Origin of the sequence: Halomonas jincaotanensis (assembly GCF_018448785.1) — a bacterium.
GTDB lineage: Bacteria > Pseudomonadota > Gammaproteobacteria > Pseudomonadales > Halomonadaceae > Halomonas > Halomonas jincaotanensis.
Genome location: NZ_JAHCLU010000006.1, coordinates 1 through 55441 on the forward strand (window position 1 = coordinate 1; position 55441 = coordinate 55441).

Here is a 55441-nt window from a genome sequence, read left to right on the forward strand (position 1 = left end):
GGAGGATGACCGTGGCGGGCACGCGCTTGCCCTGGAAGCCGAGATTCTCGGAGTGAATGTGGCGACGGACGGTGGCGCGCAACTCGCCGCCCTGGCGCCGGAGGACATGCCACGGATCGCGCCGGAGCCAGAAGAGCAAATGCAGCCGCCGGAGCCGGAACTGCAGCCAGAGCCGACGGGAACTGACGCTAGGGAACTCTCGGCCGTCGGCATCAAGCTCGGCATGCCTCTCGAAGAGGCAGCTGCGGCCCTCACGGATGTGGCCGAGACGATCTACCACGCCAAAGTGACACCCGCTGATCCCAAGCTTGTCCAAGATCGCTATGCCTTCTTCGTACTTGATAACGCCGAGACTTTCGCGCTGCACACCGCCGATGCTCCGGGCGAGCCGGTCATCGGTGTCGCGAGGCGCATTCCGGTCGGCGACGACGTGCCCGCCGACACGATCCGGGCAGCGTTCGTCGACAAGTATGGCGCTCCCACTCTTACCGAGGGGAGTGGCGAGAGGGCTTCATGGAGGTGGGAGCCTGTATCTAACCGCAGCGCTGCCGATGTGTCCTGCGTCGCGCATTTTTCGAACGCGATGGGATCCGGTCAACTCCCAATCGTTTCCGAGAAGGTCAAGGACGTCGATGCCATTTCACGCGTCTTCGATGGGGCATCGATGTGGGCGCAGAGCGACGACAACTCGTTTTTTTCCTACTACATGAAGGATCGTGCGCCCCGCATAGGGCTTGATATGGAAGATCGGTTGGGCGACTGCGCCGCCTTCCTGCACATCGATTTCGTCCCGTCCCAGACGCATGCCAACTACATCCGCGTCTATCTTGTCGATGCCGCCGCCTTCGAAGTCGAGCTCGAAGCGGCAGGAGAAGAGGGAGGCGCGGGGGCGTTCGATTCGAAACTATAGCGCGCCCCTTGGCCGCAGAAACTGAGTGCAACACCCAACGGCTAAAGGAGGCGCTGGGCCTGGTCGACATCCGCGCCATCGCTCACATCGTGGTCGGTGGCGAGGGATGCACGTCCTTTGCGGAGTTGGGGTATCTGTATTCTGACGGCCTGTTCGCCACCACGGCGCTTCCCTCAAGGAGGCGCTGTGGTGGCACCCAGGGCAGGTGCTTCTTTTTTGTTGTCCCGCATTCAACGACTTCGCCCGTGTTCGGATTATCGTAGACCTTGAGCTTCCGCTTACGACGACTATCACCTGACTTGGGTTTGCTGGATCCCGGCTGCCCAGGACCCCGATCTACGGCAGGCGATCGCTCGGCAAATGCCTAAGTGATCTTCACTCCAGGTAAAGCACACCAGCCAGGTAGCCCCCGTTACGTGCGATTTCTCGCTTCAGGGTATAGGTCTCGGGAGGAATCAGCCCGAGCCAACGATGGATCCGATCAATGGTGTCGAAGAGGTCCCCGCTCTTCACTTCTCGAACCACCATATGTCGAGCCGAAATCCACTCCACGAACATGTCGTCATCGAGGTTGGCAGAAAAAAGACGTTCCTCCTCCATATGACATGCGGATCCTACGGCACGCTGCAAGCTCAGGGTGAGCACAAGGTGGTAGTTGAGGTTCTCCGTCATGGCTACCTGCAGGTCCAGATGGTTGAACCGGTCAGGCAGAATGCCCGTAAGCCACCTCAACTCATAGTCAACTGAGGTCAACCAGGCGGTCACGTCAGGCAGGCCTGCCAAGGGCAGGACGGCCGCAGAGCACATTGAAGGCGCGATCCACGCACGCTCTCGCCAGATGATATCGCCTGTGACCACCGTCTCTATCGGGTGCGCTTGATCTGGCTTATCAATCTCTGGCCATGGGGTTATGAAGGGCTGATAGAGCTCCTCAGAGACATTGGATAACTCGCCGATTTGCTGGCGATTACAGGCAAGTTCCGCGAGCAGGATCAGCGTCAGGCTATGCTTCATCAGCGGCGATGTATGCCATTCCCAGTGAGGCATGAGGCCATGGCGCTGTAGTATCTCAGTGATCTTCAGTCCGCTTTCCGAAAGGACGGGGGACGAGAGAGACAGCGGAAAACTCCTACTCCGCCGGTCTCTGCTGCTAGCCTCAGCGTCTGATAATGTCATCTTGCTGTTGTGGTACCAGCTGACTAATTCAGCGTCCTGCAGCAGGGACCCGAGAGGCTCGCTTACCCTTGCTCCCCCAGCGCTCTGCTCGGGGCTGACTAGACTGGCAAGGATAAGCTGCAGCTCAGGATGTCGAACAGCAGCCACGACTCGCTGCCACTGACGCCATCGAGCGACGCTGTCTGACTCGGCTTGCAAGTCCTCGAGCGTCTCCCACACCTCACATTCCAGGAAAAGTCCCGCCTCAGCGAGTGGTGAACCAAACATCTCTCGAAGCTTATCGGCAGCCTTAATCGACAGTTGCCATTCCCCCCTCTTTCCTTCTGAGATCCGTGGGCCAGGAACATCGATCATAGCGGCCACCGTCTTGGTGGAACTCCGCGCTGTCGCGTGCCGGAGAAGGTTCCTCGTATCGATTTTGCTCAGTTTTCCGTTGGTGTTGTCCATCTGCTTTTACCCTCGATGTTGAGAATTGGTTCATGGCGCAATGCCAGGCCTCAACACCAGTATCCACAAATAGAATTACGAATAAATCGTAATTTACGCGTAATCATTACAATAATTATATCTTTAAATAAAGAATTCATTAAAATGCGTCAGGATGGCATCCTGATTCCTGAGTTCCCGGAGATTGAGTCGGTGGCGAAAGAACCAGATATCCCTATCAGAGCTCGCTCAACTGAGGATTCATCGGGTCCGGGGCGAGGAATGGCGGTGCCCCATGAGCCGGAGGTCACGTTGTAACGCGGCTTCCGAGAAGGATCGGGTCTGAGCGGACCCAGGCGACGGGCAACCGGGGGTGGAGTGAAGAGCGGAACGGCTGCACATGGGTCAGCGTTTCGTTTGCTCACCCGCCGCCAGGATCAGTCGGTTGATGATCTTGCTGCGGTTTTCATGTGTTGAGATGGCCAGGGCATCTAGAGCCTTGGCTGTGGCCGGCGATAGGTAGACGATGAGCGGGGTGAGTCAGTCGATGCTGGAAATGGCACCGTCCCCTTATCTCCCCGGCTGATTCGCGACCGAGTGCTGGCGTCCCTCGCTGATACGCCGGTGGTCTGTTTGCTGGGGCCACGCCAGAACACCAAGTACCTCAGCATCCTGGAGCGCCTCTTTCTGGTTCGCCAGCTACCCGCATGGCACTGCAACCAGGCCAAGCGGCTGTTCAAGAGTCCCAAGCCACACCTGGTCGATACGGGGCTAGCCGCTGCACTGGAACGTTTAACGCCAGACCAGTGATTGACCGAGGCCGAGCGCTTTGGTGCCTTACTGGAAAGTCATGTGGTCGAGCAACTGATGGCCCAGGCTTTCTAGGTCGACCCGGAGCTGCGATTCTCCCACTACCGGGACAAGAACCAGGTCGAGGTCGATTTCGTCATCGAGCGTGGCCAGAAGCTCTGGGGAGTCGAGGTCAAGCGTGCTGTCTCTGTGCAGGGCAAAGACGCTGCGGGACTCGCTCGACTCGCCGATCAGGCCGGCAAGCAGTTATGCTCGAACAGCAGGGTGAAGTCGCTGCCGGGCCGCGCCCAAGGCATCTCGATGCGCTTGATGCCATGCTCGGGGCACTGGGTGCGAGTACTCTACTCGGAGACCCACTACGAGGATTGAGAGGCGACTAGAGCGTGATGACCTGATCCGGCATGTTACCCGCCAGTGCTGCGTAGAGGTCAGGAAAACAGCCGATGGGCACCCCCGGCATGAGGCGGTCGGCGATCTCGCGCTCGTAGCAGCACTGATCGCAGCCCATGAGCAGCATGCCACTCTGCTCGGCCACGGCGCGCAACCGCTCACCGATGGGATTGCCGTCCACCAGCACATAGTTGTTATCCTCGAAGAAAAACATACCCACCACCTCGACGCCGTGGCGACCTTCCTCGAGCTGGGGCAGGATCATCTTGGCGAGCACATAGGAGATGTTGTGGCGCTGGGTAGCAAAAAGATAGGCGACTTTCATGAGGTGCTCTCCTGAATCGATATCTGAATGGCGGCGCGCAGGGCCGCCACGGCGATGAAGGCACGATCGCGGCGGCCGGGCGGCACGCCGGCCAGCAGCGAGATCAGGCCCTGGGCCTCAAGGCCTGGTGCCGCCGTCAACGGCCGGCCGCTCTCGTACTCGGCCAGCGCCTCGCAGTAGGCGACCAGCGTCGCGCAGGGGGTGGCTTCGAAGCGGGCTTCGGCGATGGTCGCCTCGTGAACGGCGAGGCTGAAGCGAGCACGCAACCCCTGTGGCGTCTCGACCCAGTCGCCGACAATCGGTAGCGGCGGTGCGCGGCGCGTGCGCAGGCCGCGCTCCAGGCAATCAGGCAGTCGCAGCGGTCGACTGGCAACCACTACCGGTATTTCCAGCGCAGCAAGTGACGCTCCAGGGCACCGGCGAGCCCGAACAGCAGCATGACGAACACCAGCACCAGCACGATCAACGCGAAGGTCAGCTCGGCATTATAGGTGCTCTGGGCAAACGCCAGCAGGTAGCCCAGACCACGACTCGAGGCGACGAACTCGCCCACCACGGCACCGGTGAAGGCGAATCCCACTGCCACCTTGAGGCTGCCCATCACCCAGGCCACCACCGAGGGCACATAGACCTCACGCAGCAACACCAGCGGCCCGCCGCCGAGTGTCTTCACGCGTTCCACCAGGCGAGTATCCACGTCGCGGATGCCGTTGTAGACGGCGAAGAAGGTCAGCACCACCACCAGGATGAAGGAGAGCGCCACCTTCGAGGCGATGCCAATGCCCAGCCAAATGATGAACAGCGGCGCGAGGATGACCCGCGGAATGGCGTTGAGCATGGCCATCACCGGCTCGAGCAACTCCGCCACCGGCCGGATCAAGGCGGCGATGAAGCCCAGTAGCGCCCCGCCGATCAGGCCCAGGAAAAGACCCAGCAGGGCGGCGCCGAAGGTCGCCTGGAGGTGCTTGTAGATCTCGCCATCGATGAACAGCTGGGCGATGGAGCCGCCGATGGCCGAGGGCGGCGGTGCATAGAAGGGATCGACCCAGCCCAGGGCGCTGATGCCTTCCCAGGCGAGCAGGACCAGCGTCAACGCCGCGGCACGACGCAATTGCAACCAGAGATTCGCCTGATTCATTGATTCACCACCTCGAGTTCGGGTCGTTGGCGTATCGTGGGAGTACGCACCTCCTCGGACAGTGCATCCCACAGCTGACGCGCGGTGGTCGCGAATTCGGGCTGCTCCTTGACACGCAGGAGATCCCGCGGGCGTGCCAGGTCGATCTCCCAGCGTCCCTTGACGTGAGCCCGCGGTCCGTTGCCGAGCAGCACCACCCGGTCGGAGACGGCGACGGCCTCCTCCAGGTCGTGGGTCACCATGAGCACGGTGAGGTCCTCGCCCTCCACCCAGCTGAGCAGGTCCTCGGTAAGATAGTGGCGCACGATGGCGTCCAGGGAGGCGAAGGGTTCATCCATCAGCAGCAGTTTGGGTCGCAATGCCAGGACCTGGGCGATCGCCACCCGCTTGCGCTGCCCTCCCGAGAGTTCCCGGGGATAACGATCCCCGAACTGGCCGAGGCCCACCGACTCGAGCCAGTGCATGGCTTCTTGGCGCGCTTCGCCCTTGCTTCGGCCACGAATGCGCAGGCCCAGGGCCACGTTGTCTCTGGCGGTGCGCCACGGCAACAGGGCGTCGTCCTGGAACAGGAAGCCGATTTCGGCCTTCTCCACGTCCAAGCGGATATTGCCGGCGGTCGGCTTCTGCAGCCCCATGACCGCGCGCAGCAAGGTGCTCTTGCCGCAACCCGAGGGACCGATGAGGCTGACGAACTCACCCGCGGCGACGCCGAGGTCGACATTCTCGACCACCGGCTCGGCGCCGTAACTCATCTGCAGGGCACGAATATCCAGCATCATGACTCCAGAACATCGGGATGCGCGATTTCCTCCAGCTTGACGCTACCCCCGCGTCCACCCGCGGCCTTCTGAACATCGATCACACGCTGCATGACCTCCAGGTTCAGTTCGACCTCGCGCGGATAGAGCGATGACCGGTAACGCTCCAGGCTAGCGGCGACGATCTCGCGATCCCCGCCGGTGATGATCTCGCGCGGCAAGGCGTCCACCAAGGCTTCGGGCTCGGCCTCCTGGACGTACTGCAGGCCCTTGGCGAGGGCACGGCCCAGGGCACGGATCTCCTCGCGGCGTTCCTCCAGCTCCTCGGTGCGCACGGCCACGCCCATGAACTCGTAGGCGCCCCCCAGGTACTCGTTGGCATCCTCGATATCCATGCCGTTGACCAGCACCCGCGCACCGCGCTCCTGAAGCAGCGACAGCGCCGGCTCCTGCACCATGCCGGCATCCAACTGGCCCAGGCGCAGGGCGTCATAGAGGTTGGTGCCCACGGTGGCGAATTCGACGCTGTCCAGGTCCACGCCGGCGCGGTCGAGGAGGTAGCGCAGGAAGGCGTGGTCAGCATTGCCGAGTGCCGACACGCCGAGGGTGCGGCCCTCGAGATCACTGACCTCGGTTATCGTCTCGGCACGCTCGACGCTGGTGGCCAGGGCAAACAGCGGGAGGCGCCCAGTGGTCGCGACACGCGCAATGTCGGCGCCACTGGCGAAGGCATTCAGGGCCGCATCGAAGGACGTCGCGGCATACTCCACGGCCCCACCGTTCAGGGCCTGGAGGGCGGCGCTGCCGCCGCGAGTGTAGACCAGCTCTACATCCAATCCCTCCTCGGCGAAGAAGCCCGCCGCACGCGTGGCCTCGTAGGGAACCACGCAGAGTAGCTGGCTGCAGAAGGCGAGACGAATCTTCTTGAGATCCTGGCCGAAGGCGGGCAACACGCCACCCAGAGCGGCAAGCCCCGCGGCGCCGGCCGCGCCCTTGAGCAGTGTGCGACGGCTGAAGTCGCGACTGATGTGGAGCACGTCCACTTCGCCGTGACCCAAGGGTCGCAGATCATTGCAGCAATCGGACATGATGACACTCCTGCCACGTTTTTAGACCAATCAGTCTAGACGGAAACGAGCCCTATCCACAAAGAATAAACAACGTTAGAAATATAGCCATAGGTGCTACAACCCTTGACCTTCGGGAGGCGATGCCCCGGTTGGAGGCGGATTTCCCTGCCGCTCCAGTGGACAGCCTTGTTAACCCCCATCTAACCTCATGAGGCACAAGTCGAGACCGCTGGCCTTGACGGGTCAGGTGCTGACCCTTCGAACACGAGCTTGACGTCGACTGCCCCCTTGCCGAGGCAGCCAGCTTCGCCGTGGCAAGGGGAAGGCATTCTCAGTCATACAAGGAGCGTAGCATGGCGAATGCCCCCGACGATTCGACACCTCTTCCCCAGCAGGATCGCATCAACCCGGTTGTCTTCTCTGGCTCTGCCATGGCGATCGTGGCCTTTGCCCTGTGGACGATGATCTTCACCGATCCTGCCAGTGCCGCCACCAATGCCGTGCTGAGGTGGATCTCGAATACTTTCGGCCGGTTCTATTTCGTCGCCGTGGTGGCCTACCTGATTTTCGTCATCGCCATCGGTCTGTCGCGCTTCGGCAAGCTACGACTGGGCCTGGTGGATCGCCTGGGGCTCCTTCGTGGGGCTGTTCCTGGCCCGCATCTCGCAGGGCCGCACTATCCGTCAATTGGTCGTCGGCACGCTGCTCCTGCCGCTGGCCTTCATGATGGCGTGGATGTCAATCACGCGGGACCCGACAACTAATAAACGACGAGCGTAGAACCACTGGTATAAAACAGTTCGCTTTTTTCACTCCACCCCCAGCGCCTTAACCACCGCATCCACCGGTTCGGCGTAGAAGCTGGTCTGGAACTTGGTAAACAGCTCGGCGGGGATGGTAGAGATATCCGCGGCGCTGGCCATGGGCAGGGTGACGCGCTTGCCACCGGCGTCGAAGGCCACCTGCAGGCACTCGGCGAGGCTCTCCACGCGCTTGAGGCTGCCGCCCAGGCTCATGTCGCCCAGCACCACCATCTGGCCCTGGGTGGGCCTGCCCAGCAGAGCAGATGAGAAGGCCACCGGGCTGGCCAGAGCAAGATCACGCAGCACACCGGTGTTCTGCAGTTCCACCACATGCAGGTGGAAGTCGTGGTCGAGCACCTTGCCGGAGGCGCTGATGCGGCTGGCGTTGGCCTTGAAGTAGTCGAAGGCGATCTTGACCTGCTCCTTGGCGGCGGTGGAGCTCCACAGCCCCGAGGTGGCGAGCTTGCCGATGCCGGCGGTGACCTGGAGCTCGATGCGGTAGACCCCCGGCATGCCCTTGTCGCTGAGGCCGATGGTATGCACCACCCCCGGCTTGCCGGGGCCTTCGGGAATCAGGCCACCGCCACCCTGTTCCTTCACCGAGACGAAGTGCTCCTCCAGCGTCTCCTTGTCGATGTAGCTGAAGTGGACGTCGTAGAACTCCATTCCGCCGATCTTCTTGAGCTGCTCCTTGACCCGGCGGCGCACCTGCAGGGCGTACGCCAGGCACTGGCGCACGTCCTCCTTGGCCAGCCCTTGTGAAGAGCCGCCGTGCGGGTAGAGCAGCTTGAGCAGACCGGAGACGGTCTTGCGCACGGCGATCACGTCACGCTGGTTGAGGTTGTCGCCCAGGCGGAAGTATTGATCGATGGCATCGGCGAAGCTGCGCTTGCGCATCTCGCGGAAGAACTCGGCCAGGTAGTCGACGATGAAGCCATAGCGCTGGGTGAAGAACGACGGCCGCATCTTGGGGATCTCCCAGCCCGGGATGTAGGCGTGGAAGCGGTCGAAGAAGGCGGCGTCGATCATGGCCTCGGGGAACGGCGTCAGCAGGTGGCTGGTCTTCACCATCGATTCGACGCTCTGGTTGATGTTGCCGATGAACACCATGGAGGCGGAGGCTTCCATCTGCTCCCGCCCACGCGCGAATGAGCCGGAGGCCATGTAGTCCTTCATGATCTGCACGCCGTCCTTGTCCTTGAACGAGATGCCGGCCACCTCGTCGAAGGCCACCAGATCCCACATGCCGACCAGGCCGATGCGTCGCGAACTCATGTTGTAGAACAGGTTGGCCACCGTAGTCTGGCCCCCGGAGACCAGGATGCTGTTGGGCGAGCACTCCTTGTAGATATGGCTCTTGCCGGTGCCGCGGGGGCCCAGCTCGCAGACGTTGTAGTTGTTCTCGACGAAGGGAATCATCCGGGCCAGCAGGTGCCACTGCACCTCGGCATCGAGCTCGGCGGGCTCCATGCCGATGGAGCGGATCAGCACCTCGCGCCACTGATCGGTGGTAAAACCGCGGCGCCCCTCGAACAGCGCCTCCATGTTCATGTGGGGCATCTGGATCGGCTTGAGCTGGCTGACCCCGAACGGCGAGCCGCGTTGGCCCTCCTCGTGGTAGTAACTCAGGGTGGCGATCACCCAGATCCCGCCCCACCAGCAGCTTCTCGTGCTCCTTGACGATGCCGGCGGAGATCTCGGCGTCGCGGATCCCCAGGTTGCTGAACGCCGCCTCGTAGCAGTCCTGCTTCTCGTTGAGGCGCACCGTCACCCGGTCGATCACCTTGAAGCTACCGCGCTCGCGGACCAGCGACTTGACCTTCTCGGCCTCGTCGGGGCGCACGTAGTTGTCGGAAAGGATCGTCTTGACGTTCTGCAGGCCCTCGTCGATTACCTCCTGGTCGTCGGTGGCGCAGTACATGCCGAGCAGGTACTCCAGCACGTACACCGGCACGTTGGCGCCTTCCTTGACCCGCTGGGTCAGGTCCTTACGCACCACTCGGCCGGCGAAATGGGTATTGAGCAGGGTGTCGAGGTCGGCATCTAGGCAGGTATCCGATTTAGGTGTATCGCTATCCTTGATGGATGTCACACATATGCTCCAGAAATCAGTATTGCTAATGCAACTTGTGAAGAAAGCTCAATAATTTAATATATTAGCCTCATGGCCATCAGAAAAAAACTAGCTGTGCTTTTAAAATTATTTTTCCATGCTTTTAATTGCATTATCCCAAGAACCCGATGTTCCTGCTGCACTTGAAGTGCTATCGCCAGGAGCAGATATTTCGCAAAAGTCTATATCAAATGCTAGGTATTTTTTATCGTGCTTTACGCCAGATTCTTCCCTTCTTATTCTTGCGTTTTTTTGGTTGTTATAGAAACCTAAAAAGGAAAAGTTATCTACCCAGTCGCCGCGTACATCTGATGCCTTTCTAAGCATCCCTATAGCTTCCTCCCAATCATCGTAGAACAAAGAAACAGCAACAAAATGAGCTGCATCTTTTTCATCAGAGATTCTTTTGAAAATCGCTTCAATGTTTTCAAGCATTTCTTGATCATAAGTGCCTATGCAAAAGTTATTCGATTTTCCTTGCCGTAGCCTGACAGGATCTCACGGACTTGGTATTGCAGTGCCTGAAAGCTTTCATAGGCGGTCACCGGAAGCCACTCGTACTTGACCTTGCGCCACAGAATTTCGATCAGGTTCAGTTCCGGCGAGTAGGGGGACAAATAGACCACATGGACCCGCTGGTTGAGCCACTCCAGGCGTTTGCGCTGGAAGAGTGCCGAGCGATGGACGCTGGCATTGTCGACCACCACGATGGCAAAGGTATCGGGGGATTTGTGCTCCATAAACTGATCAAAGGCGTCGACCACGACAGAGGTGGTGACCGTCTCCGTCGTCGCGTGATACACCAGCTTCCCTTGGCGGCTCGGAAAACCCAGAACATTCAGGCGCTGGCTGCGTGAATAGGCGGACATCGCCAGTGGTTGCCCCACCGGACTCCACGCGTACGGCACGGCCGATGACTGGGAAAATCCTGATTCATCAAAGTAGTACAGCTCGGTTCCGCCGGTCTCCTCCCACTGCTGGAGCGCTGACAGCAAGCCTTGGGTGTTCCGAAAATCGGTCTCGTCACGCCGGTGCTTCAGTGACCGTCGGGCACGCTTGAAACTATACCCCATTTTTTTTAGCCATCGTTTGATGGTCGCGAGACTGGCTTTCTTGCCCGTTGCTTGCTGGAAATGCGCCTGAACCGTTCGGATCTGATGGGGATACGCATCGACCAAGGCTTTCAGCTGTTCATGGTCCGCTTCATCGTAGATCGGTGGCCGTCCGGTGCGCGGCTTGTCGTTGAGCCCCTCAATGCCATGCGCTTCCCAGGCAGACAGCCAGTTGGCGACGGTTTCACGGGTTGCGCCCAGGATGTCGCTGATCTGGTCGATGGTATGCCCCTTGTGACTGAGCACGATGGCATGGGCACGGCGGCGAAAGGCCGGCTTCTCACCTTGCTGATAAGCCTCCATCAACACCTGGAGGTCGGTGTCGGACAAGGTCGCCACGAAACGGAACTTCATGCTCATCATCCTGATGCTGGCTGTCATGATGAGCACTATATCGAAAAACTTATGCGTCAGTACTTAAAAGGCAACAGGTTGTCGTGTTGGGCCAAGTACCCGCCGTCATACCATGATTTCCTGCAACGAAGTGGAAGAAATTATTCGCTCATCATTCCTGGGCACAAGTTTTAGAATTAGGGTTATTTGCTGAGGAGTCACCAATGGCATTAACCCGATCACACCATTCGCTCCGTCGTCTGATTGCCCAGCACCCGGCCAGGCGGGATGATATCGGCGATCTAGTCACCCGGCGGCCGCTGCCGGGGCCACAACTCGAGCAGCTCGACCCCTTTCTGTTTCTCAACCATCACGGCCCGCAGCTCTATCCGGCCAATAACCGTGGATTGCCGTTCGGCCCACACCCCCATCGCGGCTTTGAAACGGTGACCTTTATTTTGCAGGGGTCGCTGGCCCATGCGGACAGTGCCAGCCATCAAAGCGTGATCCATGCCGGCGGCGTGCATTGGATGACGGCGGGCAGCGGCATCGTGCATGCGGAAGTTTCACCGACCGAGTTTCTACGCGACGGGGGCCCGCTGGAGATTCTGCAGCTGTGGGTCAATCTGCCGGCACGCTTGAAGATGAGCGAGCCACGCTACGTGGGGCTGCAACAGGAATCGATTCCAGCCATTGCGCTGCCGGGCGGTGGCGAACTGAACCTGATCGCTGGCGAGTGGCAAGAGTGCGTTGGCCCTGTCGACACGCTGACGGCCGTGTTCATGTCGACGCTGCGGTTGCCTGCCGGTGCGCGTGAGCAGTTGCCCGTTGCGCCGGGGCGGCAGGTGTTCCTCTACGTGGTGGAGGGAGACGTCACGGTGGGCGGCGAGCCAGCCAAGCCTCACCATCTGATCGAGGTGGACCAGGACGGCGATAGCGTCGTCATCGAAGCGCGTAGCGACGCGCGCCTACTGTTTGGCCACGGGGATGTGATTGATGAGCCTGTGGTTTCCCACGGCCCCTTCGTGATGAATACCCGCGACGAGATTATTCAGGCGGTCGAGGATTATCAGAACGGCAAATTTGGCGGGCTGGACGCCTAAGGTTTGTACCAAAGTCGCTACACCGGCTCGCCGCGATAGTAGTGCCATAAGAACAGCGAACCCACGCTGCGCCAGGGTGCCCAGTGTTCCACCATGTTACGCGCTTGCTTGGGCGTGGGCTTGGTCTCCATCCCTTTCAACCGGCCGAGGGCTACGCGCAGGGCGAGATCATCGGCAGGGAAGATGTCCGGGCGTTTCAGCGAGAACATCAGGTAGATCTCGGCGCTCCAGCGGCCAAAGCCGCGTAGCTGGGTAATGGCGGCAATGGCTTCGTCATCGCTTAAGCGCGCCAAGCCATCGGCACTGAAAGTGCCGGCGAGTTCGGCTTCTGCCAGCCCCTTGGCGTACTCGATCTTGCGCCAGGAGAGGCCCGCATCGCGCAGCGCTTGGCCTTCTACCTCCATTATCGCCTTGGCGTGCAGTTCCGGCAGCAGCGTATTCACCCGGCCCATGATGGCGCGGGCCGCTTCAGTGGATATCTGCTGGCTGACGATGGTGGAAAAGAAAGTCCCAAACCCTTTGTCGCGTTCGCGAGGCGAGGGTACACCCACCAAGGGAAGGGCACGGGCAATATCGGGGTCGGCCTCGGCCAGTGCCTGCATGCCAAGTTCGATATTCGATGCGTTCATGATCAAGTCCCGTTCGTGAGTCGCGGGAAAGGGCGTTGTTCGTAGACTAGCTCTCCCACCACACTTGTGACGAACGTATTTATACTTTCGTCTAACCCTGCGATCATGCCGCCTTCATTGCCTCAGGCCGTCTTTATAGGAGGGCTCGTCATGCAGAACACCCGCACGCCTCAGGCGCACCACCCGCGCCTGGCCGAGCTCGCCCTGGCGCTGGGCGGTTTCGGCATCGGCACTAGCGAGTTCGTGATCATGGGGCTGATGGAGCGCGTGGCCGCGGACCTGGCGGTGGGCACCGCCGACGTGGGCTATGCCATCTCCGCCTACGCCCTGGGTGTAGTGGTGGGCGCGCCACTGATCTCGGCGCTGGCCGCCCGGGTGCCGCGCCGCGCCCTGCTGATCACGCTGATGCTGGTGTTCGCCATGGGCAACGTCGCCAGCGCCCTGGCCACCAGTTTCTGGTCCTTCGTCGGGCTGCGCTTCCTCGCCGGACTGCCGCACGGTGCCTACTTCGGCGTGGCGGCGCTGGTCGCCGCGGCAACGGTGCCCGTCGACCAGCGTGCCCGCGCCATCGGCCGAGTGATGCTGGGCCTGAGCACGGCCATCGTGATAGGGGCGCCCCTCGCCACCTGGGCCGGCCAGTGGCTGGGTTGGCAGTTCGCCTTCCACGCCGTGGGCGTCGTGGCGTTGGCCGCCATGGCCATGATCTGGCTCTTCGTGCCGCCTCAGCCCCAAGATCTCTCGGCCAGCCCGCGACGCGAATTGGCCGCCCTAGTCAGTCGGCGGGTGCTGTTCACTCTGGGAGTGGCCAGCATCGGTTTCGGCGGCATGTTCGCAGTATTCAGTTACGTGGTACCCACCCTGCGCCTCCAGACCGGCATGCCGGAGGCGCTGGGGCCTTGGGTGCTGGCGATCTTCGGCATCGGTGGCATCGTGGGCAACCTGGTCGGCGCCCGTCTCGCCGACCGCAACCTGATGCGTGCGATACCCGCCATCCTGCTGTGGAGCCTGGCGGCGCAGGTGGGCTTCTTCTTCGCCGCCAATCACCTCGCCACGGGGCTACTGTTCGTCGGCCTGGTGGGTACTGGCATCGCCCTGGGCCCGGCGCTGCAGACCCGGCTGATGGACGTGGCCGGCGAGGCACAGACCATGGCGGCCTCGATGAACCACGCCGCCTTCAACGGCGCCAACGCCCTCGGCGCCTGGCTGGGGGGTGTCACCATCAAGGCCGGCGCTCCCTGGTCTTCGACCGGGTTGGTAGGCGCGGGGCTGGCCCTGGCCGGCCTGGCGGTGTTCAGCCTGGGACTCTACCTGGAGCGTCGATGCCCTACCACAGCCGCCGCACCAGCCGGCTAGCTCGTGCAGGACCGGGGTGGGTATGCGATACTTCGCCCCTTTCATCGTCACACACGCATCGTCACACACGCATCGACACACACGCATCGACACACACGCATCGCCGCTCACTCTGGGCGCCATCTCAGGGACGCACGCTCATGCCGCAAGGTACGCTCTTCATCGTTTCCGCTCCTTCCGGCGCCGGCAAGACCAGCCTGGTGCGTGAGCTCGTCGAGAGCCTCGATGGTATTCAGGTCTCGGTCTCGCATACCACCCGTGAGCGGCGGCAAGGGGAAGTCAACGGTGTCAACTACCACTTCGTGGCGGCGGCCGATTTCGAGGCGATGATCGAGCGCGGCGAATTCTTCGAGCATGCCCGCGTGTTCGATAACTACTACGGCACTTCGCGGCTCAGCGTGCAGGCCATGCTCGCCGCCGGCCAGGACGTCATCCTCGAGATCGACTGGCAGGGCGCCCGCCAAGTCAGGTGCCAGTTGCTCGATGCGGTCTCCATCTTCATTCTGCCGCCTTCACGGGACGAGCTTGAGCGACGCCTGTCGAATCGCGGCACCGATGAGCACGCCGTGATCGCCCGGCGCATGCGTGAGGCGGTGGACGAGATGTCGCACCACGACGAATACGAGTATCTAGTGATCAACGACGACTTCACCACCGCCCTGCGCGAGCTGCAATCGCTGGTCATCGGGCGTCGTCTGACCCTTGAGCGGATGCGCGAGCGCCACGGCCCGCTATTAGCGTCACTCTTGTCACAGACGCCCGGCGTCGAGTAATCTAAACGATCTATCCACAGACGACGCCTCGGACCGAATCGGCCTCCGGGGTTTTCCCGTCAGCATTCAGGAAGGCATCCATGGCGCGAGTCACAGTCGAAGATTGTCTGGAACACGTCGAAAATCGCTTCAAGTTAGTGATGATCTCCACCCAACGTGCCCGTCAGCTGGCGCGCGGCTCTCGCGACGCCCTCTTGCCCTGGGAGAACGACAAGGCCACGGTCATGGCGCTACGTGAGATCGCCGGTGGTCTGATCGACGAGCACGTCCTCGACGAACCCGTCGAGGCGCCGGTGCGTGTACGCCGCGAACCCGAACCGGGATTCGCTGCCGAGGAGTGATCCACGAGGGCTTTCTTGTCGCCTCACCTCGCGGGGCATTCACGCAGGACTCAGGGCGCGCTGCATGTTTACCATCGATGACCTGGCCGACCGACTCGGCGGCTATCTCCCCCAGGACGAGATCCGGCAGGTCAAGCGTGCCTTCTACTATGCCGAGCAAGCCCACGATGGCCAGCGCCGACGCTCCGGCGAACCCTATGTGACCCATCCGTTGGCGGTGGCCAACATCCTCGCCAACATGCACATGGACCATCAGAGCCTGATGGCCGCCATGCTGCATGATGTTATCGAAGATACGGGGATCGGCAAGGAGGCGCTTGCCGATCAGTTCGGTAAGCCGGTGGCAGAACTGGTCGACGGCGTGTCCAAGCTGACGCAGATCGCCTTCGAGGACAAGGCCGTCGCCCAGGCCGAGAATTTCCAGAAGATGGTGCTGGCGATGTCCCGCGATATCCGGGTCATCATCGTAAAACTCGCCGACCGGCTGCACAACATGCGCACCCTCGGGGCACTGCGCCCCGACAAGAAGCGCCGTATCGCGCGTGAAACGTTGGAGATCTACGCCCGCATCGCCAGTCGCCTGGGCATCAACACCATCCGCGTCGAGCTCGAGGATCTCTCTTTCCAGGCTTTGTATCCGATGCGCGCCGAGCGTATCAAGCGAGCCGTCTCGAGTGCCCGGGGTCACCGCCGCTCGGCGATTCGCCAAGTGCAATCCAACTTGCAGAACAGTCTCGACGACGAGGGGCTGTACGGCACCGTCATCGGTCGGCAGAAGCATCTATTGTCCATCTACAAGAAGATGCGTGACCAGCGAAAGTCATTCGCCGAGATCATGGACGTGTTCGGCTTTCGCATCATCACCGAGGACGTCGACAGCTGCTACCGAATCCTCGGCGTGGTACATAACCTCTACAAGCCGGTTCCTGGGCGCTTCAAGGACTACATCGCCATCCCCAAGGCCAACGGCTACCAGAGCCTGCACACCACCCTGTTCGGTCGCGGCGGCATGCCTATCGAAGTGCAGATCCGCACTCGCGAGATGGAGGCCATGGCCAACAACGGCATCGCTGCCCACTGGCTCTACAAGGCGGGACAGACCCAACACCCCATCGCCCAGGGTAGTCACGCTCGGGCGCGCGCCTGGGTCAAGGGATTGCTCGAGATGCAGCGCCACGCCGGAGATTCGCTGGAATTCATCGAACACGTCAAGAATGACCTTTTTCCCGACGATATCTACGTGTTCACGCCCAAGGGCGACATCATGGAGCTGCCCCAGGGCGCCACGGTGATCGACTTCGCCTACAGCGTGCATACCGATATCGGCAACAGCTGCATCGCCTGTCGCATCGACCGCCATCTGGCCCCCCTCTCCTCACGGCTGGAAAGCGGCCAGACACTCGAGATCATTACCGCGCCCGGTGGCCGCCCCAACCTGGGCTGGCTCAATTTCGTGATAACGGCCAAGGCCCGCTCGGCGATCCGCCACGCGCTTAAGCACCAGCAGCATACCGAGGCCGTGCAACTGGGGCGTCGCCTGCTCAACAAGGCCCTGGCGGAGTTCGAAACCAGCCTGGAGGAGCTGCCCAAGGGGCCGATCGAGACGCTGCTCGACGAGCTTTCATTGAAGCATCTCGACGCCCTGCTGGAGATGATCGGCATGGGGACGCGGGTGACTCACATGATGGCGCGCCGGCTGATCGACCTACACCGCGGCGAACCGCCCCAGCGCGCGGTATCCAGCCAAGCCTCGCAACGCCCCATCGCCATCAGCGGCGCCGAGGGCATGGTCATCAAGTTTGCCCGTTGCTGCCATCCGTTGCCAGGCGACCCGGTGATCGGCCACCTTTCGGCAGGCAAGGGCATCGTGGTACACCGTACCGAGTGTCGCAATCTCGGTGAGCTGCGTAACGATCCGGACAAGCTCTTTGCCCTGGAGTGGTCGAAGGGCATCGAAGAAGAAGACTTCCCAGTGGCCCTGCGCCTGGAAGTGGAAAACCGCCGTGGCTTGGTGGCCGAGCTTGCCGCCCTGGTGACTAGCGCCGGCGCCAACATCGAACGCATCGACATCGAGGAGCGCGACGCGCGCCTTGCCACGGTCCACCTGACCCTGGCGGTACATGATCGCGTTCACCTGGCCAGGATCATCAAGCGCCTGCGCAACCTGGCCAATGTCGGGAAGATCAATCGCCTCGGTACCTGAGAATCGACGCACACTACCGTCCAGCAACACACCCTATAACGATTACCCCTACGCGGAGAACGCTGATGAGCAACAAGGCCGTCATCAATACCGATAAGGCACCCGCCGCCATCGGACCCTATTCCCAGGCCATCAAGGCCGGAAACACCGTCTACCTGTCCGGCCAGATCCCCTTGGACCCGACCACCATGACGCTCGTCGAGGGCGATATCGAAGCCCAGGCCCGCCAGGTCTTCCGCAACCTGCAGGCCGTATGCGAGGAAGCCGCCGGTACCCTCCAGGACGTGGTCAAGCTCAACCTCTACCTGGTGGATCTCGACAACTTCGCCATCGTCAACCAAGTGATGGAAGAGTTCTTCGCCACGCCCTACCCGGCGCGGGCGGCAGTGGGCGTAAAAGCACTGCCCAAGGGAAGCCAAGTAGAGGCCGAGGCGGTCATGGTCATCGGCGACTAGACCGCATGCGGCTGTTTCTAGCCCTAACGCCGCCACCCGAGCTGCGCACGCGGTTCGGCGAACTGGCGGACCTGGCCCAGGCGCGCTGTGGCGGGCGACGCATACCCGACGCTAACCTACACCTGACGCTGGCCTTTCTCGGCGAAGTGAGCCCCACGCGCCTCGATTCGTTGGCGCATAGAGTGCGCCAACTGAAGGTACAAGCCGACAGCTGGACACTGGATGAGTGGGGATGTTTTCGCTCGCCGCGTATTGTCTGGATCGGCGGGGCTCGCCCCGACCCGGCGCTGCAGCGTCTCCACAGCACGCTATGGCAAGAACTTGCCGCCCTCGGGTTCGAGGGCGGGCCGTCACGCTATATACCTCATCTCACCCTGCTGCGGCGCGCCGAGCGCCTGGATACCCCCAAGCTGCCAGCCTTTCGCATCGACTGGCCATATTGCCAGGTCGAGCTGGTCCACTCGGTCACTGGCCCCGGGGGCAGCCGCTATACGACGCTGGCCCGCTCACGGGCAGTTAAGGGATGAAGCGTCAGACCTGTGCGGGCAGAAAACCACCCTCACGCAGCACCTGGGCATAGCCCTCGCGGTAGCTGGGGTACTGGAAGACATAACCGCTATCGAGCAGGCGGGAATTATCGCATCGCTTGCTCGCGCGGCGACGCAGCGGCGATTGGATGGTCGCCGTCGACTCGACCTTGAGTTGTCCGGCAAGCCAGGTCATCACCTCGTGCAGGGGCGCCGGTTCGCAGTCGCTCGCCAGGTAGAGTGGCTCAACGGGGTGCTTGGCCAGGGTCAGGTCGATCAGGTGGGCCAACACACCGGCGCAGTCATCGCGGTGAATACGGTTGGAGTACATGACCGGGCTGCCCGCCGCGATACGCCCTTCGCTGACCTGGCGAATCAGGCGGTCACGACCGGGGCCATAGATGCCCGAGAACCGCACCACCGTTCCCGGCAATTCGTGCTCCTCCAGCGCCTTTTCGGCCTCGCGCATCAGCGCGCCGGAAAACCCCGAGGGCACGATGTCACTGGTTTCGTCAACTGTCTCGCCCTCCTGCTGGGCATAGACACTGGTGGAGGAAACGAACAACACGCGTTTGGGGCGCTTCTTGCGGCCGACGTATTCTGCCAGTACCGTCTTGAGGCCTTCCGGATACGCGGCACGATAGGCGTCTTCATCGAAGCGGTCGGCACTGACCACATAGACCAGCACATCAGCATTCGGCAGGCTCGCCAGATCGCCCGCCTCGCCAAGATTCGCGGCGATTGCCTCGATGCCGCTGCCCTTGAGGGCGGCGGCATTGCGCCGCACGCCAATGACGCGCTGTCCCACTTTCTGCAGGCGCCTTCCCAGCGCTGTGCCGATGTCGCCACAGCCCAGAATCAGAGTTGTCGTCTTCACCTTTCACTCGCCCCCTGATAAAAAGTCCCTATTGGCATTATCCTGTTCCTTAGCACCGGCCTGCCCCCTCGGGGGAATCACCCAGTTCGAGAGGATGCCCACCGGCACCAAGATGACTCTAACAGAACTTCGCTACATCGTGACACTGGCCCAGGAACACCATTTCGGGCGTGCCGCGGAGCGCTGCTTCGTGTCCCAGCCGACCCTGTCGGTGGCGGTCAAGAAGCTCGAGGAGGAGCTGGGCGTGGCGCTGTTCGAGCGTTCGAAATCGACCGTCCAGGTCACCCCGCTGGGTGAGAAGATCGTTGAACAGGCCCAGCGGGTTCTGGAGCAGAGCAGCGTCATCAAGGAGCTGGCCAGCGCCGGCCGCGATCAGTTGGCAAGCCCGCTGCGCCTGGGGGCCATCTATACCATCGGGCCTTATCTGTTTCCCTACATGGTGCCGGCGCTGTCGCGCAGCGCCCCGCAGATGCCGCTCTACATCGAGGAGGGCTTCACCGGCAACTTGCGTCGCAAGCTGCGCAGCGGCGAGCTCGATGCCATCATCGTCGCCCTGCCCTTCAACGAGACCGACGTGGTCACCAAGCCGCTCTACGAGGAAACGTTCGACGTCCTGCTGCCGGCCGATCATCCCTGGGCCGAGCGGGACAGCGTCGAAAAGGAAGACCTCCTCGACGAGCGCCTGTTGTTGCTGGGCGAGGGCCACTGTTTTCGCGATCAGATCCTCGAGGCCTGCCCGGCCATCGGCCGCAAGCTCGCGAGCCCCTCCAACACGCTCACCGCCGAGGGGGGCTCGCTGGAGACCATTCGGCACATGGTCGCCTCCAAGCTCGGTATCACGGTGCTGCCGCGTTCGGCGATCGGCACCGGGCATTACGAGAGCGGGCTGCTCATCAGCCGCCCCTTCACCTCGCCGGCGCCCTCGCGCACCGTGGCCATCGCCTGGCGCGCCAGCTTCCCGCGGCCCAAGGCGATCGATGCCCTCACCGATGCGATCAACGCCTGCCGCAAGGCCGATACCGGAGCCGCATGAGCGCTGACATTAAGGCGCTTGACGCGCCCGTCACCGACCTCAAGGGCGTCGGCGAGGCACTCGCACTAAAGCTGGCGCGGCTGCGTCTGGAAACCGTCGCCGACCTGCTGTTCCACCTGCCGCTGCGCTATCAGGATCGCACCCGGATCACGCCCATCGGCACCCTGCGTGCCGGGAATGAAGCCGTGATCGATGGCGAGGTGGTCGCCGGCGAAGTGGTACGCGGCCGACGCCGCAGCCTGCTGGTGCGGATGCGCGACGCAAGCGGCATCCTCAGCCTGCGCTTCTTCCACTTCTCGCCGGTTCAGCAGCAGCAGTTTCATCCCGGGGCGCGCGTGCGGGCCTTCGGCGAGGCGCGCGCCGGGGCCACGGGGCTGGAACTCTACCATCCCGAATACCGCCTGCTGAGCAGCGACGCCCCACCGGTGGAGGACCATCTCACCCCGATCTACCCCACCACCGAAGGCCTTCACCAATCGCGGCTGAGGGCGTTGATCGACCAGGCGCTGACGTGCCTGCAGAGCGCCCCGGAGGCGCTGCCCGACTGGATTCCTGCGCCGCTGCGCGAGCGTTTCGGCCTGCCCGCGCTCCATGCCTGCCTGATCACCCTGCATCGCCCGCCGCCGGATGCCGACCCCGACGGACTCGCCGATGGCCGCCATCCCGCCAGCCGTCGTCTGGCGCTGGAAGAGCTGCTCGCCCACCGGCTGAGCCTGCGTGAGGTACGCCGCCACATCCAGCAGGACGGCGCGCCGCCGCTGCCCAGCGGGCGCAATCTCCAGGCCCGCTTCCTGACCCAGCTGCCCTTCGCCCTGACGGGCGCCCAGCGCCGGGTACTCGAGGAGATCGGTGTCGACCTGGCGCGCGAGATTCCCATGCTGCGACTGGTGCAGGGCGATGTCGGTTCGGGCAAGACGGTCGTCGCGGCCATGGCGGCGCTGTCGGCGCTGGCCAGTAATTGCCAGGCGGCAATGATGGCGCCGACGGAACTGCTCGCCGAGCAGCATTTTCGTACCTTCCGCGCCTGGTTCGAGCCACTGGGCATCGAGGTGGCGTGGCTCGCCGGCAAGCTCAAGGGCAAGGCGCGCCTGGACACCAAGGCGGCGATCCAGGATGGTCGGGTGCGCATGGTCGTGGGCACCCATGCGCTCTTCCAGGGCGACGTACACTTCCAGCGCCTGGGCCTGGCGATCATCGACGAGCAGCACCGCTTCGGCGTCCATCAGCGCCTGGCCCTGCGCGAGAAGGGCGAAGCCGGCGGCCTCACTCCCCACCAATTGGTGATGACCGCCACCCCGATCCCCCGCACCCTGGCCATGAGCGCCTACGCCGACCTGGACGTCTCGGTGATCGACGAGCTGCCGCCGGGGCGCACCCCGGTCAAGACGGTGGCAATGCCCGACGAGCGCCGCCCGGACGTGGTGGCGCGTATCCGCCATGCCTGCGCCGAGGGCCGTCAAGCCTACTGGGTCTGCACGCTGATCGAGGAATCCGAGGCCCTGCAGTGCCAGGCCGCCGAGGCGACCCGCGACGAGCTCGTCGAGGCATTGCCGGAACTGGCGGTTGGCCTGGTTCACGGACGCATGAAAGCCGGCGATAAGGCCGCGGTCATGGCCGCCTTTCACGCCGGCGAGTTGGACCTGCTGGTGGCCACCACGGTGATCGAGGTCGGGGTGGACGTCCCCAACGCCAGCCTGATGATCATCGAGAACCCCGAACGCCTGGGGCTTTCCCAGCTGCATCAGCTGCGCGGGCGGGTCGGACGCGGCTCCGCCGAGAGTTTCTGCGTATTGCTCTATCGTGGACCGCTCTCGGCCCATTCACGCCAGCGCCTGGCGGTGATGCGCGACACCACCGACGGCTTTCGCATCGCCGAGAAGGACCTGGAGCTGCGGGGGCCGGGCGAGGTGCTGGGCACGCGCCAGACCGGCCTGGCGCAGATGAAGATCGCCGATCTGGAACGCGACGCCGACCTGCTGCCACGTGTCTCGCCATTAGCGGACGCACTGCTCGCCCAGCATCCCGAGGCCAGCCGTCCGCTGATCCGTCGCTGGCTCGGCGAGCAGGCGGGTCTTTACGGTCAGGTGTAGGCCTTGGCGGCGTGTTCCTGGTTATCGCTCGGGGCAGGCGCGATCAAGCGATTGGCGGCCTCGCCGAGAAATTCCAGTTGGCGACATACCAGGCGCAGTTGATGACGCATCGGCCAGTAGGTCTCGCCGTCGTCCGCCCGGCTGGTCGCCGGAGCGTCGAGCGCCTCGCGAAGCCGAGCCACCTCAGCCCCAAACCCACTCAGCGGCCGACGGGCCTCGAGATGCTCGGCAAGACGGCCCAACAGCGTGGCCACGCGTTCGGCGAGTGCGGTTACCCCTGTATCGCCCTGACCATCAGACGTGTCGTCGTTCCGCGCATGGCGGTGGGCCCCCAGCGCCGAGAGATACCCCAGCAGGGTGTGGGATAACGCCAGGAAGCGCATGGCGTCGTCGACATCGTGGCCTTGATAGCGGCGCGGTTCGTGCAGCATGTTGCTCAGCAGTGTCGACAGCGCGGCATCGGCGTTGTGGGCATTGCGACGCGCCAGCCGATAGGCGAGGTCGTCCTGCTTGCCGGTCGCATACTGCTGGATGATCTCCTCCAGGTAGCGACGCTGGCTGATCAGCGAGGTGGCCGCCTGACGGTAAAGGCGCCGCCCTTGCCAGTCGGGCAGTATCCACAGTACCGCCAGGCCGGCAATCAGCACCCCGACCAGGGTATCGAACAGCCGCGGCCAGATCAGATCGAAGCCGTCGCCCACCTGATTGAAGCTGCACAGCACCAGCAGGGTAATCGCCGCCGTGGCGATGCCATAGTGAGTCTGGCGGCTGGCGAAAAACACCACCCCCGCCACCACCGCGATCAGCGACTGGGCCAGCGGATGGGGAAACAGCGAGATCGAAGCCCAGCCCACCACCAGCCCCAGCACCGTCCCGGCAACACGTTTGACGAGAAAACGCTGGGTCGCCGAGAAGTTGGGCCGGCAGACGAACAGCGTGGTCAGCAGGATCCAGAACCCCTGGGTCGGATGAAACACCTGCATCAGGACATAGCCCACCAGCAACGCGATCGGCAACCGCAGTGCGTGACGCAGCGTCGGCGAACTCAGGGTCATGGCGGCGCGGATGCGCGCCCAGGCATCCCGCGGGCCGTGCAGAGAGCGGTCATGCAGACTGGCATCGGCGTGGGGCGTGGCCACCTCGGGATGCTCGGCGCTGGCCAACTGCGCCTCCAGGGTGGCGAGATTATCGGCAAGTGCCGACAACGGCGGCATCAGCGCCTGCCACTCGGGCTGCTGGTGGGATCGCAAGTGGGTGATCGACGCCCGCAGATCTGCCAGCGCCTGCTCGCTCTGGTCATGCTCGAAGGGACGGTTGAGCAGCAACGCTCGGCTCAGCCGCCGACAGGCGTGGCCCTGCTGGTCGAGCAACCGCTGGCAACGAAAGAGCACATCGTGATGAAAGAACGCCTCGATCAACGACGAATAGGGCGAATGCGACGAACTGGCCCGCTCGTGGATATCCTGGGCAATAAAATAAAGCTGCAGGTAGCGGTCGAGCCGACGGTCACCACGCGGGCTGCCGAGTCGCTGAAACAGCACGTCCTTGGCCTGGTTGAGGGCGGCGACCACTTCGCCGTTCTGATGGGCCAGGGCCAGGCGCGTGTCGTCGAGATCGCGCCCGCGCAGGGGCTCAAGCAACGTCGCCTTGAGACTCAGGTAACGCCCTAATCGACGATAGACACGCGCCAGGCTCTGTTTGACCGGCTGGCGCGAGAACAGCGCGCACCAGACGATCGAAATCAGCCCATACCAGGCTGCACCAGAGAGCAACAGCAGCGGCTGACGCCAGGCACCGTCTTCCGGGACCCCCCCGTGGTGCTCGAGGGCGATCATCGAGTAGATGGCAAGGATTAATGTACCGAAACTGATGGTGGCGTAGCGCGGTCCCAGCGCGCCAAGCATGATCATCACGAAGGTCGACACCACCAGCGCCGGCGCAAACAGCCAAGGGTAGGGAAACAGCCATTGCACGCTCAACGAGGCCATGGCGAAACACACTAGGGTGACGCCGACCGCCTGCAGGCGTCCCTGCCAGCTGTCGTCGGTCTCCGCCAGGGCACTGGCGATGATGCCCAGGAACAAGGGCATCATTAGCGTCACGTCGTCCTGCCAGCCACTTATCGCCAGGGCACCACTGAAGGCCACGAAGACTCGCAGGGCATAGGCGAAGGTATCGAGCGTCCAGAGACGCCGCAGGGTCAGTGACGGCGGTGCGGAGAGCAGCGAGAGGCGCATGATCGTCCTTGGGGTAATGAACCCCCGAAGAAGTTAGACTTTAGTATAACGCAGATAGTGGCTGGCGGCTTCTACCAACGCAGCATTAAGCGTCAGGACACCTCGCAGGCTGTGGGTATGTGCGCTGCGGGAATATGCGCCGTAGAAAAGAGAGATAAAACGAAAGAAAGCGCAGTGAAACGGCGCATGTGGGTACGACACCGCTGTCGGCGTTAGAGTAGCTTCAACAGCTTCTGAAGCTTCTGAAGGTCGCCGGAATCGCCGACTAGACGCACGGTGCCGGCCATCATGCCATCGAGAAAAGCCTGTTGAGTGGGCTTTTTCAGCACGCTAACCGCTGTATCGGCGTCTTCGAAGCGCAGTTCCAGGTCGAGATCGACGGGCAGACCGCGGCCGGTCTGGATGCCACGGGGCGACATGCGATAGTGGCGCGCAACGACGAGATCTTCGGTGGCAATACCCCAGTCCAGACCGCGCATTTCGGTGAGCATCTCACGAAAGCGTGGCTTGCGGCGCAGCGCTCGCTTGAGAAGCAGACCCAGTACCCAGAGCATCAGTCGCAGCTTCATGTCGGTTCCACCACCGCAGGCAGGTAAAAAGCCATCATCTCGCGACCCGCCGACAGGCGGGTCGCACCGAGGGTTCGCTTACTTGGCGACGGCGTCCTTGAGGCCCTTGCCCGGCTTGAAGGCCACGGTCTTGCTGGCCGCAATGTTCAAAGGCGCACCGGTCTGGGGATTCTTGCCAGTACGTGCGGCTCGCTCGCGCACGGTGAAAGTACCGAAGCCGATCAGTGAGACATCTTGTCCCTGGGAGACGCTGCCGGTGATCTCGTCGAGGATCACGTTGAGTACTTGGCTCGCCTTGTCTTTGGAAAGATCGGCACGCTCGGCAATCGCCGCCGCGAGTTCTGGTTTACGCATAAGCCCTCCTGATGTGGCATGGAAGGGCGGTCATCACCGCCCCCTGTTGTTGTTGACGACACTGTTGTTGAAGATACAGTTGTTGACGAAACGAGAGACGCCTTTGCAACAAGGCGTCTCTTCGACATAGGGGATACCGGCAGCATCTTCGCACACTTGATACGCAGCGCAACGTCAATAGCCTAGCAACGGCGGTGCAAGCCGCGCCAGTTCGACTTTCCGACGCACACAGCGTCCTGTCAAGGCAAAACCAATCAAACGACCGTTCACATCTTCGGCGAACGCCGCCAGGTCCGGGCTCTCGCCTTCGATCCGCCAGCGGGCGGGGAGTGTCGTCGGGGCATAGGCCACCACTGGCAGCAGCGGCGTCTTCACCACCACCGGCCAGGCACCGAAGGTCACCGCCGTCGGTGTCCCTGCCAGTGTCTTCGCCAAGGCCCTGGCGCCGGCCTGCAGCGGCTGGACATACATGGCATTGACGCCCGCCACGCAGGCCACGTCGCCCAGCGCATGGATGCCTGCGGCTGAGGTCGCGAGAAAGCGGTCGGTGTGGATGCCGGCCTCGCTGACCGCGAGCCCCGCTGCCTCGGCTAGCGCCGAACGCGGCGTAAGCCCCGTGGCCGCCAGTACCAGGTCGACCTCGAGCCGGCTGGCGTCGCTCAGCGACACACCGACATGGCCGCCCACTTCCTCGAACGCTGCCAGACCACGCCCGAGGTGCAGCTGCGTGCCTGCCGCCTGAAAGGCCTCGCCCAGCGCACGGCCGAGCCGTTCGGGCAGCAGGCGCGGCAAGGGGGCACTCTCCGGCGCGATCAGGCTCACCGAATGACCTCCGGCCGTCAGGTCGTTAGCAAACTCGCAACCCACCAGGCCCGCGCCGATGATCGCCACCCGCGCGGGCCGGCCGAGTGCCGCGAGCGCGGCATGGAAGCGGCGATAATCATCGAGATCGTTGATGGTAAAGACCCGGCTCGCCAGCCGCGAGGGAATATCAAACGGCAACGCCGGCGCGGCGCCGGTGGCCAGCACCAGATCACCGAAAGGCAAGCGCTCCTCACCGAGTCTGAGTGTGTGGCTGTCGAGATCGATGGCATCGACCCGGGTATGGGTGCGCACCACGGCGCCGAGGCGGTCGGCGACGTCGAGTGCCGAGCCCGCCGCCAGCCGATCGGGCAGTAAGCCCTTGGAAAAACCCGTCGAGAGCAGCGGCTTGGCGTAATCATCGCCGCTGTCGGCGCTGATCAGGGTCACCAGGCGCTCGGGCTCCAGTGCCCGCCATTGGCGGAGCAGGCCGATGCCGGCCATGCCGGAGCCGACGATCGTCAGTGTAGGGGTCATGGCACTCCTTCTTCGCACACTTTCATCGCGCACTTTCTTTGTGCAGTGGCTACCGCGAACCGCAGTGGGACAGGGAAGCGTTTCGGGACAACATGTTACACTATCCGCCCCTCGATTCGACGCGGAGCCCGCCGGTGTACGACGGTCTAATACCCGATCCCCGCCCTCTATGCCATTGGTGTCTCCCCCCGAGCTGGCGACCGCTGGCGGCCGCGCGACCGGCCATGAGCGTTGCCTGGTGGCGATGGATTGCCTCGCGCGACTCGCTCACCGCACGGCTAATCGCCGCCGGTGGCGAGCGACGCTTCCGGGTCCGACTACTCGACCAGCGTCTGACCCGCCCGGCGCTCGACGAGGCCCGGGCGTTGGGGCTGCCACCCGGGCGTTATGCCTGGTGTCGCGAGGTCGCCCTGTGTCTGGACGAACGCCCCTGGGTGATGGCACGTTCGGTCGCACCGCTCGAGCAGCTGCGTGGCCAGCGCCTCGACCGCCTGGGGGAGGGCTCGCTGGGCAGCTGGCTGTTCCGTCAGCCGGGGCTCGAGCGCAGCCCCATCGAGGTCACCGCCTCGTCGCCGCCGTTCCAGACGGGCGACGGCCCCTGGGGGCGCCGCTCGGTCTTTCGTCTCGGGGCGGGTCGTGAAGATAGCCACGGGCGTCGCCATGACCACTTTGCAGTGCTGGTCCAGGAGTATTTCCTGGCCGGCATGAGGGATGACCTGGGCCTGCCTTCGCGCTAGGCTCTGGGTGCTTTCTTACCCCCAAACCAGCCTTCCGCGAGGATGAGATGGACCCAACCTTGATGCGCCCCACGGGCCTGGCCCGGGTGCCAGACTTCCTGCACCTGACCCGACTCGACCGTCCCATCGGTACCTGGCTGTTGATGTGGCCGACCCTCTGGGCGTTGTGGGTCGCCGCCCAGGGGGTTCCCGAGCGTCGTCTGCTGTTGATCTTCATCGCCGGTGTCTATCTGATGCGTGCCGCCGGCTGCGTGGTCAACGATTATGCCGATCGTCACTTCGACGGCCATGTCAGGCGAACCCAGCACCGTCCTCTGGCCACCGGCCGCATCAGCGAGGGCGAGGCCCAGGCGCTGTTCCTGATACTGGTGATGGCCGCCTTCGTGCTGGTGTGCTTCACCAACCTGTTCACGGTCATGCTATCGGTGGGCGGCGTCGTCCTGGCTTTCATCTACCCTTTCATGAAGCGTTATACCCATCTGCCGCAGATATTCCTGGGTGCCGCCTTCTCCTGGGCGATTCCCATGGCCTTCGGCGCCGTGCTGGGCCATGTGCCCGCCGAGGCTTGGCTGCTATTCGTCGCCAATGTGGCCTGGACGGTGGCCTACGACACCGAGTACGCAATGGTTGACCGCGAGGACGACCTGAAGATCGGCATCAAGTCCACCGCGGTGCTGTTCGGACGCGCTGACCGGCTGATGATCGGTCTGTTGCAAGGCCTCACCCTGGCGGTGCTCGCCTGGGTCGGGCTGCGCCTCGGCCTGGGGGGATTCTTCTGGCTGAGCCTGGCGGCGATGACGGCGACCTTCGTGCACCAGCAGGCGTTGATCCGCGAGCGCGACCGTGAGCGCTGCTTCCAGGCCTTCCTCAACAACCATTGGTCGGGGCTGGTGCTGTTCGCCGGCATCGCGCTGAGTCTCTGGCCCGACGCCAGTGGCGGGTGAGGGGCGCGGCATCAAACAAGACAGGCGTACTCTGTCACGGTATTGTCACAACAGCGTGTTGTCATCGTCATCGTCCCGTCATTGACCGCGAGGCTAGCAGATGACTGCCAAGACCGTTCTGATTGTCGATGATGAAGCATCGATACGCGAAATGATCGCCGTGGCGCTGGAGATGGCCGACTACCATGTCCTAGAGGCCGACGATGCCCAGACCGCGCATGCCATGGTCGTCGACCATCAACCCGATCTCGTGCTGCTCGACTGGATGATGCCTGGTACCAGCGGCATCGAACTGGCCCGACGCCTCAAGCGTGAGGAAACCACCGCCGAGATTCCTATCATCATGCTCACCGCCAAGGGCGAAGAAGACAACAAGATCCAGGGACTCGACGCCGGCGCGGATGATTACATCACCAAACCCTTCTCGCCGCGAGAGCTGGTGGCACGCCTGAAGGCCGTCCTACGGCGCGCCACACCGCGAGGCGTGGAAGATCCAGTGGAAATCGAGGGTCTGATGCTTGATCCGGTCAGTCATCGTGTCAGCATCGAGGGCAAGTCGCTGGAAATGGGCCCTACCGAATATCGCCTGCTGCAGTTCTTCATGACGCACCAGGAGCGCGCCTATACCCGCGGCCAGCTGCTCGACCAGGTGTGGGGGGGGAATGTCTATGTCGAGGAGCGTACCGTGGATGTGCATATTCGTCGCCTGCGCAAGGCACTGGGCGATGCCCACCACCACCTGATCCAGACCGTGCGTGGCACCGGCTACCGGTTCTCCGCCAAGGGTTGATGTGCGCCTCTGGAAACGCGAACTCTGGCGCCTTGCGCTGCTTGCCGTCCTGGGGGCGCTGGTCGGCTGGCCGTTTTCGGTCCCGGGGCTCGGCCTGGCGGGCGGCCTCGGCCTGTGCCTGTTCCATCACCTTCGCCAGCTGCACGCGCTGCACCGCTGGCTGACCCGCAATCCGCAGTCGGAACCCCCCGCTGCCAGCGGCCTGTGGGGCGAGCTGTTCGACCGCCTCTATCGCTACCAGAAGGGCCAGCGCCTTACCCAGCAACGGCTGCGCAATACCCTGCAGCGCATCCAGGAATCGTCCGAGGCGATGCGTGACAGCGTGGTGATGCTCGACCGCCACGGGGATCTGGAATGGTGGAACAGCGCGGCGGAGCGCATGCTCGGCCTCAAGGCCGCTCACGATAGGGGCCAGCACATCACCAACCTGCTGCGCGACCCTCGCTTCGTCGATTACTTCCATGCCCGCGACTATCGCGAGCCGCTGACGCTCTCCTCACCGATCGACGAACGCTTGATCCTGCAGTTCCAGATCACCCTCTATGGCGACGACGAACGCCTGGTCATGGCCCGCGATATCACTCGCCTGCATCGTCTGGAGCAGATGCGCCGCGACTTCGTGGCCAATGTCTCGCACGAGTTGCGCACGCCGTTGACCGTGCTCACTGGCTATCTGGAAACCTTCGGCAGCTATCTTGCCCAGGACGGCGCCGCCCGCCTGCCACCGCGCATGGCGCGGGGCGTCGACCAGATGCAGGAGCAGACCACGCGCATGCAGAACCTGGTCAATGACCTGCTGATGCTGTCGCGGCTGGAGATCGACCGGGGCGGTGAGGACCATGTGCGCCTGGCCATCCCGGACCTGCTGGAAAGCGTGCGCCGCGATGCCGAGGCGCTGTCCGGCGGTCGCCAGCGGATCGGGGTGGAAGTCGACGAGCCCTGCGATCTGATCGGCAGCGAACAGGAGATCCGCAGCGCAGTATCCAACCTGGCCTATAACGCCGTGCGCTACGCCGGTGAGGGGCGCTGCATCACCCTGCGCTGGACGCCACACCTCCATGGCGCCTGCCTGGAGGTCGCGGATGACGGCGAAGGCATCGATCCGGTGCACCTGCCGCGCCTCACCGAGCGCTTCTACCGGGTCGACAAGGGGCGCAGCACCGCCACTGGCGGCACCGGTTTGGGGCTGGCCATCGTCAAGCACGTGCTGCTGCGCCACGATGCTCGTCTTCAGATCGACTCCCGCCCCGGTCAGGGCGCGCGTTTTCGCTGTCTGTTTCCGGCGGCGCGCCTTCACCGCCCCGCGACCGAGGCGCATCCGGCCCGCCAGGCCTGATACCCGCTCAAGACGGGACGCGGGCTGGCACCAGGTCACGATAATGGCGGTCCCACATCAGCACGGCGCCGGCCACCGCACCGGGTAGCAGGAAGAGATTGGCCAGGGGTATCCAGGTGATCAGCGTTACCCAGCCGCCGAAGGTCAGCGTCGGCCAGCGCCTCGACGAGAGCCGGCCGCGCATGTCCCGAAAGCTCACCAGGTTATTGTCCATGGGGTAATCAAGATAGGTGATCGCCATCATCCAGGCCGAGAAAGCCAGCCACAGCAGTGGGGCGACCAGGTTGATCACCGGAATCCAGCTGATCACGAACAGCACCGCCATACGCGGCAGGATGTAGGTCAGCTTGACCAGTTCACGCCCCACGGCATCGACGCCGGTCCTGATCAGGCCGCGGTCGTCTAGTGGCTCTTGCCCGGTCACCTGGGCCTCGACCCTGGCGGCCAGAAACCCGTAGAACGGGGCCGCGATAAGGTGAGTGACGAGGGTGAAGGTGAAGAAGACGATCAACACCAGGGTGATCACGAACAGCGGCCAGATCAGCCAGGAAAGCCACTCCAGCCAGCTGGGGACCATGGCCATCCAGCCATCGAGCCAGCCGCCGAAGTTAGCCACCACATAGCCGAGCATCGCGGCGTAGACCACCAGATTGACCAGGATCGGCAGGAAGACGTAACGACGCAGGCCTGGGGTGTAGACCAGCCGGGTCCCGCGTGAAAGGGCCGTGAAGGCATCGAGCATGGGGGAAGTCCTCGCAAAAACGACACAGGCCATCACCATGGGGTGATGGCCTGCGTTATTGACGTCCAACTCCGGTCGACGTTCAAGTCTCTCCCACGTTCAGTTCTTTCTCAGTTCAACTCTTGCGTGTGAGGATCGTTGCCTCGTCAAGGTCGCCAGGATCGGTATGACGAATGTCGAGACCCTTGACCAAATAGACAACATATTCGGCAAGATTGTTGGCATGATCGCCGATCCTCTCCAGTGCCCGCAGGATCCACATGACACCGAGCACCGCCGAGATCGACCGGGCATCTTCCATCATGAAGGTCATCAGCGAACGCATGGCACTGCCGTATTCGCTATCCACCACATCGTCCTCGTAAACCAGCTTGAGCGCGAGTTCAGTGTCCAGGCGAGCGAAGGACGTCAGGGAATCCCGCACCATGCGACGCACATGTTCACTGATCATGCGCACCTCGACGAACCCGCGATGCCCGTTATCGGCACCGATCAGCTCGATGGCGTTACGGGCGATCTTGCTCGCCTCGTCGCCGATGCGCTCCAGATCCGAGGCGGCGCGAATCACCGCCAGCACCAGGCGCAGGTCCGACGCGGTCGGCTGGCGGCGTGCCAGCACCTGGGTGCATTCCTCGTCGATCTTGATCTGCATGTCATTGACGGCACGATCGTTCTCGACCACCCGCTCGGCCAGTTGGGAGTCGCTTTCGAGCAGGGCGCCCACAGCGTCCTGCACCTGCTTTTCGACCAGGCCGCCCATCGCCATCAGATGCGTCTTGATCTCCTCGAGTTCGTGATTGAACTGCCGAGAGATATGCTGACTGTGACTTTCACTGGTGATATCCATGGAAACTCTCCTTGGGGGCCGGCCTTTCAGGCCATGCGCCCGGTAATATAATTCTCGGTGCGCCGCAGGCGCGGGTTGGTGAACAGGCTGTCGGTGGGTCCATATTCCACCAGTTCGCCTTGCTGAAGAAAGGCGGTGTAATCGGACACCCGTGCCGCTTGCTGCATGTTGTGGGTGACGAGTACCAGGGTAAGGTTCGACTTGAGGTTGTGGATCAACTCCTCGATTTTCAGAGTCGAGATGGGATCGAGCGCCGAGGCCGGCTCATCGAGCAGCAGCACCTCGGGGCCGACTGCCAGGGTCCGGGCGATCACCAGACGCTGCTGCTGTCCGCCGGAAAGCGTCCAGGCCGACGCGCGCAAACGATCCTTCACTTCCTCCCAGAGCGCCGCCGCCATCAGTGCCTCCTCCACCGCATCGTCTAACTGGCGCTTGCGCAGTCCTCCTTGAAGGCGCAGACCGAAAGCGACGTTGTCGTAGATCGACATGGGAAAAGGGTTGGGGGCCTGGAACACCATCCCCACGCGCCGGCGAAGTTGTGCCACGTCCATATCGGGGTCATGGATGTCGCTGCCTTCGAGGCGTATCCGACCCTGGCGGACGACATCCTCGTTAAGATCATGGAGACGGTTGAGCGCGCGCAGCAGGGTCGACTTGCCGCACCCGGATGGCCCGATGAACGCCGTCACGCAATGCTTTGGCACCCGCAGCGTCACATCGCGCAAGGCCGGTTTATCACCATAGGCCAGGCACAACTCCTCGATCTCAATACAGCTCGCCTCGCGCTTGAAGGCAAGGATCGTCCCTGAGGAGGACGTAGAGGGCTGCATCAACACGGACATTCAGCGGATCTCCCTGGCGCGCTCACGATTCAGTGACGCGGTAATCGGCCATGGCGCGTCCTCAGATAATGACGCATGAATATTGCAGTCAGGTTAAGCCCCAGAATTACCAGCACCAATAATAGGGCCGTGGCATACACCAGGGGCAGCGCCGACTGTACATCACTGCCGTGAAATGCCACATCGTAAATATGATAGCCAAGATGCATGAACTTTCTTTCAAGGTGCAGGAAGGGAAAGTCGCCGTCCACCGGCACCTGAGGCGCCAGCTTGGCCACCCCGACAAGCATCAGCGGTGCCACTTCACCGGCGGCGCGCGCCACGGCCAGGATCATCCCGGTGAGCATCGCCGGCATCGCCATCGGCAGCACCACCCGCGTGAGCATCTCCAGCCGCGTAGCGCCCAGGGCCAGGGCACCCTCACGCTGATGGTCAGGAATCCGCGCCAGACCCTCCTCAGTGGCCACGATCACTACCGGCAGCGTCAGCAGCGCCAGGGTCAGCGAGGCCCACAGCAGCCCACCGGTACCGAAGGTGGGCGACGGCAGGGTGTCGGCGAAGAACCAGTCATCCAGCGAGCCGCCGATTCCATAGACGAAGACCCCCAGCCCGAAGACGCCATAAACGATGGACGGCACCCCGGCAAGGTTGCGCACGGCAATCCTCACCATTCGGGTCATGCGTCCTTGGTGGGCGACTTCGTTGAGATAGATCGCCGCCAATACGCCGAAGGGCGTGACCAGCACTGACATCAGCAGCACCATCAGCACGGTGCCGAAGATCGCCGGCCAGACGCCACCGGCACTGTTGGCCGCCCGTGGTCCTTCGGCGAGAAAGCGCCACACGCCCTGCCCCCAGGCCACCAGCTTGTCGGGGACCGACATGGCATTGGGCCGCTGGGCCCGCAAGATGCTCTCGATCGGCTGCCAGAGGCGTTTGCCGTCGACGCTTTCCAGCAGTACGTCACCGCTGGCCATGGCCGCCTCGAGATCGCGTAACCGCGCTTGGGCGTGGGCGAGTTCGTCGGCAAGCGTGGCATTGCCACCATCAGCTAGACGCGCCGCCAGCGGCAGGATGGTGTCGTCGCGCAACCTGGCCAGCTCATCGCGCAGGATTTCCAGCTCGGCGAGGCGCGCCGTGAGCCGCTGCCAGGCGGCCTCGCCCTCGACCAGGGCGTCTTCCCCACCTTCTTCCCGTTGCCCTTCCACTCCGACTCCACCGCCTCGTAGCGCCACCAGGCGACCGTGAAACGCCCCCCAGCGGTGACATTCCAGCACTACCAGATCGTCGGGGTGACGCTCGGCCTCGATGGCCGCGACTTCCACCCAGGTCCAGGGGCTTTCCTCCAGATCGCGATTGGCAGTGCGATAGAGCCGTTCGTCACCCTCGCCGCCCGGCAAAGGTGCCTCCTTCACCGCCGTGCCCGCAAAGCGGCTGCCGTCCTCAAGCTCGACCAGCGTCACTGGGGCAGGCCAGAAGTGGCCGAGGCCACGTGTTGCCAGCAAGAGCAGCAGCGCTCCCAGCATCAGCAGCGAGACCGCTACGCTTCCGGCCGTCAACCAGGGCCAGGGCCCCTCGCCGCGAAGCAACCCGCGCCGTTTCGGAACTGCCATTTCAGGCGCCTCCCAGGCGGTGATAGCGTCGACGCAAGCGCGTGCGCACTACTTCAGCCAGGGTATTGACCAGAAAGGTAAAGACGAACAGCAACAGCGCCGCCATCAGCAACAAGCGATAATGAGTGCCGCCGGGGGCTGCCTCGGGCAGCTCGATGGCGATACTGGCGGCCAGGGAGCGCATCCCCTCAAGGGGGCTCAGGCTCATCAACGCGGTATTGCCGCTAGCCATCAGCACGATCATGGTCTCGCCCACGGCGCGGCCAGCACCGATCATCACCGCCGACAGGAGGCCAGGGCTGGCGGCCGGCAGCACCACGCGCCAAAACGCCTGCCAACGCGTGGCGCCCAGCGCTTCGGCCCCCTCGGCGAGACTCGACGGCACCCCGGAGAGGGCGTCCTCAGCTAGCGCATAGATGCTGGGCATCACCGCGAACCCCATGGCCAGGCCGACGATCAACGCGTTGCGGCTGGCATAATCGAGACCGAAACGAGTCGCCAGCCAGCCGCGCAGGTCGGCGTCGAACCAGCGCGCTTCCAGCCAAGGCGCCAGCTCGATCGCCGCTATGCCCAGCAGCATCAACCAGGGCATCAGCCAGAGACCCGCCCAGCCCAGCGTCAGGCGATCGCGCCAGGGCCTCGGCAACCGCCCTCGGATTATCCCCGCAGCGAACAGGCCAGGAATCATCACCAATACCAGGGCGAAGGTACCGGCCAAGTGGCGCTCCACCCAGGGCGCCAGCACCAGCCCGGCGATGAAACCGATCACCACGCCGGGCAACGCCTCCATCAGTTCCAGCGTCGGCTTGAGGCGACTGCGCAGGCGCCGCGGCATGTACATGGCCGAGTGGATCGCCGCCCCCAGCGCCAGCGGCACCGCAATGACCAGCGCCCACAATGCCGCCTTGAGTGTTCCCCAGGCCAGCGGTGCCATGCTGTAGCGCGGGGTCTCGTCTGGCGCGACGGCGGCGGGCTGCCAGCGGAATTGCGCCGTGTCGAGACCCGCATAGGTCTGGGGCAGCCAGAGCGCGTCGATATTCACCGTGTCTGCCACATCGGACGCCCAGAATAACGGCACGACCTCGACCGCCAGAAACACGCCGATGCCCAGGACCGCGACAATCACCCCGATCCCGCCAGCGGTAATCAGGGCCGTCGCCAGACGATCCACGCCCTGGCGCAGGCGCTGCCGATAGCGCGCTGCTCGAAGAGCATCCTTCATGGTTGTCGTCTCGGAAAGCTGCAATCCGACAATACGACAACCGCATGACAAAGCCGTGACAGCATTATCCACCGTCCTCCAACCCCAACTGGCGACGCTGGCGAATCAGGGTCGCCTCGGGGAGCGTGACGAACCCCAGCTCGGCCACGGTCGCCTGTCCCTCGGCCGACAGAATCTGCTCGACCAGCGCACGTTCGGGGGTCGGCAAGGCCTCACCGGGAGGCAGATTGATATAGAGATACAGGGTACGCGCCAGGGGATACGCCCCCGAGCGCACCTTCGCCGGCTGCGGGGCGACCTCGTAACCCTCGTCATCGCGCAGGGCCAGCGCGCGAATGCCCGGCGTCAAATGGTTGAGGCCCGCATAGCCCATTGCAGACCACGATGACGCCACTGCTTCGACGACCGCAGCCGAGCCGGGATGCTCATCGATACGCACGCGGAAATAGCCATCGCACAAGGCACGGCGTCGGAACAGGTCATGGGTTCCCGAGGCGGCATTGCGCCCCTGCAGTTCGATGCGTCCCACCGGCCGATCGATGCCCAGCTGGCGCCAGTGAGTGATGTCGTGCGAGCTTCCGCAGCGCCGCGTATCCGAGAAGATCGCATCCACGGTCGCAAGGCTCAACGACGCAAGCGGGTTGTGACGATGCACCACCACCACCAGGGCGTCCCGGGCGATCTCGATCTCAGTCGGTGGATAACCGTAACGCTCCGTGAAACGCCGCCACTCCTCACTGGTCATGGGCCGGGACATAGGCCCCAGCCGGGTTGTACCGGCACTCAGGGCCGGCGGCGCACTGGCCGAGCCACTGGCCTGTAGCTGCAGCCGTACCCCCGGGTGACGCTCGGTGAGCTGTTCCCCCCAACGCAGCATCAGCCCCGCCAGGGTGTCCGAGCCGATAGCACCAAGCGTACCGACGACCTCATCGGCACTCGCCAAGGGCAGCCAGGCTGCCAGCACCATGCCAACGAGCCTCGACCGCCAGCGCTTTGCTATGGTTGGCATACCGCCTCCCTGAAACCGACGAGCCGAGTCATGATGTCACAAGGCTGGTGGCGCAGCCGGTGCAACGGCTAACATGTCGCGCACGCCCAATACCCAAAACAACAAGATGGACCTTCCCCGATGACCGAACTCGATGACATTCCAGCGCCACGGGGTCAACTGACCCTTAAGCTGATGGCCAACCGCCAGGATGCCAATCTTCACGGCGATATCGCCGGTGGCTGGCTAGTTGCTCATATGGACCAGGCCGCCGAACTGGCCGCCGGCCGCGAGGCCGTGGGCCGTACCGCCACTGTGGCTATCGAGGCGATGGATTTCCTCTGCCCGGTGCGCGTGGGCTCTATGGTCAATATCTTTTCCGAGGTGCATGAGATCGGCCACAGTTCGGTGAAGGTCGATGTCGAGGTATGGATTCGGCCACCCCACGAACGCGACCCCGAGGAGCTCTACAAGGTCACCGAGGCCCGCTTCGTGATGGTCGCGCTCGATGACAATGGGCGAATCCGCGCGGTTCGCTAGACAAGCTGAGTGAAATAATCGCCGTCACGAGCGCCCACGCCTCAACCGTCGGTAACGAGGTTGTCACGTGCCTTCAGGTAGGCATACTCACCGACATCGGTGAACGGCCGCACCCGTTTCTGGAACGCCTGGTAGGACGCATATACCTTCCTGGATTCCTCATCGTCATCGACCTGCTTCTGTAGGACGTCCATCGAGGATGCATAGAGCGCTTCCATGACCTCCTCGGGGAAGGTACGCAGCTCGACGCCGTGCTCGCTGACCAGGGTCTCCAACGCCTCGGCGTTGCGATAGGCAAACTCGCTGATCATCGCCAGATTGGAGGCCCGCGCGGCCTCTGTGACCACGTCCTTGAGATCGTCTGGCAGGGCGTTCCAGGCGTTTAGGTTGACGGTTCCCTCGAGAATCGCACTCGGCTCGTTCCATACCGAGGTGTAGTAATACTTGGCCACCTGATGCAGGCCAAAGGCCAAATCGTTGTAGGGGCCGACCCAGTCGGCAGCGTCCAGCACCCCGGTCTGCATGGAGGTGAAGATCTCACCACCGGGCATGTTGACCGTGGTCACACCGATACCGTTCATTGCCTCACCGGCCAGGCCCGGCAGACGAAGCTTGAGGCCCTGCATGTCCTCCAGTGAATTGACTTCCTCCTTGAACCAGCCGCCCATCTGGGTGCCGGTGTTGCCTACCGGGAAGGGCTTGAGGTTGTGCCTGGCATAGATCTCGTCCCAAAGCGCCTGGCCATCACCGTAGTAGAGCCAGGCATTGGTTTCGGTGGTGGTCATGCCGAAGGGAACGGCCGTGAAGAACTGCGAGGCGGCCACCTTGCCACGCCAATAGTAGGAGGCGGAATGGCCCATTTCGGCGGTGCCGGCCGATACCGCATCAAACACCTCGAGCGGTGGCACCAACTCGCCGGCCCCATGCACGCGAATACGCATGCGACCGTTGGAGAGCTTCTCGATACGCTTGGCAAAGTCGTTGGCACCGGTGCCCAGAGCAGGAAAGTTGGTGGGCCAGGAGGTCACCATGTTCCAAGTGAGGGTTTCCTGGGCACTCGCTGTGGTAACGAAGGGCGCTGTGGCGCCGGCGGCGGCACTGATGCCGATGGTCTTGAGGAACTTGCGTCGTTGCATGCGGCGTGACTCCATATCATTTTATTCGCTGGGCGCTTACAGGGCACTGCTGGCGCGGAACCAGTAGGAACGGTTCAGCGCGAAATCTTGTTACCGAGTCGGATCAGGTAATAGCTGATGCCCAGCGCCAGCACCGCCGACGACAGGGCCACGATCATCCAGGGGTCGATGCTCTCCAGATCCATGACCATGAACTTCCTGACCAGGGCCATGACCGCGATCAACACCACGATCTCGACCTGAATGAAGCTGCCGCGGTCTTCCATAGTACGCACGATGGAATTATTGAATTCCATCGCGATCAGTACCGTCAGGATCATATCGAAAACCGCCTGGAAAACGCGATAGTCGAAGGGATCGCGAGTCTGCAGAAACAGCAGCTCAATGACGTGACGGACCAGGTAGTAGATAGCCACCAGTACGACGGCCCCGATCGCCATGGTGAGCACCAGCGACACCAGCCGCTCGAAACGCTGATAACCCGAGAGCGTCGACCACTGACCCACCAGTTCGGGGAACCATTTCTTCAGCATGCGCTATCTCCGTTCACATCACCCTCGCTCACAGTGGTGTCAGCTTGGCGAAACCCAGTACCAGCCACTTGTCGCCCTCGCCCTCGAAGCTGACCTGGACGCGAGCCCGTTCGCCCTCCCCTTCGGCGTTAAGAATCACCCCCTCGCCGAACACCGGATGACTGACCCGCTGGCCCAACGAGAGCGACGGTAATGTATCGCCGCCGTTGACCGAGCTCTGGCGCCAGCCCTGACTGGGACGAGACGTGGTCACCGGACGCGAGATCTGGCCGCGCAGGCGGACCTCTACGAGAAATTCCGCGGGGATCTCGCGCAGGAAGCGCGAGGGACGCTGGAAGGTCTCCTTGCCATGCAGGAGCCTGAGCTCGGCATGGGTCAGGTACAGCTTGCGCATGGCGCGGGTCAGCCCCACGTAGCACAACCGCCGTTCTTCCTCGAGGCGGCCCGGTTCCTCCATCGACATCCGGTGCGGGAAGAGTCCCTCCTCGACGCCCGCGATGAAGACCACCGGGAACTCGAGTCCCTTGGCGGAGTGCAGGGTCATCAGCTGCACGCCATCCTCGAAGTCCTCGGCTTCATGGTCGCCGGCGTTAAGCGCCGCTTCGGCCAGGAAGGCCTCCAGCGCCACCACGCCCTCACCGGCCACCGGCGGCTCGAAGGCATCGCCCTGGGTGAACGCCTTGGCCGCCGTGACCAGTTCCTCGAGGTTCTCGACACGCGCTTGGCCTTTCTCGCCCCGTTCGCTGCGATGGTGCTCGATCAGCCCCGTATGTGCCATGACGTGATCGATGATCTCGTCGAGCGCCAGGCCGGCGGTATCGTTGTCGAGGCGCTCGATCACATCGGCGAAGGACTTGGTGGCCGAAGCGGCGCGGCCCTTGAGCGAGGCATCGAGCAGGGCATCGTGCAGCGCCTGCCACAGTGAGACGCTGGTCTGGCGAGCTCGGCTGCGCAGTATCTCGACGGTGCGGGTGCCGATGCCGCGGGCCGGCACGTTGATCACCCGCTCGAGTGACGCATCGTCGTCGCGGTTGAGCAGCAGGCGCAGGTAGGCCAGCGCGTTCTTGATCTCCAGGCGTTCATAGAAGCGCTGACCGCCGTAGATGCGGTAAGGCACGCCCTGGCGGATCAGCGTCTCCTCGATCACCCGGGACTGGGCGTTGGAGCGATAGAGGATGGCGATCTCGCGACGCGTATGGCCTTCGTTGACCCGTTCCTTGATGCTATCGACGATAAAGCGCGCCTCGTCGAGGTCGTTGAATCCGGCATACAGCGAGATAGGCTCGCCGCGGCTGTCGTCGGTCCACAGCTCCTTGCCCATGCGTCCGGCGTTGTGACTGATCAAGGCGTTGGCGGCATCGAGGATGGCACTGGTCGAGCGGTAGTTCTGCTCCAGGCGCACGGTGCGCGTGTCGGTGAATTCCTGCTCGAAGCGGCGGATGTTCTCCACCCGCGCGCCGCGCCAGCCGTAGATCGACTGGTCGTCGTCGCCGACCACGGTCATCGGCGTGCGCATGCCGGAAAGCAGCTTGAGCCAGGCGTACTGCAGGGTATTGGTGTCCTGGAACTCGTCGACCAGTACATGCCCGAAGCGCTCCTGGTAATGGGCGAGCAGCGCCGGGTTGTCGCGGATCAGCTCCAGGCTTCTGAGCAGCAGCTCGCCAAAATCGACCAGGCCACCGCGATCGCAGGTCAGCTGATAACGCTCGTACAGCTCGACCATCTGGCCGAGATAGGCATCACCGTGAGCGTCGACCTGGTGGGGACGCAGGCCTTCCTCCTTGCAACCGGAGATGAACGACTGCACCTGGCGCGGCGGGAAGCGCTCGTCATCGATGCGGTAGTCCTTGAGCAGACGCTTGACCAGGCGCAGCTGGTCGTCGGAGTCGATAATCTGGAAATGCTGCGGCAGTCGCGCATCCTGCCAGTGGGTGCGCAGCAAGCGGTGGGCGATGGAATGAAAGGTGCCGACCCAGACGTTGCGCAGCGAGATGCCGAGCAACGCCTCGAGGCGGGTGCGCATCTCGCGGGCCGCCTTGTTGGTGAAGGTCACGGCGAGTACCGCATAGGGCGAGAGCCCTTCGGCCTGCATCAGCCAGGCGATGCGGTGGACCAGCACCCGGGTCTTGCCCGAGCCGGCGCCGGCCAGCACCAGCATGTTGCCCTGTGGGGCGCTGACGGCCTCGCGCTGGGCGGTGTTGAGGTGATCGAGGATGGCCGTGACGTCGTCCATAGCGGGAAGCGATTGCCGAGTCGAAAATGAGCGCCCAGCTTAGCATATCGCCCTGCCGCGCGGGCTCAGGGCTTGCGCTGCGGCTCGGGGAAGCGCAGCGGCGTGAGACTCTTCTTCACTTCGCGGAGCTGCTCGGCGAGCCGTGGCCCGCGGGTCTTGGCCACTCCCACCGCCAGCACGTCGACCAGCACCAGGTGGGCGATCCGCGAGCTCATGGGCGTGTAGATCTCGGTGTCCTCGTGGACATCGATATACAGCGGTAGGGTGACTTCCTCTGCCAGCGGCGAGCCGCTGGGGCACAGGCCGATCACCGTGGCGCCGGCCTCGCGGGCCAGGCGCACGCTGGCTACCAGGGCGCGCGTGCGGCCGGTCTGGGAGATCGCCACCACCACGTCGCCCTCCTTGAGGGTCACCGCCGACATGTTCTGCATGTGCGGATCGGCGTGAGCAGCGGTGGAGATCTGCAGGCGGAAGAACTTGTGCTGGGCATCGAAGGCCACCGCTCCCGAGGCGCCGAAACCGTAGAATTCCACCCGGTTGGCCATCGCCAGGGCATTGATCGCCTGGCCGAGGGCCTCATTGTCGAGTCGGTCACGCACCGACAGCAGGGTCCCCACGGTGGAATCGAAGATACTGTGGGAAAACTCCGCCACCGAATCGCTGTCGCTCATCGAAAACTGGGCAAACTGATTGCCCGTGGCCAACATCTGAGCCAGCTGCAACTTGAAGTCCTGAAAGCCACCGCAACCCAGCGCCCGACAGAATCGCACCACCGTTGGTTCGCTGACCTTGGCTTCAGTCGCCAGGTCGACGATGCGCATATGGATAACGTCTTCAGGATTGCGCAGAACGAAACGAGCGACCTTCTGTTCGGAGCGACGAAAATGCTCCATGCGTCGTCTCATCTCATCGAACAGGGCACGGCTCACGTGACACTCCTTGCAGGCAGGCCTCCCGCCACATAACGAGCGAGACGGCGAAAAACGATGGCGAATACGCCCACCTAGTATGCCCCAAGCCGACCCGTGATGGGCACCGCCCAGTCGAGTGACGCATGCAGAGTGTGATTTTCATCAGCGTTAATACAGCGTTGTGGCTTTTTCACCCACCCCGTCATCATTCTGTCAAGTGAGGTATAGTAAGAATTGCAGTGTCGCGCAGCGTCCATGATGCCGGCACATTCACTGCAGACAGGAGAGTCAAACATGCGCAATGTCGAACGGTTATCCTCCCTGAAGACGGAACTCCTCGACATCTTCATGAGCATGCGAGTTGCCGAACACGAGCAGCGCTCCCGCACCGCCGCTCAACGTAATCTACGCGCGCGGCGAGGTATCGAATTACACAAGGAGTTCAAGCAGCTCTCGCAACATCTCGCCTCACTGCCCGAGGACGAAGCAGTAGAAGACGAAATACACTGAAACAGGAAGGCCATGGAACGAATGGCGAAGGGGATAGAAGGACAACGGCACACGAAACGGTTCAGAACAGGCTAGCCTGACTCTCCCCAGCGAAGGGCGCGAGAGGCGGCAGTGAACAGCGTTCGATAAGCCGCGAATACAGGCGCTGAGCGAGTTCCGGGGCCTGGCGGTTATCCGGAGTATGCACAAACAGAAAAGGGGTTTTCCCCTGATTTATCCACAGGCAGAGCCGCTCGATCCAAGGCTCGAAATAACGCTCGTTGAGCTTAGTATCCAAGTGACCGATGAAACGCACCAATGGCCTCTCTGCCGTGGAAAGCACGTGTAATGGGCGTTTTGGCTTTTCCTTCCGTGCCTTATGCACTACCGGGGCCTCATTATCCAATGTTGCGAACAGCGCCCGCACATCGAGCATTACTCGATCCACGCCTTGACTTATCAACAATTGGTTAAGCGCAGTTTCCGCCTCCCCCTTGTGGAAGAATTCACTGTGTCGCACTTCCACCGCACAGGGGATTGCTGACGGCCAGCGAGACAGCAGGTGATCCAGCTGTGGCAGCTCGTCGACACCAAAATCCCTGGGCAGCTGAACCATCATTGGGCCCAGGCGATCGTGCAATGGCGCCAGCGCCTCGAGAAACGCCTCGAACTCGGATTCTATCCCTACCAGTCGAAGTTCATGCGTCAGCCGTGCCGGCAATTTGAAACAGAAGCGAAACCCGGCGGGTGCCTGCCTCGCCCAGGCCGCCACCTTTTCGGCTCGTGGGGCGCCGCTGTAGAAGGTGGTATTGCCCTCCACGCTGGAAAATATCCGAGCATAATCGCCCAACCACCCATCGCTGCCGGGGTGAGGCGGATAGAGGCTGCCGCGCCAGGCGTCGTTGGCCCACATCGGCAGGCCAAGATAAAGGCGCGGCATTGGGGATTACTCCACTGTCACCGACTTGGCCAGGTTGCGCGGCTGATCGACGTCGGTGCCCTTGAGCACCGCCACGTGATAGCTGAGCAATTGCAGCGGCAGAGTGTAGAGGATCGGCGCCAGGGCCTCGTGAACATGCGGCAAGCGCATCACGTGGATCCCCTCCGCCTCCTCCAGTACCACATGCTCGTCGGCGAACACATAAAGCTCACCGCCTCGGGCACGGACCTCCTGCAGGTTGGACTTGAGCTTGTCGAGCAGCTCATCATTGGGCGCCACCGAGATGACTGGCATCTCGCTGTCCACTAGCGCCAAGGGACCATGCTTCAGCTCGCCGGCCGGGTAGGCCTCGGCATGGATATAGGAAATCTCCTTGAGCTTCAACGCTCCTTCCAAGGCAATGGGGAAGTGAGCCCCACGCCCCAGGAAGAGCGCATGGTGCTTCTCGGCGAAGGCAGTGGAGAGCGACTCGATCTGCCCATCAAGCGCCAGGACCCGCGTGATCAGCGCCGGCAGGCCCCTCAGGGCCGACACCAGCTCGGCCTGAACGGTCTCGTCCAGGCCCTTTATCCGACCCAGCGACAGGGTCAACAGCAACAGCGCGACGAGCTGGGTGGTGAAGGCCTTGGTGGAAGCCACGCCGATTTCTGGCCCGGCGTGCGTCATCAGAGTCAGGTCCGATTCGCGCACTAGGGAGCTTCCCGGCACGTTGCAGATCGCCAGACTGCCCAGATAGCCGCTTTCACGCGCAAAGCGCAACGCCGCCAGGGTATCGGCGGTCTCACCGGACTGGGAGAGCGTCACAAACAGCGTTCCCTCGGGCACCACCACCCGGCGGTAGCGGTATTCGGAGGCGACCTCGACCTGGACAGGGACGCCGGCGAAACGCTCGAGCCAGTACCGCGCCACCATGCCGGCATGATAACTGGTGCCACACGCCACGATATGCACCTGCTTGACGCGATCGAACAGGGCTGCGGCCTCAGGGCCAAAGCTCTCCACCAGCGCCCCATGTTCGCCCAGACGACCTTCCAGCGTAGCGGCGATCACTGCCGGCTGTTCATGGATCTCCTTGAGCATGAAGTGGCGAAACTCGCCCTTGCTGGCGGCGCCATCGCCATGCTCGAAGGTATGCACCTGGCGCTCTACCACCCGACCCGACGCATCGTGAATCTCGATGGCGCCCCCGCGTGACAGGCGCACCAGATCACCCTCCTCCAGATAGATGAAGCGGTCGGTGACCTGCAGCAATGCCAGCGGGTCAGAGCCCAGGAAGGCCTCGTCGATCCCCACGCCGACGACCAACGGGCTGCCCTTGCGCGCGCCGATAATGACATCGGAATCCTGGGCGTTCATCACCGCCAGCGCATAGGCGCCATCGAGTTTCGCCAGGGCCCGTTTCACCGCATCGAGCAGGTCGTCGCCGGTGCGAGATTCCTGGTCCACCAAGTGGGCCACCACTTCCGTATCGGTTTCCGAGCTGAAGTCATAACCGTTAGCGACCAGTTCACGACGCAGGGTTTCATGGTTCTCGATGATGCCGTTGTGCACCACCGCCAGCCGCTCGCCGGATTGATGCGGATGCGCATTGGTTTCGGTGGGCCGGCCATGGGTCGCCCAGCGGGTGTGGGCGATGCCACAGCGGCCCGACAACGGTTCGGCAGCGAGACGCTCCTCTAGCGCTGCCACCTTTCCCGCCGCCCGACGGCGCTGCAGGCTGCCGCCGGGCGACTGAACCACCATGCCTGCCGAATCATAGCCGCGATACTCGAGTCGCTTGAGGCCTTCAAGCAGGATGCCTTGAACATTGCGCTCGGCAACGGCACCGACGATTCCACACATGCCACTTCTCCTTGTTGCAGGGCTGGAAATACACCAGCGACTACGACGAACGCTTGGTTGGCCGCGTCCAGCCAGGCTTGCTGACCTGGCGGCTGCGCGACACGCACAGGGCACCATCGGCGACATCTTTGCTGATCGTCGACCCCGCCCCCACCGTCGCCCCTTTGCCGACGCTGACCGGCGCCACCAGCGCAGTGTTCGAGCCGATGAAGGCCTCGTCATCGATCTCGGTGCGATGCTTGTTGGCGCCATCGTAGTTGCAGGTGATGGTCCCCGCGCCCATATTGACGTTGCGACCCAGGCGAGCGTCGCCCACGTAGCTCAGATGATTGATCTTGCTGCCCTCGCCAACCTCGACATTCTTGGTTTCGACGAAGTTGCCGATTTTCGCCCCGACCGCCAGCCGCGACCCCGGCCGCAAGCGCGCAAAGGGGCCGATATAGTTGCGACCGGCCACGACCGCCCCATCGAGCACGCTGTGCGATTCGATTACCGATTCGGCGCCGACATGACTGTCGCGAATCACGCAGTATGGACCAATGCGCACCCCTTCCCCCAGTTCGACATCGCCCTCGAAGACACAACCGACATCGATCTCCACGTCGTGGCCGCAGGTCAGTGTGCCCCGGATATCCAGGCGATCTGGATCGATAAGCGCCACACCGCCCGCCATCAGCGCCTCGGCCTGGTCTCGCTGGTACGCCCGCTCCAGACGCGCCAGTTCGGCACGGTTATTGACTCCCTCAACCTCTCGCGTTCGGTCAGGCTGGGTAGTGACGATCGTGACGCCCTCGGCAGCGGCCATGGCGATGATATCGGTGAGATAATATTCGCCTTGGGTGTTGTCGGCGGAGAGCTGCGGCAACCAGCGCTGCAACTGTTGGGCGGTCATCGCCATGATACCGGTATTGCACTCGCGAATCGCCCGCTGGGCGTCGCTGGCATCCTTGTGCTCGACAATTGCCACCGCCTCGCCGTCGACATTGCGCAGGATACGACCATAGCCCCCCGGATTCTCCAGGGTAACGGTCAGCAGCCCGAGATGCTGTTCGTCGACGCTCTCGAGCAGCTTCGCCAACGTTTCGCGGCGAATCAGTGGCACATCGCCGTAGAGTACCAACACCTTGCCATTGCCCAGTCCCTTCAGCGCCTGGGCCACGGCATGGCCAGTGCCTTTCTGCTCGGTCTGCAAGGCGAATCGGACCGGACAGTCGACAAGCGCTTCACGCACATGATCGGCGCCGTGTCCCACCACCACATGGGTCCGCTCGGCCTGGAGCCCGTGAGCCGTGTCGATGACGTGTCGCACCATGGGTTTGCCGGCCAGGCGATGGACCACCTTGGGCCGAGTAGAACGCATGCGACTGCCCTGCCCAGCCGCGAGGATCACCACATCGAGACTCATCGTGACTCCTTGACGATTGGTCGTTGTTGCCAGTTTAACGAATTGCAGGCGGGACGGCCGTTTTCCACCGACCCGACGGTGTCACGTCTCATTTCCGACCTCGAGGTCTTCTTCTTCGACCAGCGCCTCGCCGAAGTGCGTGACGAACGCGGGGCTGACACGACTGAGCCAGCCACCGTCATCGTCGCGCACGATCATCAGCACCTCTAGCTGCTGGCCGCGGGCCACCCTCATGCCCTGTTCGTCGCCCAGCACCATCAAGGCCGTGGCCCAGGCATCCGCCCAGGCGTTAGAGGGATGCGCAACCGTCACCGAAGCCAGGCGATGTTCGATGGGCCGCCCGGTACGCGGATCCAGGGTATGCGAATAACGTTGTCCCTCCGACTCGAAGTAGTTGCGATAATCACCCGAAGTGGCCACCGAAATATCGTGCAGCGGGAGGATATGCCGCGCCTGCTGCGGTCCATTATGGGGTCTTTCGATACCGATCTGCCATGGCGTATCTTCCCGGTCTCGATACCCTTGGGCCAGCAAGTCACCGCCGAGGTTGACCAGGTAATGCTCCATGTCCTGGCGCTCCAGATAATTCGCGACGCGATCGGTCGCATGGCCCTTGGCCACAGCGGAGAGATCGATGAAAACCTCCCGGGTCCGCCGAGCCTGGCGAGATTCGACATCAAGCTCAAGGCTGTCGGGGCCGATCTCGGCCAACCGTGTTGTCAGGGTCTCGTCATCCGGCGCCTCGCGGGACCGCGCCTCGGGGCCGAAACTCCACAAGTTCACCAATCCGCCGATGGTGATGTCCAAGGCGCCGTCGCTTGCCTTACCCACCGATTGACTGATCGATAACACCTCGATCAGCTCGTCGGAGAGCGGCTGCCACTCTCCCACCGGCGCCTCATTGAAGACCATCAGCTCCGAATCGTCACGCCAGGTGGACATGGCCGCATCCACCGATTCGAGTTCGGCAACAATCCCTTCTTCCAGCACCTCGGCCTCGCTCAGGGTCAGCGGGTCGGCGATCGACACCTGGTAGAAGGTCCCGAAGATTTCGCCTTCAAGCTTGACCGGCGACTCCAAGGGGCGATCCCGCTCGGAACAGCCTACCAGCAACACCAGCAGCAGGGTCAGACACCATGGCAAGCAGCGCATCGACAACATCGTGAACAGACTCCGTCAAGGCGTAAAAAAAGCGGCTAGCCGAACAGCCACAGCAGGGCGACACCGAGAATCAGCCGGTAGACCACGAAGGGCTGCATGCCGAGGCGTCGGATGAAGGCCAGAAAATAGTGAATACACAGATAGGCGCTGAGCCCTGACACCAGCGCTCCCAACAGCATGTTGGTCACATTCACCGATACGGAAGCGTTAACGAGATTGAAGATTTCGAGGCCCGCGGCCAGCACGATGACCGGGATCGACAGCAAGAAGGAAAAGCGTGCCGACGCCTCGCGGTTCAAGCCGAGAAGCAGGGCCGCAGTCATGGTGATCCCCGAACGCGACGTGCCGGGAATCAGTGCCAGCGCCTGCGCGAGTCCGATCCACAGCACGTCGACCCAGTTCATGCTGTATTCGCTACGGGCACCCCGATGGCGCCAGTCGGCATACCCCAGCAGAATCCCGAAGACAATCAACCCACCGGCCAGAATGAGTGGCGAGCGCATGGCCGTCTCGATGGTATCGTGCAAGCTCAGTCCGGCAAGCGCCACCGGCACGGTAGCCAGGATCACCCACCAGGCCAGGCGGGCGTCGTCGTCGGTGCCTTTCCCCGCCACACTGATACCCCAGCTGCGCGTCATGGCAACCAGCTCATGGCGAAAGTAGAGAACGACCGCCGTCAGGCTGCCCAGATGCAGCGCCACATCGAAGGCCAGACCTTGGTCCCCCCAATCGGAAAAGACCGGCACCAGAATCAAGTGGGCGGAGCTGGATACGGGCAGGAACTCGGTCAGTCCCTGAACGATAGAAAGAACGACGATCTGGAGCCAATCCATGAAGCTTCCTGCTGAAGGAACGGAGACGGTGAGACCCGTGTTAAAGACCGTGAAGAGGATACACAAGCCGGGGCGTGATGTCCGCCCGTTGATGCCTCAGGAAGCGCTAAGTAACGCCGTAACGCACGAAAAAACGCCCCCCGAACCGGGTCCGGGGGGCGTCATCTACGGCGGAGAGCTCGCTCAGCTCTTGCCGCCGGCCTTCTTGCGCAATTGCTGAATGGTCCGCAGCTGCGCCACCGCCTCGGCAAGCTCGGCCGAGGCGCGGGTATAGTCGAGCTCGGATGACTTGTCATTCAGGTGTTTCAGCGCTTGCTGGCGTGCCTCTTCGGCAGCCGCTTCATTGATGTCATGCGCACGGGTCGCCGCATCGGCCAGGATGGTCACCACGTCGGGCTGGACTTCCAGGAAGCCTCCCGAGACGTAATAGCTCTCCTCCTGGCCGCCATCGTAGATCACGCGCACCGGCCCCGGCTGGAGCTCGGTGAGCAGCGGGGCGTGGCCGGGAAGAATCCCCAGCTCGCCCATCAGGCCATTGGCGATGATCCGCTCAATCTCCCCAGAGAAGATACCTTCCTGGGCGCTGACGATCTCGCATTTGAAGCTTTTCGTCATGACGACGTCTCCCGGGTGGAAGGGATTACTTCATCTGGTTGGCTTTCTCGACGGCCTCGTCGATGGTGCCGACCATATAGAAGGCCTGTTCCGGCAGCTCATCGTACTCGCCGTCGAGGATGCCCTGGAAGCCACGAATGGTTTCCTTGAGCGACACGTACTTGCCGGGCGAGCCGGTGAAGACCTCGGCGACGAAGAACGGCTGCGACAGGAAGCGCTGGATCTTGCGCGCCCGGTACACGGACCGCTTGTCCTCGTCGGACAGCTCGTCCATCCCCAGGATGGCGATGATGTCCTTGAGCTCCTTGTAGCGCTGCAGCACCCCCTGCACGCCCCGCGCAGTGTTGTAGTGCTCCTCGCCCACGACCAGCGGGTCGAGCTGACGCGAGGTAGAATCCAGCGGGTCGATGGCCGGGTAGATGCCCAGTTCGGCAATCGAGCGCGCCAGTACCACGGTCGCATCCAGGTGGGCGAAGGTGGTCGCCGGTGACGGGTCGGTCAGGTCATCCGCCGGCACATAGACGGCCTGTACAGAAGTGATCGATCCGGTCTTGGTCGAGGTGATGCGCTCCTGAAGCAAGCCCATCTCTTCGGCCAGGGTCGGCTGGTAACCCACCGCCGACGGCATACGGCCCAGCAACGCCGAGACCTCGGTACCGGCCAGGGTATAACGGTAGATGTTGTCGACGAAAAGCAGCACGTCACGGCCTTCATCGCGGAACTTCTCGGCGATGGTCAGGCCGGTCAGCGCGACGCGCAGGCGGTTGCCCGGCGGTTCGTTCATCTGACCGTAGACCAACGATACCTTGTCGATAACGTTGGATTCAGTCATCTCATGATAGAAGTCGTTACCCTCGCGGGTCCGCTCACCGACACCGGCGAACACCGAGTAACCGCTATGCTCGGTGGCGATGTTGCGGATCAGCTCCATCATGTTGACCGTCTTGCCCACACCGGCGCCACCGAACAAGCCGACCTTGCCGCCCTTGGCGAACGGGCAGACCAGGTCGATGACCTTGATGCCGGTCTCCAGCAGTTCTTCGGCAGCGGCCTGGTCGGCATAGCCGGGCGCCTTGCGGTGTATCGGCATGCGCTCGGCCTCGCCGATCTCCCCCGCCTCGTCGATGGGCTCGCCGAGCACGTTCATGATGCGACCCAGCGTCTCCGTACCTACCGGCACGGAAATGGCGGCACCGGTGTTGTCGACCGCCATGCCGCGCTTGAGACCTTCGGTGGAGCCCATGGCGATGGTGCGCACCACGCCATCACCCAGCTGCTGCTGAGTCTCGAGAACGGTCCCGACTTCCGAGACCTTCAGCGCGTCGTAGACCTTGGGAACATCGTCCCGCGGAAACTCTACGTCAATCACCGCGCCGATGATTTGTACGATACGTCCGCTCATCTTGGTTCCTCTCAAATACCTGCAAATGAAACCTGCTTGCCGGGAGGGCCGCGCCCTCCCCGACGCTAAACGGCAGCGGCGCCACCGACGATCTCGGAGATTTCCTGGGTAATGGCGGCCTGGCGGGCCTTGTTGTAGACCATTTCCAGATCGTCGATCAGACCGCCCGCATTGTCGGTGGCACTCTTCATGGCGATCATCCGCGCGGCCTGCTCGCAGGCCCCGTTCTCGACCACTGCCTGATAGACCTGCGATTCGACGAAACGCACCAGCAGGCTATCCAGAAGCGCCTTGGCATCCGGCTCATACAGGTAGTCCCAGCTACCGGGACGCTTGTGTTCTTCGTCGTCAGGATCCTTCCCCATCTCGGGCGACAGCGGCAACAACTGACGAACTACCGGCTGCTGGACCATGGTGTTGACGAATTCGTTGGATACCACGTAAATGCGATCCAGCTGGCCCTCGTCATAGGCATCCAGCATGACCTTCACGCTGCCGATCAGGTCATCGACTTCTGGCGATTCTCCAAGGCCGCTCTTCGCCGCCACCAGGTTGCCCCCGTAGCTGCGGAAGAAGCCGCCAGCCTTGCGGCCCAGCGCGCAGAAATCCAGCTCGACGCCGTCGTTGCGCCAGCCTCGTGCGTCATTGACCACAGCCTTGAACAGATTGACGTTCAGGCCCCCGCACAGCCCACGATCAGTAGAGACGACGATGTAGCCGACTCGCTTGACCTCACGATCGACCATCCACGGATGCTTGTACTCCGGGTTGGCATCGGCGATGTGGCCCACGACGCTACGGATCTGACGCGCATAAGGCTGACCGGCCTTCATCAGGTCCTGAGCCTTGCGCATCTTCGACGCAGCCACCATTTCCATGGCGCTGGTGATCTTCTGCGTGTTCTTGATGCTCCCGATCTGGGTGCGTATCTCTTTTGCAGCTGCCATAGCGATCTACTCCGTTCGTGGCACTCAGAAGGCTCCAGGGCCCGCCCAGGTAGAGCGAGCCAACGGGATTACCAGCTCTGAGTGGCCTTGAACTTGTCGAGACCCTCTTTCAGACCGCTCTTGATCTCGTCGTCGTAGTCGCCGGTCTGGTTGATCTTGTCGAGCAGCTCGCTGTACTCGGCCTTCATGAAGTCACGCAGCGCGCGCTCGAAGGGCAGCACCTTGCTGACCTCGACGTCCTCCAGGTGACCCTCGTTGGCCGCATACAGGGAGACGGCCATCTCGGCCACCGACATCGGCGAATACTGATTCTGCTTCATCAGCTCGGTGACGCGCTGACCGTGCTCGAGCTGCTTGCGGGTAGCTTCGTCCAGGTCGGAGGCGAACTGGGCGAAGGCCGCCAGTTCGCGGTACTGGGCGAGGGCCAGACGCACACTGCCGCCGAGCTTCTTGATGATCTTGGTCTGGGCCGAGCCACCGACACGCGACACCGAGAGACCGGCGTTGATGGCCGGACGGATGCCCGAGTTGAACAGGTCGGTCTCGAGGAAGATCTGACCATCGGTGATCGAGATCACGTTGGTCGGCACGAACGCAGAGACGTCGCCACCCTGGGTCTCGATGATCGGCAGGGCCGTCAGCGAGCCGGTCTTGCCCTTGACCTCGCCATTGGTGAACTTCTCGACGTAGTCGATGTTGACGCGGGCGGCACGCTCGAGCAGACGCGAGTGTAGGTAGAAAACATCACCCGGGTAGGCTTCACGTCCCGGCGGACGACGCAGCAACAGTGAGACCTGACGATAGGCCACGGCCTGCTTGGAAAGATCGTCATAGACGATCAGGGCGTCTTCGCCGCGGTCGCGGAAGTACTCGCCCATGGTGCAGCCGGAATAGGGGGCAAGGAACTGCATCGGCGCCGGGTCGGCAGCGCCTGCGGCGACCACGATGGTGTGCTCCATGGCACCGTGCTCTTCGAGCTTGCGCACCACGTTGGCAATGGTCGACTGCTTCTGACCGATGGCCACGTAGACACAGGTGACGCCCTTGCCTTTCTGGTTGATGATCGCGTCGATGGCGATGGCCGACTTACCGATCTGGCGGTCGCCGATGATCAGCTCACGCTGGCCGCGGCCGATCGGCACCATGGCGTCGATGGACTTGAAGCCCGTCTGGATCGGCTGGTCGACGGATTGGCGCGTGATGACGCCCGGCGCGACCTTTTCCACCGCATCGGTGAGCTTGGTGCTGATATCTCCCTTGCCGTCGATGGGGTTGCCGAGCGCATCCACAACGCGTCCACACAGTTCGGGGCCCACCGGCACTTCGAGAATGCGCCCGGTGCACTGGGCCGTCATGCCCTCTTCAAGTTCCTGGTAGTCGCCGAGCACCACGATACCCACCGAGTCGCGCTCGAGGTTGAGCACCATGCCGAAGATGCTGCCGGGGAATTCGATCATTTCACCGAACATCGCATCCTCGAGCCCGTGAACTTTCACGATGCCGTCGGAAACGCTGACGATGGTGCCCTGATTACGGGCTTCAGATGCGACATCCAGCTTCTCGATACGCTGCTTGATGATGTCGCTGATCTCGGAAGGATTCAGTTGCTGCATGCCATGTCCCTCTGACTCAAGCGGAAAGGGCTTCGGAAAGGCGCGTTAGTCGACCGCGTACCGACCCGTCGATGACGGTGTCGCCGGCACGCAGGACAACGCCGCCGAGAAGCGCCGGGTCCACCTGAGTGGTAATGGAGATTTCGCGATTCAGGCGCTTCTTGAGCGCACCGGCGAGCTTGTTCTGCTGCTTGTCGTCGAGCGGGTAGGCCGAAACCACGGTGACATCGACGCGTTGCTCGAGCTCTGCACGCAGCCGCTCGAACTGTTCGGCGATGGCCGTCAGCGCCGGGAGACGATTCTTGGCGCCTAAGGTCTCGAGAAAGCGGCGGGCCGCCTCGTCGGTATCGACCTCGGCCAGCTCGAGAAGTATCGCCACCTTGCGCTCGGCCGTGAGGCCGGGATGCATCAATAATTTCTGGACATCACGCACGGCGGCGACCCGGCCCAGCTTGACCAACAAGTCGGCCCAGACATCAAGCGCCTTGTGATCGCGGGCGTACTCGAATGCTGCCTTGGCGTAGGGTCGCGCGACGGTAGATGTTTCCGCCATGGATCACCTCCTCACAGTTCGGCGGCAAGCTTGTCGAGCAGCTTGCGGTGTGCCTTCTCGTCAACGGAGGCTTCAAGGACCCGCTCGGCACCGGATACCGCCAGATGCGACACCTGAGCACGAAGCTCTTCCTTGGCGCGCTGGACTTCCTGATCGATCTCGGCACGAGCGCTGGCAACGATGCGCTCACCCTCATTACGGGCCTGCTCGCGAGCTTCCTCGATCATTTGCGAGGAACGCTTGTTGGCCTGCTCGAGGATCTGAGACGCCTGTTCCTTGCTTTCGCGCAGGGTCTCGTTGGCACGCTCCTGCGCGAGCTCAAGGTCACGCGTGGCACGGCTGGCCGCGTCCAGGCCGTCGGCGATTCTCTTCTGACGCTCGTGGAGCGCATTGCTGATCGGCGGCCACACATACTTTGTGCAAAACCAGACGAAGATCGCGAAGGCGATCGTCTGTCCGATTAGCGTCATGTTGATATTCACAGGGATGTACCTCTGACAGGTTCGTGGCGACCGGAAACCGACAAACCGAGCGCACGGCGCTCGGTCATGTCATTAACCGGCAACGACGAAGATCAGGTACATCGCGATGCCCACACCGATCATCGGCACGGCGTCGAGCAGGCCGGCCATGATGAAGGTCTTGGTTTGCAGCTGATCACCCAGTTCCGGCTGGCGCGCGGTGGACTCGAGCAGCTTGCCGCCCAGCAATGCGAAGCCGATACCGGTGGCCAGGGCGCCGAGGCCGATGATGATCGCAGCAGACATGTAGACCATTTCCATGATGATACTCCTGATGTTGAGTTGTGGTTCAGCGGGTGACGGGTTTAGGGGTTGAGTGGATCAAGCAGAGAAGCGTGGCTCGGGATCAGTGGTGCTCGTGAGCAGCGCTCAGGTACACGATGGAGAGCACCGTGAAGATGAAGGCCTGCAGGGTCACCACCAGGATATGGAAGATGGCCCAGGGCACGTCGAGCAGCCA

56 protein-coding genes and 4 pseudogenes (1 of these 60 cut by a window edge) are annotated in these 55441 nt (G+C 62.9%); 20 read left to right on the plus strand and 40 right to left on the minus strand.

Features of this window, described 5'->3' with window-relative positions:
- The coding region (locus KG088_RS19520; protein ID WP_250148109.1) for a hypothetical protein at nucleotides 1–910 on the plus strand (910 nt) is incomplete at its 5' end.
- 8 nt (nucleotides 911–918) lie between these two features.
- Nucleotides 919–1173 (plus strand): JAB domain-containing protein, encoded by a 255-nt coding sequence (locus tag KG088_RS20165; RefSeq protein ID WP_455026569.1) that lies wholly within the window; start codon nucleotides 919–921, stop codon nucleotides 1171–1173.
- A gap of 112 nt (nucleotides 1174–1285) precedes the next feature.
- On the opposite strand, the gene KG088_RS06585 is transcribed toward KG088_RS20165, so the two are convergent.
- Nucleotides 1286–2533 (minus strand): hypothetical protein, encoded by a 1248-nt coding sequence (locus tag KG088_RS06585; RefSeq protein WP_213824717.1) that lies wholly within the window; start codon nucleotides 2531–2533, stop codon nucleotides 1286–1288.
- 384 nt (nucleotides 2534–2917) lie between these two features.
- Nucleotides 2918–3040, minus strand: coding sequence for a ribbon-helix-helix protein, CopG family (locus KG088_RS20015; protein ID WP_213824902.1), 123 nt, complete (start codon nucleotides 3038–3040; stop codon nucleotides 2918–2920).
- 96 nt (nucleotides 3041–3136) lie between these two features.
- Between KG088_RS20015 and KG088_RS20020 the strand changes: the two are divergent.
- Nucleotides 3137–3490: pseudogene (locus KG088_RS20020) on the plus strand (DUF4143 domain-containing protein); the annotation flags it as partial.
- 208 nt (nucleotides 3491–3698) lie between these two features.
- On the opposite strand, the gene KG088_RS06605 reads toward KG088_RS20020, so the two are convergent.
- From KG088_RS06605 to KG088_RS06625, 5 genes are read right to left on the minus strand one after another with little or no spacing between them, the layout of a single operon-like run.
- The gene (locus tag KG088_RS06605; protein ID WP_213824719.1) at nucleotides 3699–4037 is read right to left on the minus strand and encodes a SaoD/DsrE family protein; all 339 of its coding nucleotides are present in this window, start codon (nucleotides 4035–4037) and stop codon (nucleotides 3699–3701) included.
- Nucleotides 4034–4414, minus strand: a complete 381-nt coding sequence (locus tag KG088_RS06610) for an iron-sulfur cluster assembly scaffold protein (RefSeq protein ID WP_213824720.1) — start codon at nucleotides 4412–4414, stop codon at nucleotides 4034–4036. Before KG088_RS06610 ends, KG088_RS06605 begins: the two co-directional genes overlap by 4 nt.
- Nucleotides 4414–5175 (minus strand): ABC transporter permease, encoded by a 762-nt coding sequence (locus KG088_RS06615; protein WP_213824721.1) that lies wholly within the window; start codon nucleotides 5173–5175, stop codon nucleotides 4414–4416. The genes KG088_RS06610 and KG088_RS06615 overlap by 1 nt, the downstream gene beginning before the upstream one ends.
- Nucleotides 5172–5951, minus strand: coding sequence for an ABC transporter ATP-binding protein (locus tag KG088_RS06620; protein ID WP_213824722.1), 780 nt, complete (start codon nucleotides 5949–5951; stop codon nucleotides 5172–5174). The genes KG088_RS06615 and KG088_RS06620 overlap by 4 nt, the downstream gene beginning before the upstream one ends.
- The gene (locus KG088_RS06625) at nucleotides 5951–7021 is read right to left on the minus strand and encodes an ABC transporter substrate-binding protein (protein WP_213824723.1); all 1071 of its coding nucleotides are present in this window, start codon (nucleotides 7019–7021) and stop codon (nucleotides 5951–5953) included. The genes KG088_RS06620 and KG088_RS06625 overlap by 1 nt, the downstream gene beginning before the upstream one ends.
- Nucleotides 7022–7464: 443 nt before the next feature.
- Here KG088_RS06625 and KG088_RS19530 point away from each other — a divergent pair.
- Nucleotides 7465–7549: pseudogene (locus KG088_RS19530) on the plus strand (hypothetical protein); the annotation flags it as partial.
- Between the two features lie 63 nt (nucleotides 7550–7612).
- A pseudogene (locus KG088_RS19930) lies at nucleotides 7613–7747 on the plus strand (BCCT family transporter); the annotation flags it as partial.
- Between the two features lie 65 nt (nucleotides 7748–7812).
- On the opposite strand, the gene brxL reads toward KG088_RS19930, so the two are convergent.
- The 4 genes and pseudogenes from brxL to KG088_RS06650 form a co-directional block, all read right to left on the minus strand.
- Nucleotides 7813–9447 carry a protease Lon-related BREX system protein BrxL gene (gene brxL, locus KG088_RS06640; protein ID WP_319941396.1) on the minus strand — a complete coding sequence of 545 codons (1635 nt, stop codon included), beginning with the start codon at nucleotides 9445–9447 and terminating at the stop codon, nucleotides 7813–7815.
- Nucleotides 9448–9517: 70 nt separating this feature from the next.
- Nucleotides 9518–9898, minus strand: a pseudogene (locus tag KG088_RS20170) (anti-phage BREX system Lon protease BrxL); the annotation flags it as partial.
- A 108-nt stretch (nucleotides 9899–10006) separates the two neighbouring features.
- Nucleotides 10007–10354 carry a hypothetical protein gene (locus KG088_RS06645; RefSeq protein WP_213824724.1) on the minus strand — a complete coding sequence of 116 codons (348 nt, stop codon included), beginning with the start codon at nucleotides 10352–10354 and terminating at the stop codon, nucleotides 10007–10009.
- Between the two features lie 17 nt (nucleotides 10355–10371).
- Nucleotides 10372–11385, minus strand: a complete 1014-nt coding sequence (locus KG088_RS06650) for an IS630 family transposase (protein ID WP_406565596.1) — start codon at nucleotides 11383–11385, stop codon at nucleotides 10372–10374.
- A gap of 203 nt (nucleotides 11386–11588) precedes the next feature.
- Between KG088_RS06650 and KG088_RS06655 the strand changes: the two genes are divergently transcribed.
- A complete protein-coding gene (locus KG088_RS06655) occupies nucleotides 11589–12467 on the plus strand; it encodes a pirin family protein (RefSeq protein ID WP_213824726.1) in 879 nt (292 codons plus the stop codon).
- 17 nt (nucleotides 12468–12484) lie between these two features.
- Here the strand turns inward: KG088_RS06655 and KG088_RS06660 are convergent, their stop codons facing one another.
- On the minus strand, nucleotides 12485–13096 hold the full coding sequence (locus tag KG088_RS06660; RefSeq protein ID WP_213824727.1) for a DNA-3-methyladenine glycosylase family protein: 612 nt from the start codon (nucleotides 13094–13096) through the stop codon (nucleotides 12485–12487).
- Nucleotides 13097–13246: 150 nt separating this feature from the next.
- On the opposite strand from KG088_RS06660, the gene KG088_RS06665 reads away from it, so the two are divergent.
- The 6 genes from KG088_RS06665 (at nucleotide 13247) to thpR (ending at nucleotide 18748) form a co-directional block, all read left to right on the plus strand.
- A complete protein-coding gene (locus KG088_RS06665) occupies nucleotides 13247–14449 on the plus strand; it encodes an MFS transporter (RefSeq protein WP_213824728.1) in 1203 nt (400 codons plus the stop codon).
- A 140-nt stretch (nucleotides 14450–14589) separates the two neighbouring features.
- Nucleotides 14590–15222: a guanylate kinase gene (gene gmk / locus KG088_RS06670; RefSeq protein WP_213824729.1), complete on the plus strand. Its 633-nt coding sequence runs from the start codon at nucleotides 14590–14592 to the stop codon at nucleotides 15220–15222.
- 80 nt (nucleotides 15223–15302) lie between these two features.
- Complete coding sequence (gene rpoZ / locus KG088_RS06675; protein ID WP_089793634.1) at nucleotides 15303–15563, plus strand: DNA-directed RNA polymerase subunit omega; 261 nt, start codon at nucleotides 15303–15305, stop codon at nucleotides 15561–15563.
- 64 nt (nucleotides 15564–15627) lie between these two features.
- Nucleotides 15628–17766: a RelA/SpoT family protein gene (locus KG088_RS06680; protein ID WP_213824730.1), complete on the plus strand. Its 2139-nt coding sequence runs from the start codon at nucleotides 15628–15630 to the stop codon at nucleotides 17764–17766.
- Nucleotides 17767–17831: 65 nt separating this feature from the next.
- A complete protein-coding gene (locus KG088_RS06685; protein WP_213824731.1) occupies nucleotides 17832–18221 on the plus strand; it encodes a RidA family protein in 390 nt (129 codons plus the stop codon).
- Nucleotides 18222–18226: 5 nt separating this feature from the next.
- On the plus strand, nucleotides 18227–18748 hold the full coding sequence (thpR, locus tag KG088_RS06690; protein WP_213824732.1) for an RNA 2',3'-cyclic phosphodiesterase: 522 nt from the start codon (nucleotides 18227–18229) through the stop codon (nucleotides 18746–18748).
- 4 nt (nucleotides 18749–18752) lie between these two features.
- Here thpR and KG088_RS06695 read toward each other — a convergent pair whose 3' ends face one another.
- Entirely contained in the window at nucleotides 18753–19625 is an 873-nt protein-coding gene (locus tag KG088_RS06695) for an NAD(P)H-binding protein (RefSeq protein WP_213824733.1), read from the minus strand.
- Nucleotides 19626–19737: 112 nt separating this feature from the next.
- Here KG088_RS06695 and KG088_RS06700 point away from each other — a divergent pair, with 112 nt between their 5' ends.
- Both KG088_RS06700 and recG read left to right on the plus strand, forming a co-directional pair.
- A complete protein-coding gene (locus KG088_RS06700; RefSeq protein ID WP_213824734.1) occupies nucleotides 19738–20658 on the plus strand; it encodes a hydrogen peroxide-inducible genes activator in 921 nt (306 codons plus the stop codon).
- Entirely contained in the window at nucleotides 20655–22748 is a 2094-nt protein-coding gene (gene recG / locus KG088_RS06705; protein WP_213824735.1) for an ATP-dependent DNA helicase RecG, read from the plus strand. The genes KG088_RS06700 and recG overlap by 4 nt, the downstream gene beginning before the upstream one ends.
- Here the strand turns inward: recG and yccS are convergent.
- From yccS to KG088_RS06725, 4 genes are all read right to left on the minus strand, one after another.
- Nucleotides 22739–24985: a YccS family putative transporter gene (gene yccS / locus KG088_RS06710; protein WP_213824736.1), complete on the minus strand. Its 2247-nt coding sequence runs from the start codon at nucleotides 24983–24985 to the stop codon at nucleotides 22739–22741. The genes recG and yccS overlap by 10 nt on opposite strands.
- A gap of 212 nt (nucleotides 24986–25197) precedes the next feature.
- On the minus strand, nucleotides 25198–25554 hold the full coding sequence (locus KG088_RS06715) for a hypothetical protein (protein ID WP_213824737.1): 357 nt from the start codon (nucleotides 25552–25554) through the stop codon (nucleotides 25198–25200).
- A 78-nt stretch (nucleotides 25555–25632) separates the two neighbouring features.
- Complete coding sequence (locus tag KG088_RS06720; protein ID WP_213824738.1) at nucleotides 25633–25908, minus strand: HU family DNA-binding protein; 276 nt, start codon at nucleotides 25906–25908, stop codon at nucleotides 25633–25635.
- Nucleotides 25909–26082: 174 nt separating this feature from the next.
- Complete coding sequence (locus KG088_RS06725) at nucleotides 26083–27246, minus strand: NAD(P)/FAD-dependent oxidoreductase (protein ID WP_213824739.1); 1164 nt, start codon at nucleotides 27244–27246, stop codon at nucleotides 26083–26085.
- Between the two features lie 224 nt (nucleotides 27247–27470).
- Between KG088_RS06725 and KG088_RS06730 the strand changes: the two genes are divergently transcribed.
- The 4 genes from KG088_RS06730 (at nucleotide 27471) to phoR (ending at nucleotide 31053) form a co-directional block, all read left to right on the plus strand.
- On the plus strand, nucleotides 27471–27983 hold the full coding sequence (locus KG088_RS06730) for a chorismate--pyruvate lyase family protein (RefSeq protein ID WP_213824740.1): 513 nt from the start codon (nucleotides 27471–27473) through the stop codon (nucleotides 27981–27983).
- Nucleotides 27984–28030: 47 nt separating this feature from the next.
- On the plus strand, nucleotides 28031–28927 hold the full coding sequence (ubiA, locus tag KG088_RS06735; protein ID WP_213824741.1) for a 4-hydroxybenzoate octaprenyltransferase: 897 nt from the start codon (nucleotides 28031–28033) through the stop codon (nucleotides 28925–28927).
- 100 nt (nucleotides 28928–29027) lie between these two features.
- Entirely contained in the window at nucleotides 29028–29717 is a 690-nt protein-coding gene (phoB, locus tag KG088_RS06740) for a phosphate regulon transcriptional regulator PhoB (protein WP_213824742.1), read from the plus strand.
- 1 nt (nucleotide 29718) lies between these two features.
- Nucleotides 29719–31053, plus strand: a complete 1335-nt coding sequence (gene phoR, locus KG088_RS06745; protein ID WP_213824743.1) for a phosphate regulon sensor histidine kinase PhoR — start codon at nucleotides 29719–29721, stop codon at nucleotides 31051–31053.
- Nucleotides 31054–31060: 7 nt separating this feature from the next.
- On the opposite strand, the gene cysZ is transcribed toward phoR, so the two are convergent.
- The 6 genes from cysZ to KG088_RS06775 all read right to left on the minus strand — a co-directional run bounded on the left by cysZ (nucleotide 31061) and on the right by KG088_RS06775 (nucleotide 37328).
- Nucleotides 31061–31795 carry a sulfate transporter CysZ gene (gene cysZ, locus KG088_RS06750; RefSeq protein WP_213824744.1) on the minus strand — a complete coding sequence of 245 codons (735 nt, stop codon included), beginning with the start codon at nucleotides 31793–31795 and terminating at the stop codon, nucleotides 31061–31063.
- A gap of 115 nt (nucleotides 31796–31910) precedes the next feature.
- The gene (gene phoU, locus KG088_RS06755) at nucleotides 31911–32642 is read right to left on the minus strand and encodes a phosphate signaling complex protein PhoU (RefSeq protein WP_213824745.1); all 732 of its coding nucleotides are present in this window, start codon (nucleotides 32640–32642) and stop codon (nucleotides 31911–31913) included.
- Nucleotides 32643–32668: 26 nt separating this feature from the next.
- A complete protein-coding gene (gene pstB, locus KG088_RS06760) occupies nucleotides 32669–33472 on the minus strand; it encodes a phosphate ABC transporter ATP-binding protein PstB (RefSeq protein WP_250148128.1) in 804 nt (267 codons plus the stop codon).
- Nucleotides 33473–33513: 41 nt separating this feature from the next.
- The gene (gene pstA / locus KG088_RS06765) at nucleotides 33514–35097 is read right to left on the minus strand and encodes a phosphate ABC transporter permease PstA (protein WP_213824747.1); all 1584 of its coding nucleotides are present in this window, start codon (nucleotides 35095–35097) and stop codon (nucleotides 33514–33516) included.
- A gap of 1 nt (nucleotide 35098) precedes the next feature.
- The gene (locus tag KG088_RS06770; protein WP_213824748.1) at nucleotides 35099–36319 is read right to left on the minus strand and encodes an ABC transporter permease subunit; all 1221 of its coding nucleotides are present in this window, start codon (nucleotides 36317–36319) and stop codon (nucleotides 35099–35101) included.
- 64 nt (nucleotides 36320–36383) lie between these two features.
- Nucleotides 36384–37328, minus strand: coding sequence for a PstS family phosphate ABC transporter substrate-binding protein (locus tag KG088_RS06775; RefSeq protein WP_213824749.1), 945 nt, complete (start codon nucleotides 37326–37328; stop codon nucleotides 36384–36386).
- 120 nt (nucleotides 37329–37448) lie between these two features.
- Here KG088_RS06775 and KG088_RS06780 point away from each other — a divergent pair, with 120 nt between their 5' ends.
- On the plus strand, nucleotides 37449–37847 hold the full coding sequence (locus tag KG088_RS06780) for an acyl-CoA thioesterase (RefSeq protein ID WP_213824750.1): 399 nt from the start codon (nucleotides 37449–37451) through the stop codon (nucleotides 37845–37847).
- Between the two features lie 41 nt (nucleotides 37848–37888).
- On the opposite strand, the gene KG088_RS06785 is transcribed toward KG088_RS06780, so the two are convergent.
- The 4 genes from KG088_RS06785 to hexR all read right to left on the minus strand — a co-directional run bounded on the left by KG088_RS06785 (nucleotide 37889) and on the right by hexR (nucleotide 42678).
- A complete protein-coding gene (locus KG088_RS06785; RefSeq protein WP_213824751.1) occupies nucleotides 37889–38983 on the minus strand; it encodes a TRAP transporter substrate-binding protein in 1095 nt (364 codons plus the stop codon).
- A gap of 74 nt (nucleotides 38984–39057) precedes the next feature.
- Complete coding sequence (locus KG088_RS06790) at nucleotides 39058–39516, minus strand: phosphate-starvation-inducible PsiE family protein (RefSeq protein WP_250148111.1); 459 nt, start codon at nucleotides 39514–39516, stop codon at nucleotides 39058–39060.
- A gap of 28 nt (nucleotides 39517–39544) precedes the next feature.
- A complete protein-coding gene (uvrD, locus tag KG088_RS06795) occupies nucleotides 39545–41749 on the minus strand; it encodes a DNA helicase II (RefSeq protein ID WP_213824752.1) in 2205 nt (734 codons plus the stop codon).
- Nucleotides 41750–41814: 65 nt separating this feature from the next.
- Complete coding sequence (hexR, locus tag KG088_RS06800; RefSeq protein ID WP_213824753.1) at nucleotides 41815–42678, minus strand: transcriptional regulator HexR; 864 nt, start codon at nucleotides 42676–42678, stop codon at nucleotides 41815–41817.
- A gap of 276 nt (nucleotides 42679–42954) precedes the next feature.
- Between hexR and KG088_RS06805 the strand changes: the two genes are divergently transcribed.
- Nucleotides 42955–43170, plus strand: coding sequence for a PA3496 family putative envelope integrity protein (locus tag KG088_RS06805; protein ID WP_213824754.1), 216 nt, complete (start codon nucleotides 42955–42957; stop codon nucleotides 43168–43170).
- Nucleotides 43171–43231: 61 nt separating this feature from the next.
- Here the strand turns inward: KG088_RS06805 and KG088_RS06810 are convergent, their stop codons facing one another.
- The 13 genes from KG088_RS06810 to atpB form a co-directional block, all read right to left on the minus strand.
- Nucleotides 43232–44089 carry a DUF72 domain-containing protein gene (locus KG088_RS06810; RefSeq protein WP_213824755.1) on the minus strand — a complete coding sequence of 286 codons (858 nt, stop codon included), beginning with the start codon at nucleotides 44087–44089 and terminating at the stop codon, nucleotides 43232–43234.
- A gap of 6 nt (nucleotides 44090–44095) precedes the next feature.
- Nucleotides 44096–45931, minus strand: a complete 1836-nt coding sequence (gene glmS / locus KG088_RS06815; protein WP_213824756.1) for a glutamine--fructose-6-phosphate transaminase (isomerizing) — start codon at nucleotides 45929–45931, stop codon at nucleotides 44096–44098.
- A 40-nt stretch (nucleotides 45932–45971) separates the two neighbouring features.
- Entirely contained in the window at nucleotides 45972–47336 is a 1365-nt protein-coding gene (glmU, locus tag KG088_RS06820; RefSeq protein WP_213824757.1) for a bifunctional UDP-N-acetylglucosamine diphosphorylase/glucosamine-1-phosphate N-acetyltransferase GlmU, read from the minus strand.
- Between the two features lie 81 nt (nucleotides 47337–47417).
- The gene (locus tag KG088_RS06825; protein ID WP_250148112.1) at nucleotides 47418–48488 is read right to left on the minus strand and encodes an FAD:protein FMN transferase; all 1071 of its coding nucleotides are present in this window, start codon (nucleotides 48486–48488) and stop codon (nucleotides 47418–47420) included.
- A 44-nt stretch (nucleotides 48489–48532) separates the two neighbouring features.
- On the minus strand, nucleotides 48533–49330 hold the full coding sequence (locus KG088_RS06830) for an undecaprenyl-diphosphate phosphatase (protein ID WP_213824759.1): 798 nt from the start codon (nucleotides 49328–49330) through the stop codon (nucleotides 48533–48535).
- Nucleotides 49331–49513: 183 nt separating this feature from the next.
- Complete coding sequence (locus tag KG088_RS06835; protein WP_089793695.1) at nucleotides 49514–49945, minus strand: F0F1 ATP synthase subunit epsilon; 432 nt, start codon at nucleotides 49943–49945, stop codon at nucleotides 49514–49516.
- A gap of 25 nt (nucleotides 49946–49970) precedes the next feature.
- Nucleotides 49971–51347, minus strand: a complete 1377-nt coding sequence (gene atpD / locus KG088_RS06840) for a F0F1 ATP synthase subunit beta (protein ID WP_213824760.1) — start codon at nucleotides 51345–51347, stop codon at nucleotides 49971–49973.
- Between the two features lie 65 nt (nucleotides 51348–51412).
- On the minus strand, nucleotides 51413–52294 hold the full coding sequence (atpG, locus tag KG088_RS06845) for a F0F1 ATP synthase subunit gamma (RefSeq protein ID WP_213824761.1): 882 nt from the start codon (nucleotides 52292–52294) through the stop codon (nucleotides 51413–51415).
- Between the two features lie 68 nt (nucleotides 52295–52362).
- Nucleotides 52363–53907, minus strand: a complete 1545-nt coding sequence (gene atpA, locus KG088_RS06850; RefSeq protein ID WP_213824762.1) for a F0F1 ATP synthase subunit alpha — start codon at nucleotides 53905–53907, stop codon at nucleotides 52363–52365.
- Between the two features lie 16 nt (nucleotides 53908–53923).
- The gene (locus tag KG088_RS06855) at nucleotides 53924–54460 is read right to left on the minus strand and encodes a F0F1 ATP synthase subunit delta (protein WP_213824763.1); all 537 of its coding nucleotides are present in this window, start codon (nucleotides 54458–54460) and stop codon (nucleotides 53924–53926) included.
- A gap of 11 nt (nucleotides 54461–54471) precedes the next feature.
- Nucleotides 54472–54942, minus strand: coding sequence for a F0F1 ATP synthase subunit B (locus KG088_RS06860; RefSeq protein ID WP_213824764.1), 471 nt, complete (start codon nucleotides 54940–54942; stop codon nucleotides 54472–54474).
- A 72-nt stretch (nucleotides 54943–55014) separates the two neighbouring features.
- Nucleotides 55015–55242, minus strand: a complete 228-nt coding sequence (gene atpE, locus KG088_RS06865; RefSeq protein ID WP_089793707.1) for a F0F1 ATP synthase subunit C — start codon at nucleotides 55240–55242, stop codon at nucleotides 55015–55017.
- An 85-nt stretch (nucleotides 55243–55327) separates the two neighbouring features.
- A protein-coding gene (gene atpB / locus KG088_RS06870; RefSeq protein WP_213824765.1) for a F0F1 ATP synthase subunit A crosses the window boundary here: on the minus strand, nucleotides 55328–55441 show its 3' portion. It continues 711 nt past the right edge of the window; 114 of the gene's 825 nt are visible here — the last part of the coding sequence; the start codon falls outside the window, past its right edge; it ends in the stop codon at nucleotides 55328–55330.

What these genes read in the sequence shown, in the direction of transcription:
- KG088_RS06585 (WP_213824717.1), bottom strand. Translation starts at nt 2,533, where the DNA reads ATGGACAACACCAACGGAAAACTGAGCAAAATCGATACGAGGAACCTT.
- KG088_RS06605 (WP_213824719.1), bottom strand. Translation starts at nt 4,037, where the DNA reads ATGAAAGTCGCCTATCTTTTTGCTACCCAGCGCCACAACATCTCCTAT.
- KG088_RS06615 (WP_213824721.1), bottom strand. Translation starts at nt 5,175, where the DNA reads ATGAATCAGGCGAATCTCTGGTTGCAATTGCGTCGTGCCGCGGCGTTG.
- KG088_RS06620 (WP_213824722.1), bottom strand. Translation starts at nt 5,951, where the DNA reads ATGCTGGATATTCGTGCCCTGCAGATGAGTTACGGCGCCGAGCCGGTG.
- KG088_RS06625 (WP_213824723.1), bottom strand. Translation starts at nt 7,021, where the DNA reads ATGTCCGATTGCTGCAATGATCTGCGACCCTTGGGTCACGGCGAAGTG.
- KG088_RS06645 (WP_213824724.1), bottom strand. Translation starts at nt 10,354, where the DNA reads ATGCTTGAAAACATTGAAGCGATTTTCAAAAGAATCTCTGATGAAAAA.
- KG088_RS06650 (WP_406565596.1), bottom strand. Translation starts at nt 11,385, where the DNA reads ATGAAGTTCCGTTTCGTGGCGACCTTGTCCGACACCGACCTCCAGGTG.
- KG088_RS06655 (WP_213824726.1), top strand. Translation starts at nt 11,589, where the DNA reads ATGGCATTAACCCGATCACACCATTCGCTCCGTCGTCTGATTGCCCAG.
- KG088_RS06660 (WP_213824727.1), bottom strand. Translation starts at nt 13,096, where the DNA reads ATGAACGCATCGAATATCGAACTTGGCATGCAGGCACTGGCCGAGGCC.
- KG088_RS06665 (WP_213824728.1), top strand. Translation starts at nt 13,247, where the DNA reads ATGCAGAACACCCGCACGCCTCAGGCGCACCACCCGCGCCTGGCCGAG.
- gmk (WP_213824729.1), top strand. Translation starts at nt 14,590, where the DNA reads ATGCCGCAAGGTACGCTCTTCATCGTTTCCGCTCCTTCCGGCGCCGGC.
- rpoZ (WP_089793634.1), top strand. Translation starts at nt 15,303, where the DNA reads ATGGCGCGAGTCACAGTCGAAGATTGTCTGGAACACGTCGAAAATCGC.
- KG088_RS06680 (WP_213824730.1), top strand. Translation starts at nt 15,628, where the DNA reads ATGTTTACCATCGATGACCTGGCCGACCGACTCGGCGGCTATCTCCCC.
- KG088_RS06685 (WP_213824731.1), top strand. Translation starts at nt 17,832, where the DNA reads ATGAGCAACAAGGCCGTCATCAATACCGATAAGGCACCCGCCGCCATC.
- thpR (WP_213824732.1), top strand. Translation starts at nt 18,227, where the DNA reads ATGCGGCTGTTTCTAGCCCTAACGCCGCCACCCGAGCTGCGCACGCGG.
- KG088_RS06700 (WP_213824734.1), top strand. Translation starts at nt 19,738, where the DNA reads ATGACTCTAACAGAACTTCGCTACATCGTGACACTGGCCCAGGAACAC.
- recG (WP_213824735.1), top strand. Translation starts at nt 20,655, where the DNA reads ATGAGCGCTGACATTAAGGCGCTTGACGCGCCCGTCACCGACCTCAAG.
- yccS (WP_213824736.1), bottom strand. Translation starts at nt 24,985, where the DNA reads ATGCGCCTCTCGCTGCTCTCCGCACCGCCGTCACTGACCCTGCGGCGT.
- KG088_RS06715 (WP_213824737.1), bottom strand. Translation starts at nt 25,554, where the DNA reads ATGAAGCTGCGACTGATGCTCTGGGTACTGGGTCTGCTTCTCAAGCGA.
- KG088_RS06720 (WP_213824738.1), bottom strand. Translation starts at nt 25,908, where the DNA reads ATGCGTAAACCAGAACTCGCGGCGGCGATTGCCGAGCGTGCCGATCTT.
- KG088_RS06725 (WP_213824739.1), bottom strand. Translation starts at nt 27,246, where the DNA reads ATGACCCCTACACTGACGATCGTCGGCTCCGGCATGGCCGGCATCGGC.
- KG088_RS06730 (WP_213824740.1), top strand. Translation starts at nt 27,471, where the DNA reads ATGAGCGTTGCCTGGTGGCGATGGATTGCCTCGCGCGACTCGCTCACC.
- ubiA (WP_213824741.1), top strand. Translation starts at nt 28,031, where the DNA reads ATGGACCCAACCTTGATGCGCCCCACGGGCCTGGCCCGGGTGCCAGAC.
- phoB (WP_213824742.1), top strand. Translation starts at nt 29,028, where the DNA reads ATGACTGCCAAGACCGTTCTGATTGTCGATGATGAAGCATCGATACGC.
- cysZ (WP_213824744.1), bottom strand. Translation starts at nt 31,795, where the DNA reads ATGCTCGATGCCTTCACGGCCCTTTCACGCGGGACCCGGCTGGTCTAC.
- phoU (WP_213824745.1), bottom strand. Translation starts at nt 32,642, where the DNA reads ATGGATATCACCAGTGAAAGTCACAGTCAGCATATCTCTCGGCAGTTC.
- pstB (WP_250148128.1), bottom strand. Translation starts at nt 33,472, where the DNA reads ATGCAGCCCTCTACGTCCTCCTCAGGGACGATCCTTGCCTTCAAGCGC.
- pstA (WP_213824747.1), bottom strand. Translation starts at nt 35,097, where the DNA reads ATGGCAGTTCCGAAACGGCGCGGGTTGCTTCGCGGCGAGGGGCCCTGG.
- KG088_RS06770 (WP_213824748.1), bottom strand. Translation starts at nt 36,319, where the DNA reads ATGAAGGATGCTCTTCGAGCAGCGCGCTATCGGCAGCGCCTGCGCCAG.
- KG088_RS06775 (WP_213824749.1), bottom strand. Translation starts at nt 37,328, where the DNA reads ATGCCAACCATAGCAAAGCGCTGGCGGTCGAGGCTCGTTGGCATGGTG.
- KG088_RS06780 (WP_213824750.1), top strand. Translation starts at nt 37,449, where the DNA reads ATGACCGAACTCGATGACATTCCAGCGCCACGGGGTCAACTGACCCTT.
- KG088_RS06785 (WP_213824751.1), bottom strand. Translation starts at nt 38,983, where the DNA reads ATGCAACGACGCAAGTTCCTCAAGACCATCGGCATCAGTGCCGCCGCC.
- KG088_RS06790 (WP_250148111.1), bottom strand. Translation starts at nt 39,516, where the DNA reads ATGCTGAAGAAATGGTTCCCCGAACTGGTGGGTCAGTGGTCGACGCTC.
- uvrD (WP_213824752.1), bottom strand. Translation starts at nt 41,749, where the DNA reads ATGGACGACGTCACGGCCATCCTCGATCACCTCAACACCGCCCAGCGC.
- KG088_RS06805 (WP_213824754.1), top strand. Translation starts at nt 42,955, where the DNA reads ATGCGCAATGTCGAACGGTTATCCTCCCTGAAGACGGAACTCCTCGAC.
- KG088_RS06810 (WP_213824755.1), bottom strand. Translation starts at nt 44,089, where the DNA reads ATGCCGCGCCTTTATCTTGGCCTGCCGATGTGGGCCAACGACGCCTGG.
- glmS (WP_213824756.1), bottom strand. Translation starts at nt 45,931, where the DNA reads ATGTGTGGAATCGTCGGTGCCGTTGCCGAGCGCAATGTTCAAGGCATC.
- glmU (WP_213824757.1), bottom strand. Translation starts at nt 47,336, where the DNA reads ATGAGTCTCGATGTGGTGATCCTCGCGGCTGGGCAGGGCAGTCGCATG.
- KG088_RS06825 (WP_250148112.1), bottom strand. Translation starts at nt 48,488, where the DNA reads ATGCGCTGCTTGCCATGGTGTCTGACCCTGCTGCTGGTGTTGCTGGTA.
- KG088_RS06830 (WP_213824759.1), bottom strand. Translation starts at nt 49,330, where the DNA reads ATGGATTGGCTCCAGATCGTCGTTCTTTCTATCGTTCAGGGACTGACC.
- KG088_RS06835 (WP_089793695.1), bottom strand. Translation starts at nt 49,945, where the DNA reads ATGACGAAAAGCTTCAAATGCGAGATCGTCAGCGCCCAGGAAGGTATC.
- atpD (WP_213824760.1), bottom strand. Translation starts at nt 51,347, where the DNA reads ATGAGCGGACGTATCGTACAAATCATCGGCGCGGTGATTGACGTAGAG.
- atpG (WP_213824761.1), bottom strand. Translation starts at nt 52,294, where the DNA reads ATGGCAGCTGCAAAAGAGATACGCACCCAGATCGGGAGCATCAAGAAC.
- atpA (WP_213824762.1), bottom strand. Translation starts at nt 53,907, where the DNA reads ATGCAGCAACTGAATCCTTCCGAGATCAGCGACATCATCAAGCAGCGT.
- KG088_RS06855 (WP_213824763.1), bottom strand. Translation starts at nt 54,460, where the DNA reads ATGGCGGAAACATCTACCGTCGCGCGACCCTACGCCAAGGCAGCATTC.
- atpE (WP_089793707.1), bottom strand. Translation starts at nt 55,242, where the DNA reads ATGGAAATGGTCTACATGTCTGCTGCGATCATCATCGGCCTCGGCGCC.